Origin of the sequence: Cupriavidus taiwanensis, assembly GCF_900250115.1 — a bacterium.
In the GTDB taxonomy this organism is placed as follows: Bacteria; Pseudomonadota; Gammaproteobacteria; order Burkholderiales; family Burkholderiaceae; genus Cupriavidus; species Cupriavidus taiwanensis_B.
On sequence record NZ_LT984803.1, the window covers coordinates 2,750,498 to 2,807,081 of the forward strand.

A 56,584-nucleotide genomic window follows, 5' to 3' on the forward strand; every position below is an offset into this window, starting at 1 on the left:
GTTCGAGGCGCTGGGCATGTCGCTGCTGTATTCGTCGACCATGGCCAATCCGGACCAGGAAAAGGTCGACAGCGCCGCCGAATCGGCGCGCGTGCTGGTCGAGGCCGTCAAGCGCGACCTCAAGCCGCGCGACATCATCACGCGCGAGTCGATCGAGAACGCGGTCGCGCTGATCATGGCCACCGGCGGCTCCACCAACGCGGTGCTGCACTACCTGGCGATCGCGCATGCCGCCGAGGTGGAATGGACCATCGACGACTTCGAGCGCATCCGCCGCAAGGTGCCGGTGATCTGCAACCTCAAGCCCTCGGGCCAGTACGTGGCGACCGACCTGCACCGCGCCGGCGGCATCCCGCAGGTGATGAAGATCCTGCTCAAGGCCGGCCTGCTGCACGGCGACTGCATCACCATCACCGGCCGCACCCTGGCCGAGGAACTCGAGCAGGTGCCCGACGCCCCGCGCGCCGACCAGGACGTGATCCTGCCGATCGAGCGGGCGCTCTACGCCGAGGGCCACCTGGCCATCCTGAAGGGCAACCTGGCCAAAGAAGGCGCGGTCGCCAAGATCACCGGCCTGAAGAACCCGGTCATCACCGGCCCGGCGCGCGTGTTCGAGGACGAGCAGAGCGCGATGGACGCGATCCTGGCCGACCGCATCAACGCCGGCGACATCCTGGTGTTGCGCTACCTGGGTCCCAAGGGCGGCCCCGGCATGCCGGAAATGCTGGCTCCTACCTCGGCCATCATCGGCAAGGGCCTGGGCGAGTCGGTCGGCTTTATCACCGACGGCCGCTTCTCGGGCGGCACCTGGGGCATGGTGGTCGGCCACGTCGCGCCGGAGGCGTACGTCGGCGGCACCATCGCGCTGGTGCAGGAAGGCGACTCGATCACCATCGACGCGCACCAATTGCTGCTGCAGCTGAACGTGGCGGAAGAAGAACTGGCCAGGCGGCGCGCCGGCTGGCAGGCGCCGGCGCCGCGCTATACGCGCGGGGTGCTGGCGAAGTTTGCGCGACTGGCGTCGACGGCGAGCAAGGGCGCGGTGACGGACTGATCAGCGAGCGGTGGATGGCGAAAAGCCTGCGCGAGTCGCAGGCTTTCTTTTTCTTACTCGTGGCGTACAGCCGGGCCGCCTGTTTGCTCCCCTCTCCCGCTTGCGGGAGAGGGGCCGGGGGAGAGGGCCGGCCTTCGGCAAGCACAATATCGCTTCACTTCGTGGCAACGCTGCCCTCTCCCCGCCCCTCTCCCAGAGGGAGAGGGGAGAGAACCGGCGCGATGGCTCGTTGGTCAATCCCCGTCCGGCGCCTTCTCCATCTCCTCCAGCGTCGCGTCCAGCCACTCCACCAGCCGCGCTTCCAGCGACTGCGTCAGCTCGCTGGCCAGCTGCGCCGCCAGCTGCGGGAGCCGTGACTGCAGCGTGGCTTCGGTGTGTGCCGCCACCACCTGCGGCCATTCGGTGCGAAAGCGCATCATCACGCGGCTCAGCAGCTCGGTGCGAACTTCGCGCAGGTCGTCGTCGCCGCTGGCCGTGGCGGAATCGGTCCCGGCCAGCGGCTGGTCCAGCGCCTGGTCCAGTGCGGCGTCGCCGGTATCGCCAACCTGCATCACCAGCCCGGCATCGTCCATGCCGAAGGTGTCGATCACGCCGTCGTCCGCCTGGGACGCTTCGGTGCCGGCATCCGGCAGTTCCACGACTTCGGTCAGCAGCGGGATGCTGTCGTGCGGTTCCGGCCGCGGGATCACCCGCGAGGTGGTGCGTTCGCTCATGCGGCGTCTCCCTTGGGCTGGCCGATGTCGTGGTGCGTCAGCGGATAGCCGCGTTCGCGGTAGAAGCGGTAGCGCTGGCGGCCAGCCTCGCGCGCGGCGTCGCCGGCGCCGACCACCTCGATCAGCCGCTCGAAGCTGGCAAACTGCGCCGGGGCCTGGTCAGCCAGGTTGATCAGCAGCTGGTGGTGCGGCACGCCCTCGGTGGTGGCGGCCAGCAGGACCGGGGTCACCGCCGCGTTCGGGCTTTCCAGCCCGCAATGCGGCAGGAAGTCCAGCGCGGAGAAGGTCCACAGGCGCGCGTCCAGGTCCGCCAGTTGCGCCGGCGCGCCGTGGATCACCACCTTCTGCCCGGCGCCGTAGGCCTTGCGGACCAGGCGGCAGACATAGCCGAGCACATCCGGCACGTTGCTGTGGAAGTCGATGCGCGTCATGGAAGGTTGCCGCTCCTGCTCGGTTGCGTCGCGGTCAGGCCGCGCGGTCCATCAGGAACTGCGTCAGCAGCGGCACCGGACGGCCGGTGGCGCCCTTGGCCGCGCCGCTCTTCCACGCGGTGCCGGCAATGTCCAGGTGGGCCCAGTCGTATTTCTCGGTAAAGCGCGCCAGGAAGCAGGCCGCGGTGACGCTGCCGGCCGGGCGGCCGCCGATATTGCCCATGTCGGCGAAGTTGGACTTGAGCTGGTCCTGGTATTCGTCGTCCAGGGGCATGCGCCAGGCGGCGTCCATGGCGCGGCGGCCTGCCTGCAGCAGCGCGTCGGCAAGCGCGTCGGAGCGCGCATACAGGCCGCTGTTGACATGGCCGAGCGCGATGATGCAGGCGCCGGTCAGGGTGGCGACGTCGATCACCGCGGCCGGCTTGAAGCGCTCGACATAGGTCAGCGCATCGCACAGGATCAGGCGGCCCTCGGCGTCGGTGTTGAGGATCTCGATGGTCTGGCCCGACATGCTGGTGACCACGTCGCCCGGCTTGGTGGCGATGCCGCTGGGCATGTTCTCGCAGGTGGGGACTACCGCCACCACATTGAGCTTCAGGCCCATCTCGGCCACGGCCTGGATCGTGCCCAGCACCGAGGCGGCGCCGCACATGTCGTACTTCATCTCGTCCATGCCCTCGCCCGGCTTGAGCGAGATACCGCCGGTATCGAAGGTGATGCCCTTGCCCACCAGCACCACCGGCGCCTGCTTGGCGCCGGCGCCGTCGTAGCGCAGCACGATGAACTGGGGCGGCTCCTCGCTGCCCTTGGTCACGGCCAGGAACGCGCCCATGTTCAGCGCCTCGATCTGCTTGCGCCCGAGGATCTCGGCCTTGAGCTTGTGGCGCTTGGCGATGCTGCGCGCGGCATTGGCCAGGTAGGTCGGGGTGCAGATATTGGATGGCAGGTTGCCGAGGTCGCGCGTCAGCTCCATGCCGTTGGCGATGGCGGTGCCGCGCACCGCGGCCTGGGTCGCGGCGCGGGCGTCGCCGCTGTCGACCGCGATCACGACCTTGCGCAGCGATGACTTGTCATTGCCGTTGGGCTTGCCGCTGGCGGCATTCTGGGCGTTGGCGCGCTTGAGTCCGGGATGGCGCTCGAGCAGGCGGTAGCCGGCCTCGCGCACCAGCGTGATGGTGGTGATCACGGCCCACGACACGTCGCGCTGCTGCGGCGCCTGTTGCGCCAGGCACCACAGCGCCGAGGTCGCACGCGTGGACGACAAGGCACGCACCGCGGAGCGCACCGCATCGGCAAAGGCCTTGTCGGTGAAGTCGCCTTCCTTGCCCAGGCCCACCAGCAGCACGCGCGCGGCGCCCACGCCGGCCACTTCATGCAGCATCAGGTGGGTGCCGCGCTTGCCCTCGAAGTCGCCCTGCTTGACCAGCCGTCCCACCAAGCCCTTGGTGGCCACATCGAGGGCCTTGGCTACGCCGCCGAGGTTCTGGCCTTCGAACAGCCCGACCACCAGGCAGTCGGTCTTGGTCGCCAGGAAACCATTTTGGCCGGCTTTGCTCCAATCCAGGGCTTTTGTGCTAAATTCCATCGCGCTTCCTTCCAGGGGCTCGTTAGACACGAAAGCCTCCATTATCCGCGATTTTTACCCCGCGACCTGCCGCCGCTGATACGCCCCGGCCACGTTGACAGCACGCTATGCCGTCAGCCAGCCGTTCTGCCAGGCACCTCGCACGGCACATCGCCCGCTCCGGCCGGCAGCCCGGAACCGAACCCGCATGATCCTTCAACAAGCCCTGCGACGCGAGCTTGCCTACACCGCCGGGGCGGTGTTCCTGGTGATGCTGACCTTCATGCTCACCTCGCTCGTGATTCGCATCCTGGGGATGGCCGCCAACGGCAAGGCCAGCCCCAACGACGTGCTGATGCTGATCGGCCTGGCCACCATCGGCTACTTGTCGATCCTGCTGTCGGCGACGCTGTTCATCTCTACCCTGATCGTGCTGACGCGCTGGTACAAAGACTCGGAGATGGTGGTGTGGTTCTCGGCCGGCATCTCGCTGCGCGACCTGGTCAAGCCGGTGCTGCAGTTCGCCGCGCCCTTCATCGTGCTGGCGCTGCTGCTGGGCCTGTTCGCGTGGCCGTGGGCCAACCAGCAGAGCGCGCTGTTCCGCGACCGCTTCGAGCAGCGCGGAGTGATGTCGATGATCGCCGCCGGCCGCTTCATCGAGCCCGCCAAGGCCAACTACGTGCTGTTCATCGAGGGCATCGATGCCGACATGAAGCATGCGCGCAATGTCTTCGTGGCCAATGCCGAAGCCGACAAGATCGGCGTGGCGCTGGCGCACCAGGGCCAGTTCGAGACCATGCCCAACGGCGACCGCCTGGTGGTGATGGAGAATGGCCGGCGCTATTCCGGCACGCCCGGGCAGATCGACTACCGCATCGTCGAGTTCGAGCGCTATGCGGTCAAGGTGGACAGCAAGCCGCCCGAGTCCGAGGCCAAGCTGCCGCCCAAGAGCCGCGACACCATCGAGCTGATCCGCAACCCCACGCGCGAGAACCTGGGCGAACTGATCTGGCGCATCTCGCTGCCGATCCTGGCCTTCAACTTCGTCATGATCGCGATCCCGCTGGCCTACGTGAACCCGCGCCTGGGCCGCTATACGCCGCTGGTGTTCGCGGTGCTGATCTACCTGACCTACAGCAACCTGATCAACCTGTCGCAGTCCTGGGTGCGCAACGGCTCGATCCCGTTCTGGCTGGCCTGGTGGCCGATCCACCTGGCCGTGTTCGGGGGCGCGCTGCTGCTGTTCCGCTATCGCCAGAACCGCAGCCTGGGTGGCTGGCGCGCCGTGTTCGGGCTGCGCAAGCGCGATGCCGCGGCCGCCGCCGGAGGCCGGGCATGAGGATCCTGCGCGTCTACGAACGCTATTTCGGCCGGCTGGTCTATGGCGTGTTCGCCTTCATCCTGTTCGCGGTGCTGTCGCTGTTCGTGTTCTTCGACATGCTCAACGAGCTGGAGAACGTCAACGCCCAGTACACCTCGCTGATCGCGCTGTTCCACGTCCTGCTGCAGGCGCCCACGCGGGTGTACGAGGTGCTGCCGATCGCGGTGCTGATCAGCGCGATCTATGTGTTCTCGCAGCTGGCCAGCCAGTCCGAGTACACCATCTTCCGCGTGGCCGGACTGAACACGCGCCAGGCGCTGTTCTCGCTGTTCAAGCTGGCGGTGCCGCTGGCGCTGGTGACCTTTCTCTTCGGCGAGTTCATCGGACCGCGCGCCGAGCAGTATGCGCAGAAGGTCAAGCTGGAGGCGATCGGCGCCACGGTGTCGTCGGGCTTCCGCTCCGGGGTCTGGGTCAAGGACCGCGACAAGGATGCCGCCGGCGATGGCGAGATCACCCGCTTCGTCAACGTGGCGGGGCTGCGGCCGGACCAGACCATCACCGGCATCACCATGTACGAGTTCGACCCCCAGTACCGGCTGCGCGTGATCCGCGTGGCGCAGGAGGGACGCTACCAGGGCGGCCAGTCATGGGAGCTGCAGAATGTCAGCGAGACCCGCTTCGTCGAACTGACGCCGCAGGCCCAGGGCGCGCAGCCCGCGCCCGGCGCGCCGGCGCGCGACGCGCTGGCGCCGGACTTCCGCGCCGAGCAGGTCAAGTTCCCGCGCGTGGCCATGCATTCGGAGCTGACCCCGCAGATCCTGTCGGTGCTGCTGGTCACGCCGGAGCGGATGTCGACGCTGGACCTGTTCCGCTATATCCGCCACCTGCGCGACAACAAGCAGGACACCCAGCGCTACGAGATCGCGTTCTGGAAGAAGGTGATCTACCCGCTGACGCTGTTCGTGATGGTGGCGCTGGCGCTGCCGTTCGCCTACCTGCACGCGCGCGCCGGCGCGGTCGGCGTCAAGGTGTTCGGCGGCATCATGCTGGGGCTGTCGTTCCACCTGTCGAACACGCTGTTCTCGCACGTCGGCCTGCTGCATACCTGGCCGCCGATCATCTCGGCGCTGGTGCCGGGCACGCTTTACCTGATGGTGGCGCTGCTGGCGCTGCGCTGGGTGGACCGGCATTGAGTACCGCCATGGCAGCCCGCGACCGCGCCCTGGTCCTGTTCGCGCACGGCGCGCGCGATGCGCGCTGGCGCGAGCCGTTCGAGCGGCTGCAGCAGAAGCTGGTGGCCGCCCTGCCCGGCTGCGCGGTGCGGCTGGCGTTTCTGGAGCTGATGTCCCCGTTGCTGGCGGATGCGCTGGCCCAAGTGGCGGCAGAGGGCGTGACCGAGGTCACCGTGGTGCCGGTGTTCTTCGGCCAGGGCGGGCATATCCGGCGCGATTTGCCGGCGCTGATCGAGCAGTGCCGGCAGGCTTATCCCGGCCTGCGGATCCATTGCGCGGCCGCGGTGGGCGAGTCGGATGCGGTGCTGGACGCGATTGCGGCTTACTGTATCGCGTCACTGCCCGGGGCTGCTGCGCAGTCCTGAAGTTTTCAGGACTCTGACAAAAAAACCCCGTGCTGGAAATCCCGGCACGGGGTGATGTTTTTGACGGCACGTTGATGGCGCTGGTTTGCTCCCCTCTCCCGCGTGCGGGAGAGGGGCCGGGGAGAGGGCCGGCGCTGGCAAGCAGCGTAACCCCCGACTTCGTGGGGACTCCCGCCCTCTCCCCCGCCCCTCTCCCATAAATTGTATGGACCGGGGACATGGGTAACACATGTGCCAGGACATGGGTAACAGTCCAGTCTCCAGTTTAATCGGCCTGCTGTAGGTCTATTGTGGCGACCTTTTGATGGCAGAAGTAGACGTCAAAGGTGCCGTCCAGATCCACGCGAGGGCGCAGCGCTACGGGCGTTCCGACCAAGGCTCGTCCGACCCGGAACGTCTTTCCTCGGAAGCAGATGCGCCCGCCGTCGCCTACCTTTCGCACGATGTCATTGCTGCCGTACTCGATGGGCGGGAGTTCGCGCGGCATCGCCCGTGGGCTAGGCGCATAGCGGCTTGCGGGGGTCTCCATATCCAGCGCGTGGTGGGGGCGCTTGAAGTTGTACACGTGGCGCCAATGGCTAAAGTGATGCTGGGCATCGTCCAGATCCCGGAAACGCTGGTTGGCCAACAGCTCAGCCTGCATGGTTCGATGGAAGCGCTCGTCCTTACCGTTGGTCTGAGGATGGCCAGGTCGGCTATGACTGAGCCGCACGCCCAGGCGAATCAGCCACGCGCCCAGCGTGGTTAATGCTCGGGGCACTGGGGAACCCCAGGGCGGGCCGTTGTCTGCATTGATCCGTTCGGGCAGCCCATAGCGCGCAAAAGCCATCTCTAACGCTTCCTGTACGGATTCAAACTGTTCGTTGCCCAAGGCCTTGAGCAGCACATTGAACCGGGAGTGATCGTCCAAGACCGTGAGCGGGTGGCACCTCTGCGTGTCGGTAGCGAAGTGGCCTTTGAAGTCAATTTGCCATAGTGCATTGGGCCGGTCGTGCTCGAAGCGCTGCCATGCTGTAGCGGCCGCGCTGGCGGCCGGATCGATCAAGCCATGGCGGCGCAGCACCCAATTGACTGTGCTCGGGGCGATTTGGATGCGGTGGTCGCGCTCCAGCACGCGTGCGATCTTGCGGGCGCCCCAGGCCGAATGTTCGGCTCGTATCGCTAGCACGCTCTCTTCGATGGCAGCTGGAGTTCGGCCGGGAGAGCTATGTGGCCGCCGAGTTCGGTCGTCCAGATCCTCTCGGTTCAACCACTTGTAGCCGGTCTTGCGGCTGATGCAGAAGCGGCGGCAAAGCTCCGCAATATTGGCGTCCGCCTGGCGTGCCAGGCGGACGAACTCTCCTCTTTGCTGCTTCACGGTGGTTTGGCTCCAGGGCAACGTTTTCCTCCCGCTGACTAAGCGGGAAAAGTGTTACCCATGTCCTGGCACACCTGTTACCTATGTCCCCGGTCCATACAATAAATGGGAGAGGGGAGAAAACCTTCGCAATTCCGGCCCAAAGCCAGAAAATCAGGCAGCGCGCGGCGTACAGGCTTCAATCGCACCCGCATCCTCCCGCGGCGACTCGGTCGCGCGCGCGGCCAGCGCGGCGCCGATCATCAGCAGGCTAGGCTGCACCGGATCGATCCACGCCGCCGCTGCACCGGCCGCCATCTGGCCGAGCGTGAATTCGCGGCTGCGCTGTTGCGGCGTGGTGGCGGCCTCCACCACCCATGCCGGCGTCGATGCAGGCTTGCCATGCGCGATCAGCTGCACGGCAATGGTGGCGGCCTGGTCGCGGCCCATGTAGTACACCAGCGTGTCGGCCTTGACCGCGGCTTCGATATCCGGCGAGCCCTCGCCGTCCGCGGCCTTGGCCTGCGTGGCAAACGCCACGCTGCGCGACACGCCGCGCCTGGTCAGCGGCTTGCCGATGGCCGACGCGGCCGCCAGTGCGGCGGTGATGCCGGGCACCACCTCGTACTCGATGCCGGCCGCTTCCAGCGCCTGCAGTTCCTCGTCGGCACGGCCGAACAGCATCGGGTCGCCCCCCTTCAGGCGCACCACGCGTTCATGCTTGCTGGCGAGGTCGACGATCTGGCGATTGATGAACAGCTGCGCGGTCGAGCGCTGGCCGCAGCGCTTGCCGACTTCGACCAGCTCGGCCTGCGGACACCAGGCCAGCATCTCCGGCGCCACCAGCGCGTCGTGCAGCACCACCTGGGCTTCGCCCAAAAGCCGTGCACCGCGCACCGTAATGAGGTCTGCCGCACCGGGGCCTGCCCCGATCAGGTACACCTTGCCGTAAGTCTTCCGTGCCTGCTTGCCCATCTCCAGCCCCTTGTCCGGTCGATCCCGTTCGTTACCGATCAGGAGAACGCACGGATCATGCCTGCGGCCACCGTGTGGTTGGTTGCCTCGTCGATCAGCACGAAGGCGCCCGTTGCCGGATTGTCGCCGTAGGCGTCGCACACGATCGGCTTCTGCAGCGAGATCTGCACCGAGCCGATATCGTTCAGGCGGATCTCGTGGCGGCCGGTCTCGTGCGACAGCGTGTGCACGTCCAGCACGCGGTCCACCGCCGACACGCGCGCGAACACGCTCGCCGTGGTGTGCTTGAGCACGTACTTGCGCGCCGGGTTCAGCGACTCGTCGTCGAACCAGCACAGGTCGGCCTGCAGCTTCTTGGCGGAGGCCGCGGTCGCGTCGGCGGCAACGAACATGTCACCGCGTGATACATCGACATCCTCGGCCAGGCGTACGGTCACCGTGTCGCCGACGTTGGCCGATTCAGCGGCGCCGTTGGGCGTCAGCACTTCGGCCACCACCGCTTCGCGATTGGCGGGCAGCACGCGCAGCTTCTGGCCGACGCGCACGGTGCCGGCTTCGACGCGGCCGGCATAGCCGCGGAAGTCGTCCGACTGCGAGCCATCCTGGCGGATCACCAGCTGCACCGGGAAGCGCAGCGCGGCGTCGTCTTCGGCCGCGGCTTCTTCCACCGGCAGTTCCTCCAGCAGCGGCAGCAGCGGCTCGCCCTGGTACCACGGCATGGCGTCGCTCTCGTGCACGATGTTGTCGCCGCGCAGCGCGGACACCGGCACGTAGCGCACGTCCTTCAGACCCAGCTGCTCGGCCAGTTCGGCGTAGGCGGTGCGGATCTCGTTGAAGGTCTGCTCGCTGTAGTCGACCAGGTCCATCTTGTTGACGGCGACGATCACGTGCTGGATTTCAAGCAGCTTCAGGATCGCCGAGTGGCGCTTGGTCTGCGCCAGCAGTTCGGCGCGGCCGTCGGTGACGGTCACGCGGGTGGCATCGACCAGCACGATGGCCGCGTGCGCGGTCGAGGCGCCGGTGACCATGTTGCGGGTGTACTGCTCGTGGCCGGGCGTATCCGCGATGATGAACTTGCGGCGCGCGGTCGAGAAGTAGCGATAGGCCACGTCGATGGTGATGCCCTGCTCGCGCTCGGCTTCCAGGCCGTCGGTCAGCAGCGAGAAGTCGATCTGCTCGCCGGCGGTGCGCTTGTTCTTGGCATTGGCCAGCGCGGTCAGCTGGTCGGACAGCACCGCCTTGCTGTCGTACAGCAGACGGCCGATCAGCGTGCTCTTGCCGTCGTCGACCGAGCCGGCGGTGATGAAGCGCAGCAGGCCTTGGTGGGTTGCTTGGTGAGTCATGTCTGGATCCTTTGCTGCGTGCGGCTTAGAAGTAGCCTTCCTTCTTGCGGCGCTCCATCGAGGCTTCGCTGGTCTGGTCGTCCATGCGGGTGGCGCCGCGCTCGGTGATCTCGGTCACCGCGGTCTCGGCGATGATCGCTTCGGGCGAATCGGCCACGCTGGCCACCGGGCAGGTGCAGCTGATGTCGCCGACGGTGCGGAAGCGTACCGACAGCACTTCGCTGACGTCGCCGTCCTGCTTCGGCGTGATCGGCGTGACCGGCACCAGCAGGCCGTTCTTGCGCACCACTTCGCGCTGATGCGCATAGTAGATCGGCGGCAGCGCCAGGTTCTCGCGGGCGATGTACTGCCACACGTCCAGCTCGGTCCAGTTCGAGATCGGGAACACGCGCATCTGCTCGCCCTGCGCCATGCGGGCGTTGTACAGGCTCCACAGCTCGGGGCGCTGGGCCTTCGGGTCCCACTGGCCGAACTCGTCGCGGAACGAGAAGATGCGCTCCTTGGCGCGGGCCTTCTCTTCGTCGCGTCGGGCGCCGCCCATCAGCGCGTCGAACTGGTGCTCGCCGATGGTTTCGAGCAGCGTCACGGCCTGCGCCGCATTGCGCGAATCGGTGTCCTTGCGCAGGCGCACGGTGCCGCGCTTGATCGAGTCCTCGACATGGCCGACCACCAGGCGCGCCCCCAGCTCAGCGACGCGCTGGTCGCGGAACGCGATCACTTCCGGGTAGTTGTGGCCGGTGTCGATATGCACCAGCGGGAACGGCAGCTCGATCTTGCGCTCGCCCAGGCGGAAGGCCTTCAGCGCCAGGTGCAGCATCACGATCGAGTCCTTGCCGCCCGAGAACAGCAGCGCCGGGTTGCGGCACTCGGCCACCACCTCGCGGATGATGTAGATCGATTCCGCCTCGAGGCGGTCGAGATGGTCGTTCTGTACCTGCAACAGGTGGGCCACGCCGGAGGTGGCTTCTGCGATGTCGTTCATGATGCCCATTTTCTTACGGCCTCAATGCTTGATGTTCTGTTCGTGGAGCCCGCACTCTTTCGAGTCCTTCGACTCCCACCACCACCGTCCCGCGCGCACGTCCTCGCCCGCGCGTACCGCGCGCGTACACGGCTCGCAGCCGATGCTGGGATAGCCCTTGGCGTGCAGGTCGTTGAGCGGCACCTGGTGGCGCTTCAGGTAGGCCCACACTTCGGCCTCGCTCCAGTCCGCCAGCGGGTTGAACTTGGGGATGCCGCGGGCTTCGTCCAGTTCTTCGAACGGCAGCTCGGCGCGGGTCACGGCCTGCTCGCGGCGCTGGCCGGTCAGCCAGGCGTCGGCGTGCGACAGCGCGCGGTTGAGCGGCTCGACCTTGCGGATGCCGCAGCACGACTTGCGCGCATCGATGCTGTCGTAGAAGCCGTTCAGTCCATGCTTCTTCAGGTAGTTCTCGACCGCCTCGGCATCCGGCGTGAACTGCTCGATGGTGTAGCCATAGTGCGCCTGCACCTTGTCCAGCACGGCCAGGGTCTCGGCGTGCAGGCGCCCGGTCTGCAGCGTGAACACGCGGATGCCGGCGCGCACGGCTTCGCTGCCGCGCAGGATCGCGTCGGTCAGCACCATGTCCTCGGCCGCCAGGCTCGAGGCAAAGCGCGCGCGGAAGAAGCGGCCGGCGATGCCCGCCAGGCGCTCGTCCAGCTCGCGCTCCTTCTGCGCCAGCGCTTCGATGCTGCCGGTGTACTCGGGCGCGACCCACAGCGCGGGCGGACGCAGCGCCGATACCGCGCCGGCATCCACCACGGGGATATCGCTCAGCACCGTGCTCATGCCGTGGCCTTCGGTTGCGCGGCGGCGTCTTCGGCGCGCGCGCGGCGGAACAGCGGCAGCGGCTCGTCGACCGATGCCTGGTAGGTCACGGTGAACTCGGTAAAGCCCTTGATCGCGTCGTCGATGCTCTTGTCGGCGCGCACGGCGAAGGCGTCGAAGCCGCAGCGCTTCATGAAGTTGAGCTGGTCGCGCAGCACGTCGCCGATGGCGCGCAGCTGGCCTTGCCACTGGTAGCGGGTGCGCAGCAGGTAAGCCGTGGAGAAGCCGCGGCCGTCGCGGAACACCGGGAAGTCCACCGCCACCAGCGATACGCGCTCGAAGTACGCGGCGGCATCGGCCGGCTCGTCTTCCGGGGCCAGCCAAATGCCGGTGCGGGCAGCGTCGCGGCCGGCCAGCAGCGCTTCATTGGCCTGCCACACCGACAGCGGGAACAGCACCGCGTCCTGGCCCTGCGCGGCGGCGGCGATGCGCTCTTCGGTCAGCGGCTGTTCTTCGGTGGCGCGCAGCACGGTCCAGTTGTCTTCGACGATCACCGGGGTGACGTTCGCACTGCCCGTTGCATCCTGGCGTTGCAGTTGAATGATCTTTGCCATGTTCAGTCTCTCCGGTCCTCAGGCTTCGGCGCGCTCGCGCGGCTGCTTGTCGGCATAGACGCGCTCCTTGAACGGAGCGATGCCGATGCGGGACAGGGTTTCGATAAAGCGCTCGTCTTCGATGCGGTTGGCGACGAAGGTGTCGATGATGCGGCTCACCACCTCGGGCATTTCCTCGGCGCTGAACGATGGGCCGATCACCTTGCCCAGCGCGGTCTGGTTGCCCTGGGCGCCGCCCAGCGTGACCTGGTACCACTCCGAACCGTCCTTGTCGACGCCCAGCACGCCGATGTTGCCAACGTGATGGTGGCCGCAGGCGTTGATGCAGCCCGAGATGTTCAGCGAGATCTCGCCCAGGTCGTAGACGTAGTCGAGGTCGTCGAACCGGTCCTGGATCGCCTGCGCGATCGGGATCGACTTGGCGTTGGCCAGCGAGCAGAAATCGCCGCCCGGGCAGGCGATGATGTCGGTCAGCAGGCCGATGTTCGGCGTCGCCAGGCCGGCCTTCTTCGCCAGTTGCCACAGCGCGTACAGGTCGTGCTTCTTCACGTCCGGCAGCACCAGGTTCTGCTCGTGCGCCACGCGCAGCTCGCCGAAGCCGAACTGGTCGGCCAGGTCGGCCACGGTTTCCATCTGCGCGTCGGTGGCATCCCCCGGCGGCGACACCAGGCCCGGCTTGGTCGACAGCGTAACCGCGGCGTAGCCGGGCACCTTGTGGCCGTGCACGCTGCGGCTGACCCAGCGCGCGAAGGCCTTGTCCTCGAGCAGGTGCTTTTCGTACGAGGCATCGGTGTCGGCCAGCTTTTCATACGCCGGCGGCGTGAAGTACTGCGCCACGCGGTCGAACTCGGCCTGCGTGAGCGTGGCCGGGCCGTCCTTGCTGTGCTGCCATTCTTCCTCGACTTCCTGGGCGAACTTGTCGGCGCCGATGGCCTTCACCAGGATCTTGATGCGCGCCTTGTACTTGTTGTCGCGGCGGCCGTAGCGGTTGTACACGCGGATGGCCGACTCGATGTAGGTCAGCATGTGCTGCCAAGGCAGGTCGTCCTTGATGATCGTGCCCAGGATCGGGGTACGGCCCAGGCCGCCGCCGGCCAGGATGCGCAGGCGCACGTCGCCGTCAGCGTTCTTGTAGGCGTAGACGCCGATGTCGTGCATCTGCACCACGGCGCGGTCGTCCTGGGACGCCGAGATCGCGATCTTGAACTTGCGCGGCAGGAAGGCGAATTCCGGCTGGAACGTGCTCCACTGGCGCAGCAGCTCGGCCAGCACGCGCGGATCGACCGACTCGTCCGGCGCCACGCCGGCGAAGTGGTCGGTGGTGATGTTGCGCACGCAGTTGCCCGAGGTCTGGATCGCGTGCATCTCGACGCTGGCGAGCTCGGCCAGCACGTCGGGCACGCGCTCCAGTTCCATCCAGTTGTACTGGATGTTCTGGCGGGTCGAGAAGTGGCCGTAGCCGCGATCGTACTCGCGCGCGATATGGGCCAGCTTGCGCAGCTGCTTGGACGACAGCAGGCCGTACGGAATCGCCACGCGCAGCATGTAGGCGTGGCGCTGCATGTACAGGCCGTTCTGCAGCCGCAGCGGCAGGAATTCTTCCTCGGTCAGTTCGTCCGACAGGCGGCGGCGCACCTGGTCACGGAACTGGGCGACGCGCTCGGCGACGATGCGCTGGTCATATTGGTCGTACTGATACATGGCGGGGTCCGTTCAGTATTCGTTGAATTCAGGAAACGAGCTTGATGGCGACCAGCGTCAGCGTGGTCGCCAGGGCGGCGCGCACCAGCCGCTCGGGCAGCGCCCGCGACAGTTGCGCGCCCAGCCAGATGCCGGGGATCGAACCCACCAGCAGCGCCAGCAGCAAATTCCAGTCGACCGTACCGAGCCACACGTGGCCCAGCCCGGCCAGCGCCGTCAGCGGAACGGCGTAGGCAATGTCGGTGCCGGCCACCTCGGCCGGCTTCATGTGGGGATACAGCAGCAGGATCAGCGTGGCGCCGACCGCGCCGGCACCGATCGACGAGACCGTGACCAGCACGCCGATCACCGCACCGACGATGACGGTGGCAACGACCTGCTTGCGGCCATGCAGCTGGAAGCGCGGATTGCGTTCCAGCCAGGCCAGCATCTGGCGGCGGAACAGCAGCGACAGCACCGTCAGCAGCACCGACACGCCGATGGTCACGCGGATCGCATGCAGCCAGCGGGCGTCGAGCTCGCCGGCGCTCTTCAGCACCAGGATGGCGGCGACGGCCGCGGGCAGGCTGCCGATGCACAGGCGCCGCACCACCTGCCACTGCACGTGGCCGTGGGCGCGATGCGCGATGGTGCCGAAACCCTTGGTGATGGCCGCGAAGGCCAGGTCGGTGCCGACCGCGGTGGCGGGCGAGAAGCCGAACAGCAGCGTCAGCAGCGGCGTCATCAGCGAGCCCCCTCCCACGCCGGTCAGGCCGACGAGGACGCCTACGAACAGACCAGAAACGGTATAGGCCAGGGACATGAGGGACTCGGTGTGGCGTGGCCCGCGGATCGCGCCGTGGAACTGGCCGCGGCGGGAAGGCGCACCGAGGGCAGGCCGTTCATTAACAAAGTTCGAGAATCGTAATAAACTGGCCTCATACCTCAAACTAATAAGAAGTTGTTTGTTTATACGAACGCAGATATATGAACTTGCACCAGTTTCGCTTCGTGCGGGAAGCCGTCCGGCAGAACTACAATCTGACCGAGGCGGCCAAAGCGCTATATACATCACAACCCGGCGTATCCAAGGCCATCATCGAGCTGGAAGAAGAACTGGGGGTCGACATCTTCACGCGTCACGGCAAGCGCATCCGCAGCCTGACCGAGCCGGGCCGCCGCATCCTCAGCTCGGTCGAGAAGATCCTGCAGGAGGTGGAAAGCCTGAAGCGCGTCGGCATGGACTATGCGGCCCAGGACCAGGGCAACTTCACCATCGCCACCACGCACACCCAGGCGCGCTACGCGCTGCCACGCGTAATCAGCGAGTTCACCAAGCGCTATCCCAAGGTGCGGCTGTCGATCCAGCAGGGCAACCCGGCCCAGATCGCCGACATGCTGCTGCATGACCAGGCCGACATCGGCATCGCCACCGAAGGCATCTCCAGCGACAAGAACCTGGTGTCGCTGCCGGGCTACCAGTGGACCCACATGGTGATTACGCCGCCCGAGCACCCGCTGCTGGACAAGAAGCACCTGGCGCTGGAAGACCTGATGGGATACCCGCTGATCACCTATGATGCCAACTTCGCCGGGCGCACCAAGATCGACAAGGCCTTCGCGCTGCGCCACCTGGCGCCGGACATCGTGCTCGAGGCCATCGACGCGGACGTGATCAAGACTTATGTGGAAATCGGGCTGGGCGTGGGCATCGTCGCCGGCGTCGCCTATGATGCCGAGCGCGACCGCAACCTGCGCGGCATTGCCGCCGGGCACCTGTTCGGCAGCAACGTGACCCACCTGGCCGTCAAGCAGGGGGCCTACCTGCGCAGCTTTGTCTACACCTTTATCGAACTGTTCTCGCCGACGCTCAATCGCAAGCTGGTCGAGCAGGCCATGTCCGGCGAACACGAAGCCTACGAACTCTAAGGCGGCACCGCTGCCGCCCCGCTCTATATAAGAAGTCCAGCCACGATGCCTGCCCTGCACATCCCAACCCGCCGCCCGGAGGTCCTGTGAGCGACCTGCCCCGCATCCACTGGACCGAAAACGGCGTCGAGCATAGCGCTGCCTGGCGCTCCGAGGCCGGCCTGCCGCCGCCGCGGCGCGTGGTCGTCGCCGACGACACCACCAGCGCCGATAGCGCCTACCGCCTTGCCTGCGAAGGCACCGCGCTGCTATGGCGAGGCGATTTCCAGAACGCGCGCCAGCTGCTGAACGCGCTGGCCCGCCGCACCGAGCGCAAGCCGAAAAAGGCCAGCCGCCCCGGCAAGGCCCGGGATAAGGCCCGGGACAAGAGCCAGGCCGCGTCGCCCACCGAGGCCTTCCACCTGCACCGGCTGGCGCAGTCGCAGCGGGCGCGCACGCTGGGCATGCTGCTGTTGCCGTTCGAGGCCGGCCACCAGATCCCGCTGCGCCGCGCGCCCGATGTGCATGAGGCATGCGAGCAGGTCTACGGCCCGGCCGGCGAGCCCTACGTGGCCTCGCTGCGCGAGCTGCTGGGCATGATCGGCGCTTTCGAGTGGCGCCGGAAGGGCGTCGAGATTCCGGCGCTGGAAGACCGCATGCATCCGTGGTACGGCGTGTTCTCGCCGGTGCGCGGCGAGTACATCGACCTGGTCGCGGCCGAGCCGCTGCCGGCGCAGACGCTGGCCTTCGATATCGGCACCGGCACCGGCGTGCTGGCCGCGGTGCTGGCCCGCCGCGGCGTGCAGCGCGTGGTGGCCACCGACCAGGACGCGCGCGCGCTGGCCTGCGCGCGCGAGAACATCGCGCGGCTCGGCTACGCCGCGCAGGTCGAGGTGATCGAGGCCGACCTGTTCCCCGCCGGCCGCGCACCGCTGGTGGTATGCAACCCGCCGTGGGTGCCGGCACGGCCGAGCTCGCCGGTCGAGCATGCCGTCTATGACCCCGACAGCGCCATGCTGCGCGGCTTCCTGCAAGGGCTGCCCGATCACCTGGAGCCCGGCGGCGAGGGCTGGCTGCTGCTGTCCGACCTGGCCGAGCACCTCGGCCTGCGCCAGCGCGACGAGCTGACCGGCTGGATCGGGGCGGCCGGGCTGAAGGTGTTGGGCCGCTCCGACATCCGCCCGCGCCACCCGCGCGCGGCCGATGCGGCCGATCCGCTGCACGCCGCGCGCTCCGCCGAAGTGACCTCGCTCTGGCGCCTGGGCGTGCGCTGACATCGCTGCGGCGGGGCCAGGGTGCCCCACCGACCGAGTTCGGCTATCCTTTCCCGTCACATATAAGAACGGAGGAGACCATGCTGAAGCTGCCCCTGCGCCCCCTGCTGCTTGGCGCCACGCTGTTGCTTGCCGGCGCCGCCCGTGCCGACATCCGCGTCGGCATCGACGTGTCCACCACCGGCCCGGCCGCCTCGATCGGCATCCCGTCCAAGAACACCGTGCTGATGTGGCCGCAGACGCTGGGCGGCCAGAAGGCGCACTACATCATCCTGGACGACGGCACTGACCCTGCGGCCGCGGTGCGCAATGTGCGCAAGCTGATCTCCGAGGAAAAGGTCGACGTGATCGTCGGCCCCAACATCACGCCCACCGCCATCGCCGTGCTCGACGCCGTGGCCGAGGGCGAGACCCCGATGGTGGCACTGGCTGCCTCGGCCGCCATCGTCGAGCCGCAGACCGATGCCAAGCGCCGCTGGGCCTTCAAGATGCCGCAGAATGACTCGCACATGGCGACCGTGCTGACCGAGTACATGAGCAACCACGGCGTCAGGACGGTCGGCTTTATCGGCTTTGCCGACGCCTACGGCGAAAGCTGGTGGCGCGAGTTCTCGAAGCTGGCCGAAGTCCGCAAGATCAAGGTCGTCGCCAACGAGCGCTTCTCGCGCAACGACACCTCGGTCACCGGGCAAGTGCTCAAGCTGATGGCGGCCAATCCGGACGCGATCCTGATCGCCGGCGCCGGCACGCCGTCGGTGCTGCCGCAGAAGACGCTGGGCGAGCGCGGCTACAAGGGCAAGGTCTACCAGACCCACGGCATCGCCACCTGGGACTTCCTGCGCATGGGCGGCAAGGACGTGGAAGGCACGCTGTTCCCGACCGGGCCGGTGGTGGTCGCGCGTCAGCTGCCCGAGAGCCATCCGGTGCGCAAGGTGGCGCTGGACTTCGTCAATCGTTACGAAGCAAAGTACGGCGCCGACAGCGTGACCCAGTTCGCCGGCGATGCCTGGGGCGCGTGGATGCTGCTCGACGACGCCGCCCGCCGCGCGCTCAAGAGCGGCGCCCAGCCCGGCACGCGCGAGTTCCGCGCGGCCATGCGCGACGCGCTGGAAACCACCACCAATCTCACCATCCCCAACGGCGTGATGAACCTGAACCCGAAGGACCACCAGGGCTTCGACCAGCGTTCGCGCGTAATGGGGGTGATCCGCAATGGCAAGTTTGCCTACGCGGGCGACAAGTAACCCGCCGCATCAACGCAGCAATGCAACGACGCATCACGAAAGGAAGCATGGCATGAGCACCACTCCCACCCCCCTCACCATCGCCTTTATCGGCCTGGGCGCCATGGGCTCGCACATGGTGCGCCACCTGCTGGCCGCCGGACACACCGTGCGCGCCTTCGTGCGCCGCCCGGAAGCCGCCGAGGCCGCGCGCGCGCTGGGGGCAGAACCGTTCTTCACGCCCGCCGAGGCGGCCCGCGGCGCCAGCGTGGTCTTCACCAACGTGACCTCGTCCGACGATGTGCGCGAGGTGCTGCTGGGTGCGCAGGGCGTGATCCACGGGGCCGCGCGCGGCACCATCTGCGTCGATCACAGCACCATCTCGCCGATCGTCACGCGCGAGATCGCCGCGGCGCTGGCCGCACGGGGCATCGAGGCGCTGGACTGCCCGGTCTCGGGCGGCACCATGGGCGCCGAAGCCGGCACGCTGACCATCATGGCCGGCGGCAAGGCCGAGATGCTGGAACGCGTGCGCCCGCTGCTCGAGCGGCTCGGCAAGACCATCACTCATATCGGCGACCACGGCGCCGGGCAGGTCGCCAAGCTGTGCAACCAGATCGCCCAGGTGGTCAATATCGAAGGCATCGCGGAAGCGATGCGCTTTGCCGCCGCGCAGAACGTCGACACCGGCCGCGTGTTCGAAGCCATGGCGACCGGCATGGCCGGCAGCCGCATGCTCGACCTGATGGGTCCCAAGATGGTGGCGCGCGATTTTGCCGCCGGCATCGAGGCGCGGCTGCACGACAAGGACTTTGGCCTGGCACGCGATATCGCCGCGGAAATCGGCCTGGAGCTGCCGGCGATGCAGGCCACCTCGGCGCAACTGCGCGCGCTGATGGCCAGGGGCTGGGGCAAGGACGATACTTCGTCGCTGCTGCGCGTGCTGGAGGGCTGAGGCCCTCGGCGCGCGGTGGCGGCTCAGCGCTCCATCAGCCGCAGCACCGCTTGCGTGAGGGCACCGTCCGCGCTGGCCAGGCTGTCCAGCACATTGAAATGATGGCAGTCCGGCAGCACCAGGTCGCTCGCCGCCGGATGCGCCACCTTGGCCGGCCACGCCGCGCGGATCAGCGCATGCTGGCGGTGGTATTCGGCCGCCTCCAGCCCGCCCACCGCGATCGCCAGCGGTGCCGCGTCGGCGGGCGCCATGTACGCGGGCGACAGCCGCGCGACATCGGCTTCGGATAACTTCAAGTCGCACTGCAGGAAGGCCGCGCGCCGCAGCGGCTCCAGGTCGTACAGCCCGCTCACCGACAGTCCGCCGCGGACCAGCCCTGCCGGCAGGTCCGCACCGAACTGCGGCCAGCGCGCGGCCATCAGCATCGCCACCAGGTGGCCGCCCACCGAATGCCCCGCCACGTACAGCCGCTGCGGGTCATGGCCCAGCCGGTCCGCCTGCCGGTACAGCCAGGCCACGCTGCGCAGCACCTGCCGCACGATTTCCGGCACCGTCGCCGCCGGCACCAGGGTGTAGTTGACCACCGCCACCGACACCCCCAGCGCCGGCAGTGCGCCGGCGACGAAGCTGTGGTCGTGCTTGTCCAGGGCGCGGTAATAGCCGCCGTGCACGAACACCAGCAGCGGCGGCAAGGCCCCGTTGGCGCGCTGCGCGGGGAAGTAGTCCAGGGTCTCGCCCGCGGCATGGCGCGAGTCCGCTCCGGCGTAGCTCAGGTCCGCCAGGAACGGGGCGCGCGCGCGCACCTGCGCGGACCACTGCGCCCAACGCGCCAGGTGCGCCGGGTTGTCCGGCACATTGGCGCGGTTGTTGTACTCGCGGTCATAGAAGGCGGGGTCCTGCGAGGGCAGGCTGGCAAGGCGCGCAAGCAAGTCTGGATCGGTCATGGCGGTCGGGGTCGGCGCAATCGGTACGGTTGGGGCGCAGGACTGGTCGCCATGCTACCGGATTTGCGTGGCCCCGGACCGGCCCGGCGCCGGTTGTCCGGCAGCGCGATTTCCGGCATAATCCCCGGCTCAGCCCGGCATCGGTTCCGATGCCGTCACACCTGCCCGGGTGGTGAAACAGGTAGACGCAGGGGACTCAAAATCCCCCGCCGCAAGGCGTGTCGGTTCGAGTCCGACCCCGGGCACCATCTCCGGCTCTGCCCGACGTCCGCTCCATCCGCGCATCCCACGCGTCCTTCGCGTGCGCTTCAAGCCGCCTCTCCATGCTATCCCGCATCGGCCCCAGCTTTCGCGCCACCCCGTTTCGCGCCATTGCTGGTCCTGTCGGACTGCGTCCACTGGCACAGCACTGCCGCGCTTCCTATCCTATGGCATTGCCTTCGACCGGAGCCCGACGTGAAACGACTCGCCCCACTTGCCCTTTCCGCCCTCGCCTGTGCCACCCTGCTGGCCGGCTGCGCCGGCGCCGACATGGAAAGCCTGACCCAGGCCGGCGGCAGCCTGTTCACCGCCGCGACGCTGTCGGACAGCAACGTCAAGACGCTGTCGGACCAGTCCTGCGCCGAGATGGACAAGAAGAACACCATCGCGGCGGCCAACAGCACGTACGCGCGGCGCCTGGCCACTGTGATGAGCGGCCTCGGCAATACCGGGCTGCCGCTCGACGCCAAGGTCTACATGACCAAGGACATCAATGCCTGGGCCATGGCCAACGGCTGCGTGCGCGTCTACAGCGGGCTGATGGACCTGCTCAGCGACGACGAGGTGCGTGGCGTGGTCGGCCACGAGATCGGCCACGTGGCGCTGGGCCACACCAAGGCGGCGATGCAGGTGGCCTACACCGCGGCCGCGGCGCGCGGCTTGCTGGGCTCGACCGGCATTGCTTCGCTGACCGCGCTGTCGTCGTCGCAGGTCGGCGCGCTGGCCGAGCAGTTCGTCAATGCGCAGTTCTCGCAGCGCCAGGAAACCGCGGCCGACGATTATTCCTTCGACCTGCTGACGAAGAACGGCGCCAACCGCCAGGCGCTGGCGTCCGCGTTCCGCAAGATGTCGACCCTCGATGGCGGGCAGTCGAGCATGCTGAGCTCGCACCCGGGTTCGCTCGAGCGCGCCAAGCATATCGAAGCGCGCCTCGCCGGCGGGCGCTGAGCCCGGCGCATTTGCCCCTGCCGCCGCACCCGTCCGGGTGAGGCGGCCCCTCCCTCCGGCGGGCATGCGCGCGCATTGTTGCGCGACGCGCCCCAGCTCGCTCTACGCAGCCGCGCACTGTCGTGCGCGCATTGTTGACTGCGTTTAATTCACCGACAAAAGCTTTCACTACGCCGGCCCCGGAGCGGCAGAGATAATCCTCTCGCTGCCTCGACACGGCCATGCCGTCGCACGTGTTGCCCGCGTGCCGACAGCGCAATCGGCCAGCGTCGCATGTTCGCCCTCGCGCCCGGGGCCGGTGCGCCGCACACGCACCGCGACCTCTGCGCGCGCCGCCTGCGAGGCAGAACCCCAGCGCCCCCACGCCCGGATGCCACAACTCGCCCAACCTGCCTCACTCTTTCCAGGAGCCTTCGATGGATTGGTTGCATGAGATTTTCCAGAAGTCGCCGGAGTCTGCGCTGTTCCTTGCGCTGGCGGTCGGCTACGCGATCGGCAAGATCACGTTCGGGCGTTTCCAGCTGGGCGGTGTCGCCGGCTCGCTGCTCGCAGCGGTGGTGATCAGCCAGTTTGGCGTCGAGATCGACAACGGCGTCAAGGCGGTGATGTTCGCCGTCTTCATCTACGCGGTGGGCTATGAAAGCGGCCCGCAGTTCTTCAACTCGCTGAACCGCAGCTCGCTGCGCGAGATCGCCATGGCGGTGTTCATGGCGGTGTGCGGGCTGGTCACGGTGGTGGTGCTGGCCAAGCTGTTCCATCTCGACAAGGGCCTGGCCGCGGGCCTGGCCGCCGGCGGCATGACGCAGTCGGCCATCATCGGCACTGCGGGCGACGCCATCACCAAGCTGGGCCTGCCACCAGACCAGGTCAAGACCCTGCAGGCCAACGTCGCCGTCGGCTATGCGGTGACCTATGTGTTCGGCTCGCTCGGCGCGATCATCGTCTGCGTCAACATCCTGCCGCGCTTCATGAAGGCGGACCTGAAGACGGATGCCAAGAAGGTCGAGGCCAAGCTCAACGGCGGCCTGCCGCAGTACGGCCCGGGCCAGCGCGGCGCGCTGCCGCGGCTGGTCGGCCGGTTGTATCGCATCAACGATGCTTCCGGACAGACCGTCGCGCAGCTGGAGATGGGCGGCGAGGACCTGGTCACCGTGGAAAAGGTGCAGCGCGCCGGCAAGCAGCTCGAGGTCACGCAGGACCTGGTGCTGCAGCACGACGACCTGGTGCTGCTGGTCGGCCGCCGCGATGCCATCGTGCCGGCGGCCGCGCAGATCGGCGAGGAAGTCGCCGATGCCGACGGCATGGGCGCGGTGATGCAGTCGCGCAACGTGGTGTTCACCGCCAAGGGCATGAACAACAAGACCGTGGCGGAGATCGTCGAGATGGTCGGGCGCGACATGCGCCATGGCGTCTATATCGAGCGCATCGAGCGCTATGACCACCCGCTGCCGCTGTTGCCGGAACTGAAGCTGCAGCACGGCGACATCCTCACGCTGTACGGCACCCCCGCCGACACCAAGCGCGCGGCGGGGATGGCCGGCTACGAGCTGGTGCCCAGCGAGAAGACGGACTTCGTCTACTTCGGCGCCGGCGTGCTGGTGGGCTTGCTCATCGGCCTGCTGGTCTGGCGCATCGGCTCGATACCGCTGACGCTGGGCGCCGGCGGCGGCGCGCTGCTGTCGGGCCTGGTGTTCGGCTGGGCCCGCTCCAAGCACAAGATGTTCGGCGCCATGCCGACCGCCGCGTGCCAGCTGCTGAAGGACTTCGGCCTGGCCGCGTTCGTCGCCATCGTCGGCATCAATTCCGGCCTGCAGGCCGTGACCACGCTGCGCCAGAGCGGCCTGACCATCTTCATCCTGGGCGCGGTGGTAACGCTGCTGCCGCTGTTCCTGACCATGCTGTTCGGCCGCTACGTGCTGAAGTACGACAACGCCGCGCTGCTGGCCGGCGCGCTGGCCGGCTCGCGCAGCGCCAACCCCGCCTTCGGCGGCATCCTCGACAAGGCCGAAAGCCCGGTGCCGACGGTGCCGTTCGCCATCACCTACGCGCTCGCCAACGTGCTGCTGACGCTGCTGGGCCCGCTGGTGGTGGGCCTGGTCTAGCGTTCTTCCCTTTGCCCTCTCCGCTGCTGCGCGGGCGGTGCCACCGGTGCCAGCCCGCCAACCCAACCGACAAGCGTCTACACAGGAGCAAGCCATGAGCAAGTTCGATATCTCCAAGCTGTCCAGCCTCTCGCCGTTCGAACTGAAGGATGAACTGATCAAGCTGGCCAGCAGCGACGCCGAGCGCCTGATGCTCAACGCCGGCCGCGGCAACCCCAATTTCCTGGCGACGGTGCCGCGCCACGGCTTCTGGCAACTGGGCCTGTTCGCGATGCGCGAATCGGAGCGCTCGTTCTCGTACATGCCGGAGGGCGTCGGCGGGTTCCCGCGCCGCGATGGCATCGAGGAACGCTTCCACCTGTTCGCGCGCGAATTCGCCGACACCCCGGGCGTGAAGTTCCTGGCCGGCGCCGTATCGTACGTGCGCGACCAGCTCGGCCTGAACGCAGGCGACTTCCTCTACGAGATGTGCGAAGGCATCCTCGCCTGCAACTATCCGGTGCCGGACCGCATGCTGAAGCTGTCCGAGACCATCGTCGGCCAGTACATCCGCAAGGAGATGATCGGCGACCATCCGTTCATCGGCGACTTCGACCTGTTCGCGGTCGAGGGCGGCACCGCCGCCATGACCTACCTGTTCAACACCATCCGAGAGAACCACCTGCTCAAGGCCGGCGACACCATCGCGCTGGGCATGCCGATCTTCACGCCGTACATCGAGATCCCGGAACTGAACGACTACCAGCTGGTGGAGCTGTCGGTCGATGCCGACCCGGATTCGCGCTGGCAGTATTCGAAGGAGCAGCTCGACAAGCTGCGCGACCCCAAGGTCAAGGCCTTCTTCCTGGTCAACCCGAGCAATCCGCCGTCGGTCCGCATGAGCGACGAGAGCCTGGAGTACCTGGCCTCGATCATCGAGGAACGGCCCGACCTGATCATCCTGACCGACGACGTCTACGGCACCTTTGCCGACCACTTCGTCTCGCTGTTCGCGATGTGCCCGCGCAACACCATCCTGGTGTACTCGTTCTCGAAGTACTTCGGCGCGACCGGCTGGCGCCTGGGCGTGATCGCCACGCATCGCGACAACATCTTCGACTTGCAGATCGGCCAGCTGCCGGATGCGCAGCGTCAGCAGTTGAACAAGCGCTACAGCTCGATCACGACCGAGCCGGAGAAGCTCAGGTTCATCGACCGCCTCGTCGCCGACAGCCGCACCGTGGCGCTGAACCACACCGCCGGCCTGTCGACGCCGCAGCAGGTGCAGATGGTGCTGTTCTCGCTGTTCTCGCTGATGGATACGCCGGATAACTACAAGAACGCGATGAAGCGGCTGATCCGCAGCCGCAAGGCCGCCTTGTATCGCGAGATCGGCATCGCGCCGGAAAGCGATGATCCGAACGCGGTCGACTACTACACGCTGCTCGATATCGAGCAGCTGGGCGGCAAGGCGATCGGGCCGGACTTCGTCAAATGGATCATGAACTCGGTCGAGCCCAACGAGCTGCTGTTCCAGCTGGCCGACGAGGCCGGCGTGGTGCTGCTGCCGGGCCGCGGCTTCGGCACCCGCCATCCGTCCGGACGGGTCTCGCTGGCCAACCTGAACGAAGCGGACTACGCCAAGATCGGGCGCTCGATCCGCAAGCTGTTCGAAACCTATGTGGATAAGTACAACGAGGTCACCGGCAACAAGGCGAACAAGCACGTGGTGAAGAAGTAAGCCGGGACCGGCTTGCCCCGGGCCCGGCATCGCGCCGGGCCTTTTTTTGGTTCATCGCCAAATTCCGGGGATGATGTGGATGCGCAGGGATTGATGCGGTTGACTTCGTGGATGTGCCGGCCCTCCCCCCCCGGCCCTCTCCCGCACGCGGGAGAGGGGAGAAAACATGCGGAAGAAGACCGGCCGTTGGGCTCGGCCGCGACAACGCCATGCGAGCGCAGCGACGCACTCCGTGCCCGAGCCCACGACCTGAGATAGGGAGCGCGCGCAGCGCAGCCGAAGGCGTCCCACTCAGCGCGACTCGACGAACTCCAGCACCGTCGCCAGCATGCCCCGCAGCGCCGGCTGCAGCGCCGACGCCCGCGCCTCGTCGTAGGCGAACGGATACACCTCGCTCATGTAGGCGGACTGCGACAGCTCCAGCTGCACCGCATGCACGCCGTCGGCCGGCTTGCCGTATTGCCGCGTGATGTAGCCGCCCTTGAAGCGCCCGTTGAGCACCGCGGTATGGCCCGGCACCGCGCTGGCCTGTTCCAGCAGCCGGCCGGCGAGCGCGGCGTCGCAGCTGTCGCCGTTGGCGGTGCCGAGGTTGAAGTCGGGCAGCTTGCCGTCGAAGAAGCGCGGCAGCACCGAACGGATCGAATGCGCGTCCCACAGCGCGACCGTGCCATGCGCTGCCCGCAGCCGTGCCAGCTCGTCGGCCAGCGCCTGGTGGTAGGGGCGCCAGATCGCATCGCGGCGCGCGGCGATCTCGGCGTCGTCGGGACCGTTGCCGTCGGCGTATAGCGCCGTCTTGTCGAAGGTGTCGACCGGGCACAGCCCGGTGGTGTCCTGGCCGGGATACAGGTTGGCGTTGTCCGGCGGGCGGTTCAGGTCGACCACGTAGCGCGAGTGGGTGGCCGCCAGCACCGACGCGCCGAGTTCGCGGGCGAAATCGTACAGGCGTTCCAGGTGCCAGTCGGTGTCGGGCACGGTGCGGGCTTCGGCGGTCAGACGCTGCGAGACCGATGCGGGCAGAAGCGTGCCGACATGCGGCATCGATACCAGCAACGGGCGCGTGCCCCGGTGCAGGGTGAAGGCGGGGGTATCGGTGGTAAAGGACATGGTGGTTGCAATGCTGTGGGCGTGCGCCCGGTTTCAGTCGGCCAGCAGGCTGGCGCGCGCCGCGATGAACAGGCGTCCGGCGTCCGCCTGCAGCGGATGCGCGCCATGCTGCACGCGGCTGCGGCCGGCGGTGCGGACTTCCGCTAGTGTCTCATGGCCGTGGCAGGCGAACACGTGCGTGGCCAGTGCCTGCGGCCCGTCGAGTCCCGCCAGCGTCGGATGCGCGCCGTCCAGCACCACGAAATCGGCCTGCTGGCCCGCTGCCAGTCCGGCCACCGCGCGGCCCGACGCACGTGCGCCGCCGGCCACCGCTTCCAGGTACAGGCGGTCGGCCACCTGCGCGTGGGTGTCGGATGCGAGCACGTTGCGGCGCTGCAGGCCCAGCCGCTGCCCGTACTCGAACAGCCGCAACTCCTCCGCCACGCTGACGCTGGCATGGCTGTCCGAGCCGATGCCCCACGCGCCCCGCTGTGCCAGGTAGGGCGCGGCCTCGAACACGCCGTCGCCCAGGTTGGCCTCGGTGGTCGGGCAGATGCCGGCCACCGCGCCGCTGTGCGCGAGGCGCCGGCGCTCGTCCCAGTCCATGTGGGTGGCATGCACCAGGCACCAGCGCGCGTCGACTTCAACATGGTCGAACAGCCACGTCACCGGCCGCGTGCCCGACCACGCGATGCAGTCGTCGACCTCCTTCTGCTGCTCGGCGATATGGATATGGACCGGCGCCTGCGCGTCGAGCGCGCGCAGTCCCGCCAGCGCGTGCGCCAGGCTTGCCTCCGGCACCGCGCGCAGCGAGTGCGGTGCCAGCCCGAGGCGCGCGCCGGACTGCGCGCACGCCGGATGCAGCCGTTCCAGCAGCTTCAGCATGGCATCGGTATCGTGCAGGAAGCGCTGCTGTCCGGCCAGCGGCGGCTGGCCGCCAAAGCCCGCGCTCTGGTACAGCACCGGCAGCAGCGTCATGCCGATGCCGGTGCGCTGCGCCGCGCGCAGCAGTCGCAGCGACATCTCGGCGGCATCGGCGTAGGGCCTGCCGTCCTCATCGTGATGCACGTAGTGGAATTCGCACACGCTGGTGTAGCCCGCGCGCAGCATCTCGATATAGAGCTGCGTGGCGATTGCTTCCAGCGTGTCGGGCGAGAGCCGCTGTGCGAAGCGGTACATCAGCGTGCGCCAGCTCCAGAACGAATCGGCGCCGGCCGGATCCTCGCCCTGCGGGCAGCTGCGGAACTCCGTCAGGCCGGCAAAGCCGCGCTGGAACGCATGCGAATGCAGGTTGGGCATGCCCGGCAGCACCGGGCCCGCCGCCAGCGGCACGCCGGCGCCGCGCGCCGCCCCCGGCTGCACGGCGGTGAAGCGGCCCTGCTCATCCCAGGCCAGCAGCACGTCGCGGGCCCAGCCGTCCGGCAGCAGTGCGAATGGCGCAAACAGTTGCGCGCTCATGCCGCAGCTCCCGCGCAACCATGGACGCGCCCCTGGCGCACCACCGTCGCGACCGGATTGCGGCCGAACCAGTACGCCAGCTCGGCGGGCGAATCGATGCGCCACAGCGCGAAATCGGCCATCCGTCCCACTGCCAGGCGCCCATGGCGATCGGCCGCGCCCAAGGCGCGCGCGGCGTGCGCGGTGACGCCGGCCAGCGCTTCGGGCACGGTCAGGCGGAACAGCGTGCACGCCATATTCATCATCAGCAGCAGCGAAGTCACCGGCGAGGTGCCGGGGTTGTGGTCGGTGGAAATCGCCATCGGTACGCCGTACTGGCGCAGCAGCGCGATCGGCGGCAGTTTGGTGTCGCGCAGGAAGTAGTAGGCGCCCGGCAGCAGCACCGCGACCGTGCCGGCCTCAGCCATCGCGGCCACGCCCGCTTGGTCCAGATGCTCGAGATGGTCGGCCGAGAGCGCGCGATGGCGTGCCGCCAGCGCGGCGCCGCCCAGGTTGCTGAGCTGCTCCGCATGCAGCTTGACGCGCAGCCCATGGCGCGCGGCGGCGTCGAACACCCGCTCCGTCTGCGCGATCGAGAAGCCGATCGACTCGCAGAAGGCATCGACGGCATCGACCAGGCCCTCGCCGGCCAGCGCCGGCAGCATGGTGTTGCAGACCAGCTCGATATAGTCGTCGGCACGGCCCGCGTATTCCGGCGGCAGCGCGTGCGCGCCGAGGAAGGTGTTGTAGACCGAAATGCCGAAGTGCTGGCCCAGCCGGCGCGCCACGCGCAGCTGCTTGCGCTCCGATTCCAGGTTCAGGCCATAGCCGGACTTGATCTCGATGGCGGTGACGCCCTCGGCCAGCAGTGGCTGCAAGCGCGCCCCGGCCTGTGCGAACAGCGTGTCTTCGTCGGCGCCGCGCGTGGCGCGCACCGTCGACACGATGCCGCCGCCGGCGCGTGCGATCTCTTCATAGCCGGCGCCGGCCAGGCGCATGGCGAATTCGTCGGCACGCTGGCCGCCGTAGACCAGGTGGGTGTGGCAATCGACCAGCCCCGGGGTGATCCAGGCACCGTTGGCGTCATGGCGCGGCGCACCGCGCCAGGCCTCGGGCAAGTCCGCTGCCGCGCCGAGCCAGGCGATGCGGCCGTGCTCGACCACCAGCGCGGCATCGCGGATCGCCTGCGCGGGATCGGCGTCGGGCAGCAGGTGGCAGTTGTGCCAGACACCGTCCGCGCTGGGCGCGGAGGATACAGAGGGCAAGGTCATTGAGCGGACTCCATCTCCAGGGTGACGCACAGGCACAGCGCCGCGTCACCGACAGGTTCAAACGCGAGGGTCGATGCGCAAGCCGCGGCCCCGGCCAGCAGGCCGTCGCCCGGTTGCAGCAGCGTGGCGGCGTGCTGCGCCTGCCAGGCACCGTTGACGGCCAGCAGGCATAGCGTGTGGCTGCCGGTGCTGACCGCAAACGCCGCGCGGAACGCCTCGACGCGCGCACGGCAGTGTCCGCGCCGCGTCATCACGTTGAAATCGCGCGTGGCACCGTCGCGCAGCGTCGCCTGCAGGCTGGTGTCGCCGGAAAACGCGAACGGCTCGCCGACGCCGGCCAGGGGGTGGCTGAAGCTGCCGTCGTCCGCGCGCAGCGTCACGCCCGCGCCGTCGAGCAGCACGATCTGGCGGTCGATGCCCGGGAACGCCGAGAACGGGCCGTCGCGTTCGATATCGGCCACGCTCAGGCGCCAGACAAAGTCATCCATGCCTGCACCCGGCGGCCACACCGCGATCTCGCGCGTGTTGCCGCCACCGTTCTTCCAGCGCGTGGGCGCGATCTCAGCCAGGGCGAAGGCTTGCAACAGCGCCGGGCTCATGCGCCCTTCACCATCGGCAGGTCCAGGCCCTTCTCGTGCGCGCAGGCGATGGCGAGGTCATAGCCCGCATCGGCATGGCGCATCACGCCGGTGGCCGGATCGTTCCACAGCACGCGCTCGATACGCTTTGCCGCCGCCTGGGTGCCGTCGCACACGATCACCACGCCGGAGTGTTGCGAGAAGCCCATGCCTACGCCGCCGCCGTGGTGCAGGCTGACCCAGGTCGCGCCGCCGGCAGTGTTCAGCAGCGCGTTCAGCAGCGGCCAGTCCGACACCGCATCGGAGCCGTCGCGCATCGCTTCGGTCTCGCGGTTCGGCGACGCCACCGAGCCGCAGTCCAGATGGTCGCGGCCGATCACCACCGGCGCCTTCAACTCGCCCGACCTCACCATCTCGTTGAAGGCCAGCCCCGCGCGGTGGCGCTCGTCCAGGCCCACCCAGCAGATCCGCGCCGGCAGGCCCTGGAAGGCGATGCGGTCGTGCGCCATGTCGAGCCAGCGGTGCAGGGGCTTGTCGTCGGGGAACAGCTCCTTCATCTTGGCGTCGGTCTTGTAGATATCCTCGGGATCGCCCGACAGCGCGACCCAGCGGAACGGGCCCTTGCCGCGGCAGAACAGCGGGCGGATATAGGCCGGCACGAAACCGGGGAAATCGAAGGCATTCTGCACGCCTTCGTCGAAAGCCACCTGGCGGATGTTGTTGCCGTAGTCCACCGTCGGCACCCCCATCTTCTGGAAGTCGAGCATGGCCTGCACGTGCCTGGCGATCGACGGGCGCGCGGCGGCTTCCACCGACTTGGGATCGTGCTGGCGCGCCTGCTCCCACTGCGCGACGGTCCAGTCTTGCGGCAGGTAGCCGTTGACCAGGTCATGCGCCGAGGTCTGGTCGGTAACGATATGCGGGCGCATGCCGCCGGCCTGCGCGCGCTTGGCCAGTTCCGGCACGATGTCGGCGGCGTTGCCGAGCAGGCCGACCGAAATCGCTTCCTTGTTTGCCGTGGCCTCGGCGATCATCGCCAGTGCCTGGTCCAGCGTGGTGGCCTTCTTGTCGAGATAGCGCGTGCGGATGCGGAAGTCGATGCGCGATTCCTGGCACTCGATCGCGAGCACGCACGCACCCGCCAGCACGCCCGCCAGCGGCTGCGCCCCGCCCATGCCGCCCAGGCCGGCGGTCAGGATCCACTTGCCCGACAGGTCGCCGTTGTAGTGCTGGCGGCCGGCCTCGACAAAGGTCTCGTAGGTGCCCTGCACGATGCCCTGCGTGCCGATGTAGATCCACGAGCCCGCGGTCATCTGGCCGTACATCATCAGCCCGGCGCGATCAAGTTCGTTGAACTTGTCCCAGGTAGCCCAGTGCGGCACCAGGTTGGAGTTGGCGATCAGCACGCGCGGCGCGTCCGGGTGCGTGCGGAACACACCGACCGGCTTGCCCGACTGCACCAGCAGCGACTCGTCTTCACCGAGGCGACGCAGGCTGTCGAGGATGGCGTCGAAGCATTCCCAGTTGCGCGCGGCCTTGCCGATGCCGCCGTACACCACCAGGTCCTGCGGGCGCTCGGCCACGTCAGGGTCCAGGTTGTTCTGGATCATGCGGTACGCGGCTTCGATCAGCCAGTTCTTGCAGTGCAGCCGGGTGCCGCGCGGCGCGCGGATCTCGCGCTGGCCGCGTTGCAGGGATTGGGATTCGGGAGCGTTCATGTTGTGTTCTCCATTGGATAGCGCTGGTGGCGCGATCGATTCAGACTGGTGCCACTTGGTACGAGATAGCCCGTGGAAGCACTGGCCCTCTCCCCCGCCCCTCTTCCGCGCGCGGGAGAGGGGAGACACCAGACAGGGCCGGAGAGGCTGCCGGTTTGCTGCCCTCTCCCGCCTGCGGGAGAGGGACCGGGGGAGAGGGCCGGCGTATCAACTTGCGTTAGTCGGCAAAATCTCCCGAACGGCAGCAGGCCACCCCGCCCCCGCATCCCCCTGCACCACCCACTGCTTCATCGCTTCGATATCCGGCGCCAGGTAACGGTCGCCTTCCACAAAATCCACCCGCGCCCGGATGCGGGCCAGTTCCTGTTCCACCAGCGGCGACGACTTCAGCGGCCGGTGGAATTCGATGCCCTGTGCCGCGGCCATGGCCTCGATGCCGACCACCACCGCGGTATTGGCAGCCATCTCGCCCAGCCGGCGCGCGCCGTAGGTGGCCATCGACACATGGTCTTCCTGGTTGGCCGAGGTCGGCAGGCTGTCCACGCTGGACGGATGCGCCAGCGACTTGTTCTCGGAGGCCAGCGCGGCGGCCGTCACCTGCGCGATCATGAAGCCCGAGTTCAGGCCGCCGTCGCGCACCAGGAACGGCGGCAGGCCGGACAGGCCGGTATCGAGCAGCAGCGCCAGCCGGCGCTCGGAGATCGCGCCGATCTCGGCGATCGCCAGCGCGATGATGTCGGCGGCAAAGGCCACCGGCTCGGCGTGGAAGTTGCCGCCGGAAACCACGTCGCCCTGCCCGGAGAACACCAGCGGGTTGTCCGAGGCGGCATTGGCTTCGATTTCCAGGATGCGCGCGGCGTGCCGCAGGTTGTCCAGGCATGCGCCCATTACCTGCGGCTGGCAGCGGATCGAATACGGGTCCTGCACGCGGCCGCAGGCCTTGTGCGAGTCGACGATCTCGCTGCCGTCCAGCATCGCGCGCACGGCGCCGGCCACGGCGATCTGGCCGGCCTGGCCGCGGGCTTCGTGGATGCGGGCATCGAACGGTTTGACCGAGCCCTTGATCGCTTCCAGCGACAGCGCCCCGGCGACCAGGCCCGCGGCAAACGCGTCCTCGGCGGCGAACAGCCCGGCCAGCGCCAGCGCGGTCGACACCTGCGTGCCATTGAGCAGCGCCAGGCCTTCCTTGGGGCCCAGTTCGAAGGCCTGCAGGCCGGCATGGGCCAAACCCTCGGCCGCCGGCATGCGCTTGCCGCCCACCATCACCTCGCCCACGCCGATCAGCGTGCACGACATATGCGCCAGCGGCGCCAGGTCACCCGAGGCGCCGACCGAACCCTTGGCGGGAATGCACGGCGTCACGCCATGGTTGACCAGCGCCAGCAGGGCCTCGATCAGTTCGGGACGCACACCCGAATGGCCGCGCGCCAGGCTGACAGCCTTGGTCGCCAGGATCAGCCGCACCGTGTCCTCGGCCAGGTCCGGACCGGTGCCGACGCTGTGCGAGAGCACCAGGTTGCGCTGCAGTTGCGCCAGCTTGTCGTTGGGAATGCGCGTCTGCGCCAGCTTGCCGAAGCCGGTGTTGATGCCATAGACCACCGCGTCGGCATCGATGATGTCCTGCACCGTGGCCTGCGCGGCGCGCACGCCGGCCCAGGCTGAATCGGCCATGGCCAGGCGCACCTCGCCGCGGTAGATGCGGCGCAGGTCGGCCAGGGTGACTTGGCCCGGCTGCAGCGTCAGCAGCGGAAGGTTGGCGTGGTCATGTGGGCTCGCAGTCATTTGTATGTTCCTGTCTATACAGCTTGAGGTAAACAGCTTAGTAAAAATTGGAGGTCGTCAGGCGGATTCTTGTGCCGTCAGCCGAAAGCGGGATTGCCGTCGGCGCGGAAGCGGCTGCCGAGGCGATAGCGGTTGCCGGGGTGGAGGCAGCGCACAAAGGTCACCGGCACGCCATTGGTCCAGGTGCGGCGGGTCAGCATCAGGCAGGCCTGCGTCGGCGGCATTTCCAGCTGCGCGGCCTGCTCCGGCGTGGCGGCAATGGCGTCGACCACATGCTCGACCTGGTCGTAGGGCACGTGGCGCAGCAGGTATTCGCCGGGCTGGGTCTCGCTGAAATCCTGCGTGATGAAGTCGGGCGCCACGCGCGGATTGACGTAGCGGTCCTCGAGCTGCACCGGCACGCCGTCCTCGCGGTGCACGCAGACGGAATGGAACACCGACTCGCCGGTGCGCAGCTCCAGCGCCGCGGCCACCTCGATCGACGCCGACACCCGCTCCACCAGGATCACGTCGCAGGCGTAGTCATGCCCGCGCATGCGGATCTCGTCCTGCAGGTTGACCACCGACAGCAGCGTCGACTGCGGCTTGTGCTCGGCGACGAAGGTGCCGACGCCGGCCACGCGCACCACCCGGCCCTGCTCCTGCAGCTCGCGCAGCGCCCGGTTGACGGTCATGCGCGAGACGCCGAAGCGGTTCACCAGTTCCTGCTCCGACGGCACCCGGTCGCCCGGCTGCCACGCGCCGCTCTGGATCTGGCGGGCGATGTACTCCTTCACCTGCTGGTAGAGCGCGGTGGGAGAGGCAGAAGCGGAAGTCGGGGTGCCGGCGGCGTGGTTCATAAGGTCTTAGTGCTCGACCGCGGCCATGGCCTCGGCGCGGATTTCCTCGGTCAGCCGCGCCTTGAGCGCGGAGAACTCCGGCGTGGTCTTGATCGTGTAATGGCGCGGATGCGGAAAATCGACCGCGATCTCGCTCTTGATCCGACCCGGCCTGGCGGAAAACACCGCCACCCGGTTGGCCATGAAGATGGCCTCGTCGATATCGTGGGTCACGAATAATACCGTCTTGCGCGACGCCTCCCAGATCCCCAGCAGCAACTCCTGCATCAGCACGCGGGTCTGGTTGTCGAGCGCGCCGAAGGGCTCGTCTAGCAGCAGGATCTTGGGATCGTTGGCCAGCGCGCGCGCGATCGCGGTGCGCTGCTGCATGCCGCCGGACAGCTGCCTGGGGAAGTGGTGCTCGAAGCCGCGCAGCCCCACGCGCTGGATAAAGAAGTCGCTGCGCTCTTTCTGCTCGGCCGCGCTCATGCCGCGCTCGCGCAGGCCGAAGCGCACATTCTGCTCGATCGTCAGCCACGGAAACAGCGTGTACGACTGGAACACCATGCCGCGGTCCGCGCCCGGCGCGAACACCGGCTGGCCGTCGAGCAGCACGCGCCCGCTGGTCGGGGTATCCAGGCCCGCGACGATGCGCAGCAGCGTGGACTTGCCGCAGCCCGACGGACCCAGGATGGTGACGAAGTCGTTGTCGCGCACTTCGAAGTCGACCGGCTGCAGCGCCAGGGTCTGGCCGCCGCGCGGGTTGGAGAAGGTCCGCGAGACCTGCTGGATGGACAGTGCGCTCATTGGATCGAACTCCACGGGAACAGGCGCTGGTTGGCGCGCTTGAAGACAAGGTCCGAGACCAGGCCGATGCAGCCGATCACGATGATGCCGAAGATGATCTGCCCGGTATTGAGCAGCGCCTGGCTGTCGGTGATCATGTGCCCGATGCCCGACGACGAGCCGATCAGTTCGGCCACGATCACATAGGTCCAGGCCCAGCCCAGCACCAGCCGCAGGATCTCGGCGATTTCCGGCGCCGCGCCCGGGATCAGCACGCGCCGCACGATGCCGGCGCTGTTGGCGCCCAGCGTGTACGCGGCTTCGACCAGGTCCTTGCGCGCGCCGCCGACCGCCACCGCCACCATCAGCACGATCTGGAAGAACGAGCCGATGAAGATCACCAGCAGCTTCTGGGTCTCGCCGATGCCGGCCCACAGGATCAGCAGCGGGATGAAGGCCGACGCCGGCAGGTAGCGGCAGAACGAGACAAAGGGCTCAAAGAAGGCCTCGGCCGCCTTGTACGCGCCCATGAAGATGCCCAGCGGCACCGCCAGCACCGCCGCCAGCACGAAACCGCCGACCACGCGCCAGACGGTCATGCCGATGTCGCCGATGAAGTTGTACTCGGTGAACAGGGTCAGGCCTTCCCTGGCCATCGTCATCGGGTCGGCCAGGAAGGTGCGCGGCACGAAGCCGCCCAGCGTCACCACGGCCCACACGCCGAAGAACAGCACGAAGAAGGACAGCCCCAGCATCCAGCGAGTGTTGGGCGCCACCGGCACCAGCGGTGCCAGCCACGGATGGCGCCGGCGCGGCGGGGCTTCGGCGGCGGCGGAGGCCGCCACGGCGGCGGCCGGGGCGGGTGAACCTATACGGGCTTGCGTCATGACGTCACGCCTCCTGAGAGCTGCCGGGTTACTTGAGGAAACGCGCGTCGTACAGCCTGGTCACGTCCGGCACCTGGCGGATCACGCCAATGTCCAGCAGCACCGCGGCCGCTTCCTTGCTGAAGCTGGCGAGCTCGCCCTCGAAGAATTTCTTGTTGGCCTCTCGGTCCTGCCAGCGCAGGTAGGCGGACGACTTGGCGAACTGTTCGCCGGTCTGCTTGACCGCCGCGCCCATGATGTCGTTGGCCTTGGCCGGCTCCTTGCGGATCATCTCGAGCGCCTCGAAGTAGCTGTCGACCAGCGCCTGCGCGGCCTTGGGATTGTCCTTGAGCCACTTGGGCGCGCAGCCCAGCGTGTCGGTCACCATCGGATAGTCGAGCGTGGTGGCCAGGATCTTGCCCTTGTCCGGGTTCTGGCGCACCGTTGACAGGTACGGCTCGTAGGTCATGGCGCCATCGTTCTGCCCGGCCACGAAGGCTTGCGCCGCGGCCTGCGGCGACAGCGTGGTGGTCTTCACGTCCTTGAGCGACATGCCGTTCTTCTTCAGCATCCAGGCCAGCCCGAAGTACGGCGCGGTCCCCGGCGCATCGACGCCGATGGTCTTGCCCTTGAGGTCGGCAAAGCTCTTCACGTCGGCGCGCACGGCCAGGCCGTCGGCACCGTAGGACTTGTCGAGCTGGACGATCTGGGTGATGGGGACGCCATTGGCGTTCCAGGCTACATGGGTTTCCACGGTAGTGGCCGCGCACTGGATCGCGCCCGAGGCCAGCGCCAGGTGGCGGTCCTTCTGCGGGATCATCTTGATCTCGACGTCGACGCCGTTCTTCTTGAAGATGCCCGCCTTGTCGGCCAGCGTCAGCGGCGCAAAGCCGGTCCACCCGCTCATGCCGAGCGTCACCGGCGTGTTTTGCGCCTGGGCCGCGCCCGCCGCCAGGGCCGTGGCCAGCATCATCGCCTGCGCTGCCACCCGACCGCGAAACCTGCTTGGAATCCTCATCTGTACGCTCCTTTGGTGTGTCCGTCGACGTCAGGCCATGCGTGTGGCCGTGCTCGTTTTCGGGCATTAAACAATGCCTGTATATACAAGTCAACGTAGGGCTTCCACCAAGCAACCGGGCGGATAATCGCCTTGAAAAGCGCATTCCATCACGGAACCGGCCTTCAGGCGATGCACCGTCCTGATCGTGGGCATGAACCGCCGGCACCAGTCAGGCGCGCGAAAAGTGTTGCTGTATAGACAGGGACCAGAAGACGCCGTGGGACAGCAAGCCCCGTGCCAGCGGCACGGGGACGACGTTGGAGCAATCAGCCGAAGAAGTCGGCGACGGTGGGATAGCGCAGCCGCAGGCGCAGTTCGCGCTTGAGCCGGCGGTTGTCGAGCCGGCGCGACTCGCTCATGAAGCTCAGCAAGGTCTGGCCGATCACCTGGAGCGCTTCGCCGCGTGTGATGCGTGGCGGGCGCGGCAGCCCGCGGCGCTCGGCGACGAGGTCGAAGTAATCCGCCATGCGCAGTTCGGTATCGTCGCTGGCGTGGACCACGCGCTGCGGGCGACCGCGGAACAGCGCCGCCACCATGATGCGCGAGAGGTCGTCGGCGTGGATGTGGCTGGTGTAGACGTCGTCCTGCGGCACCAGTGCCGGCGTGCCGCGCCTGAGCCGCGCCAGCGGCAGGCGGTCCTCGGCGTAGATGCCGGGGATGCGCACCACGCTGGCGCGCCAGCCGGCGTCGCGGCCGAACGCGCGCACCGCCTGCTCGGCGGCGACGCGGCGGCGCGCGCGCGCGGTCTGCGGCCGCACCGGATGGAATTCGGCCACGCGCGCGCCCTGGCGGTCGCCGTAGACGCCGGTGGTGCTGGCGTAGACAAAGGCAGCGCGGGGCCCGGTACGGTCGGGTAGAATGGCGGGTTCGCCGGGCAGCATGCCGGCAGCCGTCCTGGCACGGCGCCAGGCGGCCCGGCGCAATGCGGCGAGCAGTGCACGCGTGCGCGGATCGCCTTCGCCCTGCCCGGGTGGCGGCGCCAGGTCCAGCACCCGCGTGGCCAGCCCGCGCAGCCGCGCCAGCGTGGCCGGCCGGTCCAGGTCCGCCACCAGCGGCACCGCGCCGGCGGCGCGCAGCTCGGCGCGGCGTGCCGGCTGCGAGGTCACGGCAAAGACACGCATGCGCGACGACAGGATTCGCAGGCAGCGCGTCCCCACATCCCCGCACCCGACGATCAGCAGGCGCGGGCGGCCCAGCCGGCGCGACGGCGTGGGCAGCCGCGAGGGTTGCGGTGGTTGCGGTGGCTGTGGGAACCGCGCAGGCTGCAGCTTCGACAGAATTTGGCTCATAGACCGATTATGGCTTATCAAGTAACCGTCATGCCCAGCGGCCACAAGTTTGAAGTGGCCGCGGACGAAACCATCCTTGGCGCGGCCCTGCGCCACAGCATCGGGCTGCCCTACGGCTGCAAGAACGGCGCCTGCGGTTCGTGCAAGGGCCGCGTGCTCGAAGGCAGCATCGTGCAGGGCGACCATGCCCCGTCGGCGCTGACCGCCCAGGAAAAGACCGAGGGCCGCGCGCTGTTCTGCTGCGCCAATGCCAGCTCGGACATCACCATCGAATGCCGCGAAGTCCATGGCGCCGGCGACATCCCGATCAAGAAGGTGCCGTGCCGCGTGACCTCGCTGGAGCGCCTGGCCGATGACGTGATCGCGATCAAGCTGCAGCTGCCGGCGACCGAGCGCATGCAGTACCTGGCCGGCCAGTACGTCGAGTTCCTGCTGCGCGACGGCAAGCGCCGCAGCTATTCGATCGCCACGCCGCCGCACGAGGACGGCCCGATCGAACTGCATATCCGCCATATGCCGGGCGGCGCCTTCACCGACTACGTGTTCGGCGCGAAGGAAGGCCAGCCGGCCATGAAGGAGCGCGACATCCTGCGCTTCGAAGGGCCGCTGGGCAGCTTCTTCCTGCGCGAGGACTCGGAAGCGCCGATCATCCTGCTGGCTTCCGGCACCGGCTTCGCGCCGATCAAGGCCATCGTCGAGCATGCCGCCTACACCGGCATCCAGCGCCCGATGACGCTGTACTGGGGCGGCCGCCGGCCCAAGGACCTGTACCTGCACGCGCTGGCCGAGCAGTGGGCGCGCGACCTGCCCAACTTCCGGTACGTGCCGGTGGTCTCCGACGCGCTGCCCGAAGACAACTGGCATGGCCGCACCGGCTTCGTCCACCAGGCGGTGATCGCCGACCACCCCGACCTGTCGGGCCACGAGGTCTACGCCTGCGGCGCGCCGGTGATGATCAACGCCGCGCGCGGTGACTTCACGCGCCAGTGCAAGCTGCACGAAGACGCGTTCTTCGCCGACTCGTTCACCTCCGAGGCCGACATGCACGCGGCCCCGCCGGCGGCCTGAGCGCCGTCCGCGCGCCGTTCCGCCAGCGCAACAATGCCCGGGCCCGCCAAAATTCGTTTTGACACCCGGGCCCGTGCGCCTTATATTTGCCCGCATGCACACGACCTTCAACCGACGCCGCAGCTTCCGTACGTCGCTCCCCGCTGGGGTGCCGCGCGGCTGACCGTCGACTGCGTCTGTTCATGTCAACGAGCCACGGGCAACCCCCGTGGCTTTTTGTTTTGGTTGCGTCTTGCGCGCCCGTCCGTCCATCGTTACACGCCGACCCCTGGAGTCCGCCATGGCATTTGCTGAGTATCCCGTCCAATCCCTGATGTACATCACCAACCGCCCCGAGCTCGTGTTCACCGAAGGCAAGGGCTCCTGGCTGACGGATCACAACGGCAAGCGCTACCTGGACTTCGTGCAGGGCTGGGCGGTGAACTGCCTGGGCCATTCCAACCAGGGCATGATCGACGCGCTGGTGGCGCAGTCGCACAAGCTGATCAACCCCAGCCCGGCGTTCTACAACGAACCGATGCTGAAGCTGGCCAAGCAGCTGACCGACCATAGCTGCTTCGACAAGGTCTTCTTCGCCAACAGCGGTGCCGAGGCCAACGAGGGCGCGATCAAGCTGGCGCGCAAATGGGGCCGCAAGCACAAGGACGGCGCCTACGAGATCATCACCATGGACCACAGCTTCCATGGCCGCACGCTCGCCACCATGAGCGCGTCGGGCAAGGCCGGCTGGGACACCATCTTTGCACCGCAGGTGCCGGGTTTCCCCCGCGCCGAGCTCAACGACCTGGCCTCGGTCGAGCAGCTGATCACCGACAAGACCGTCGGCATCATGCTCGAGCCGGTGCAGGGCGAAGGCGGCGTGATCCCCGCCACGCGCGAGTTCATGCAGGGCCTGCGCGCGCTTGCCGACAAGCACAAGCTGCTTTTGATCGTCGATGAAGTGCAGGCCGGCTGCGGCCGCTGCGGCACGCTGTTCGCGTACGAGCTGGCGGGCGTCGAGCCGGACATCATGACGCTGGGCAAGGGCATCGGCGGCGGCGTGCCGCTGTCGGCGCTGCTGTGCAAGGCCGAGGTCGCCAGCTTCGAGGCCGGCGACCAGGGCGGCACCTACAACGGCAACCCGCTGATGACCGCGGTCGGCAGCGCCGTGATCGAGCAGCTGACCGCGCCCGGCTTCCTGGACGAGGTCAAGGCCAAGGGCGACTACCTGAAGGAACAGCTGCTGGCGCTGTCGGCCGAGTTCGGCCTGGGCGGCGAACGCGGCGAAGGCCTGCTGCGCGCGCTGCTGCTGGGCAAGGACATCGGCCCGCAGCTGGTGGAAGAAGCGCGCGACATGGCGCCGCAGGGCCTGCTGCTGAACGCGCCGCGCGCCAACCTGCTGCGCTTCATGCCGGCGCTGAACGTCACGCGCGAAGAGATCGACCAGATGATCGGCATGCTGCGCACGCTGCTGAAGAAGCTGGCCTGAGCAAAAAAGGCCTCGCGCGAGGCGAGGCCTGAGGGCTACTGACAAACTCTGCCTGCTGCAGGCTTGCTCCCCTCTCCCGCTTGCGGGAGAGGGGTCGGGGGAGAGGGCAGGAACGTCAAAGGCTGAGGCCAGCGGGGTTAAAACCGTTGGCCCCGCTTGATGTGGCACCTTGCTAAACCACCCCTCTCCCCAGCCCTCTCCCGCTGAGGGGAGAGGGAAAACAAGGCCCAGACAAGCTCGAGCGGCTTTGGTGCACCCAAAACCGCCCGCCCTGGCTAACGCCTTTACTCGCCCAGGTAGGCGGCCCGCACCTTGGGGTCGTCCAGCATCTGGCTGGCCTCGCCGCTCATGGTGATCAGGCCGGACTCCATCACGTAGCCGCGGTGCGCGGCCTGCAGCGCCAGGCGCGCGTTCTGCTCGACCAGCAGCACGGTCACGCCCTGCGCCGAGATATCGCGCACGACCTCGAAGATCTTGTCGACCATGATCGGCGACAGGCCCATCGAGGGCTCGTCCAGCAGCAGCACCTTGGGCTGGCTCATCAGCGCTCGCGCCATCGCCAGCATCTGCTGCTCGCCACCCGACATGGTGCCCGCCAGCTGGTTGGCACGTTCCTTCAGGCGCGGGAAGATGCCGAACATGCGATCGACGTCGGCCTTGATGCCGGCCTCGTCGTTGCGCGTGTAGGCGCCCATCTGCAGGTTCTCGGTGATGGTCATGCGCGCGAACACGCCGCGGCCTTCCGGCACCATCGCCAGCCCTTGCTTGAGCAGCGTGTAGCTGGGCACGCCCTTGATCGACTTGCCCATGTACTCCACGTCGCCGCCGGCCCAGCCCTGCAGGCCGGTGATGGCCTTCATGGTGGTGGTCTTGCCGGCGCCGTTGGCGCCGATCAGCGTGACGAGCTCACCGTCCTTGATTTCCAGGTCGATACCCTTGACGGCCTGGATGCCACCGTAGGCAACCTTCAGGCCGGAGATCTTCAGTACTGTCTGTTTCATTGCTGGCTGATTCATTGCTTTCCTCCCGCCATCAGTGCGCCGAAGTGCCGAGGTAGGCCTCGATCACCGCGGGGTTGTTCTGCACCTCATGCGGCAGGCCCTGGGCAATCACCTTGCCGTAGTCCAGCACCGTCAGGCGGTTGCACAAGCCCATCACCAGCTTCACGTCGTGCTCGATCAGCAGGATGGTCTTGCCATCGTTCTTGATCTTGTCGAGCAGGCCGCGCAGTTCGACCTTCTCGGTCGCGTTCATGCCGGCGGCAGGTTCGTCCAGCGCCAGCAGCTTGGGCTCGGTCGCCAGCGCGCGCGCGATCTCGAGCCGGCGCTGGTGGCCGTAGGACAGGTTGCGCGCGGTGAAGTTGGCGTACTTGCCGATGCCGACGTAGTCGAGCAGGTCATGCGCCATGTCTTCGATGCCCTCTTCCTCGCGCCGCACCGAGGGCGGACGGAAGATCGCGCCGAACACGCCGGCCTTGGAGCGCACGTGGCGCCCGACCATCACGTTCTCGAGCGCGGTCATCTCGCCGAACAGGCGGATGTTCTGGAACGTTCGCGCGATGCCGGCCTTGGCCACTTCATGTACGGCGGTCGGCTGGTAGGGCTTGCCGCCCAGCACGAACTCGCCCGCATCCGGCGTGTACAGCCCGGTGATCACGTTGAAGAACGTGGTCTTGCCAGCGCCGTTGGGACCGATCAGGCCATAGATCTCGCCCGGCTTGATCTGCAGGCCCACATCCGACAGCGCCTGCAGGCCGCCGAAACGCTTGTTGACCCCCTGTACCGACAGGAGGAAATCGTTGTTGCTCATGTTGTCCTCCTGGTCAGAAACGGCCCACGCTGCCCGCACGGCGCACCACCGGGCGGTCTTCCTTGCGCGGCGACGGCCAGATGCCCGCCGGGCGATACAGCATGACGCCAACCAGGGCCAGGCCGAACAGCAGCTGGCGCAGCACTTCGGCATCGACGATCACATGGCCGAACACGCCGGTCTGGATCGGCTCGGCGACCACGCGCAGCAGTTCCTGGAAGCCCACCAGCAGCACGCCGCCCAGGATCACCCCCGGGATATGGCCCATGCCGCCCAGCACCACGATCGCCAGCACATAGATCGATTCCCACAGCGTGAACGATTCCGGCGAGACGAAGCCCTGGAACGCGCCGAACACCGCGCCCGAGGCGCCGCCGAACGACGCACCCATGGCGAACGCCAGCAGCTTGATGTTGCGGGTGTTGATGCCCATCGCCTTGGCGGCGATCTCGTCTTCGCGGATGGCAACCCAGGCACGGCCGATGCGCGAGGTCTGCAGGCGCAGGCACACGAACACGATCACGATGACCAGGAACACCAGCAGGTAGTAGTACATGAACACCGGCGTGAACTTGAGCCCGAAGATCTCGTGCGACTTCGAGAAATCGAAGCCGAAGATATGCACGGGGTCGACCGCGGTGATGCCCTTGGGACCGTTGGTGATGTTCACCGGGCGGTCCAGGTTGTTCATGAAGATGCGGATGATCTCGCCGAAGCCCAGCGTGACGATGGCCAGGTAGTCGCCGCGCAGCTTGAGCGTCGGCGCCCCCAGCAGCACGCCGAAGGTGGCGGCCACCAGGATCGCCAGCGGCAGCACGAACCACATCGACAGGTGGATGCCGCCCGGGAACAGTTGCTGGATCCACTCGAACTGGTTCGCCAGGTGCGGCGAGCCGAGCAGCGCCATCATGTAGGCGCCCACCGCGTAGAACGCGATATAGCCCAGGTCAAGCAGGCCGGCAAAGCCGACCACGATGTTCAGGCCCAGCGCCAGCATGATGTACAGCAGCGCAAAGTCCAGCACGCGGACCCAGTAGTTGCCGCCCAGGGTCTGGACGATGAACGGTGCGCACAGCGCGACCACCAGGAAGCCAATCAGTGCGGCCAGGGTCTTGGCCGGCACCTTGGTCGGCGCCGCGACGGCGGCCGTGGATGGAATCGGGGTATTCATGGCTTCGCTCTCCTCAGGCGCGATCCGCCACGCGTTCGCCCATGATGCCGGACGGACGGAAGACGAGCACGGTGATCAGTACGATGAAGGCAAAGACGTCCTGGTAGTTCGAGCCGAACACGCCATTGGTCAGGTCGCCGATATAGCCGGCGCCGAGCGCCTCGATCAGGCCCAGCAGCATGCCGCCGACCATGGCGCCCGCCAGGTTGCCGATGCCGCCCAGCACCGCGGCGGTAAACGCCTTCAGGCCCGGAATGAAGCCCATGTAGAAATGGGCGTTGCCGTAGTTGGTGGCCATCATCACGCCGGCCAGCGCGGCCAGCGTGGCGCCGATCATGAAGGTGGCGGAAATGACGAAATTGGGGTTCACGCCCATCAGGCCGGCCACCTTCTGGTTCTCGGCGGTGGCGCGCATGGCGCGGCCGAGCTTGGTGCGGTTGACCAGGGCCAGCAGGCCGGACATCACCATCACGGCCATGCCGATGATGACCATCTCCTTGCCGGTGATGGTGGCGCCAGTGGCGCCGATGTCGATGGGTTCGGACGGCAGCAGCTGCGGGAACGTCAGCGGGTTGCGCGACCAGATCAGCATGCCCACCGTCTGCAGGATGATGGAAACCCCGATCGCGGTGATCAGCGGGGCCAGCCGTGGCGCATTGCGCAAGGGCCGGTAGGCGACCCGCTCGATCGAATAGGACAGGATCGCGCAGACCGGCATGGCGATCAGCGTGGCGATCACCAGCGTCAGCCATTCAGGCAGGCCGGGGGCAAACTTCTGCAATCCGAGGATGGCTGACAGGGCGGTCAGCGCGCCGATCATCAGCACGTCGCCGTGGGCGAAGTTGATGATGCCGAGAATGCCGTAGACCATGGTGTAACCCAGTGCGATCAGCGCGTAAATGCTGCCGAGCACCAGACCGTTCACGATCTGCTGGATAAAGATATCCATGAAAACTCCTGCTTCAGTCCCTGACCTTACGGCATGGTGTGGATGCCGGGGGGACCCTGGTGTGGAATGGGTAACGTTGCGGTGGTTGCTTTGCTGGTGAGCGGCCTGCCCTGCTCCATCCATGGTAAGGATGCTTCTACATTAGGCGAGGCTAAAAAGAACGGCACCGCAAAATACTCACGGTGCCGTTCGGATGGGCCGGTAAGCCCGGATTACATCTTCACGACGTCGAGGACGGACTTCTTCTTGTCCTTGTACTCGTACAGCGTGATGGTGCCTTCCTTCATGTCGCCCTTCTCGTCGAAGGCGATATTGCCGATCACGCCCTTGTAGTTGGTCTTGGGCATTTCGGCCAGGATGGCAGCCGGTTCGGTGGAGTTGGCGCGCTTCATGGCATCGACGATGACCATCACCGCGTCATACGTGAACGGCGCGTAGATCTGCACCGGCGCGTTGAAACGGGCCTGGTAGCGCTTGTCGAAGTCGGCGCCCTGCTCCATGCGCGACAGGGCCAGGCCTGCCTCCGAGCAGATGATGTTCGACACGGCATCGCCGGCCAGCTGGGCCACCTTGTCGGTACAGACACCGTCGCCGCCGACGATCTTGGCAGGGATGCCCAGTTCACGGGCCTGCTTGGCGAACGGGCCGCCAGTGGCGTCCATGCCGCCGTACATGATGACGTCCGGCTTCTTGCCCTTGATCTTGGTCAGAATCGCCTTGAAGTCGGTGGCCTTGTCGTTGGTAGCTTCACGCGCCACCACGTTCACGCCCGCCGCCTTGGCGGTCTTCTCGAACTCGTCTGCCAGGCCCTTGCCATAGGCGGTGGCGTCGTCGACGATCGCCACGCTCTTGGCGTGCAGGGTCTTGGCCGCGTAGTTGGCCAGGGCCGGCCCTTGCTGGGCATCGGTAGCCACCACGCGGTAGGTGGTCTTGAAGCCCTGCTTGGTGTAGTCCGGGTTGGTCGACGACGGCGAGATTTGCACGATGCCGGCGTCACTGTAGATCTTGGAGGCCGGGATCGACACGCCCGAGTTCAGGTGGCCGACCACCGCCGCCACCTTGGCGTCGACGAGCTTCTGGGCCACGGCGGTGCCGGTTTTGGGGTCGCCGGCATCGTCTTCGCCGATCAGTTCCAGCTTGACCTTCTTGCCACCGACTTCCAGACCGGACTTGTTCACTTCTTCCACGGCCAGGCGGGCGCCGTTTTCGTTGTCCTTGCCAAGGTGCGCGATGCCGCCGGTCAGCGGGGCCGCATGGCCGATCTTGACGACGGTCTCGCCGCCACCGGCCGCAGGCGCTGCCGGAGCCGCGGCTGCCGGCGCCGAAGAGGCCGCATCCGCCGGCTTTTCTTCCTTCTTGCCGCAAGCTGCGACCAGCGCCACTGCGGCCGCGATCGGCAGAATCTTGGCAAACGTGATTTGCATGAGTGATCTCCTAGGATTCACAAAAACAGGGATTTGCAACGCCTCCCGGACGTTTCCCTGGACCGCCGTTGTTTAGTTTCAATTTGAAACGCGCGCATTGTATCCCCTTTCTTAGTCGATGCAATACGCGACGCAACATCCTTGACGATTTACCGCGCATTTGAGCTAGGGAATTTCCCCAATGCACAGATTGCGGCAATTCCCGCTCACATGACGCGGCCGCCCCTCCTTCTTACAAGAACCGTGCCTGCGGCGCCCCAGGCGGCCAGGAAGCATCGCCGGCACCACCTATAATGCACCATTATTAATTAGGCGTTTCATTTATATGGGATCGTGCTTCTCTCTAATGTGCAGAATGTAGCGCCGCACCATAATAGGGAAAACCCCAGCTTCGGGGATTACCCTGATTTGCGCCACGCACGAATGGCGGGCGCCGCGGCACCAGCAGCGGGCATTAATCCCAAGCCGGCGAGCCAGAAACAAAAAGGGCGCCGCAAGCGCGGCGCCCCTTTATCAGGCCGGGCATTCGGGCGGGCATGCCCGCGCCATGTTCAGGCCGCTGCGCTGGTGGGCAACAGCCCGCGCGGCAGCGGGAACGCCATGTTTTCCTCGATGCCGTCGAGCGGACGCACCTGGCGCGCACCCAGTTCGCGCAGGCGCGCGACGATGGACTGGGCCAGCGCTTCCGGCGCCGAGGCCCCGGCGGTCAGGCCGATGCGACGCTTGCCGGCGACCCATTCGGACCGCACCTGCTCGGGCGCGTCCACCATATAGGCCGGCACGCCCAGGCGCTCGGCCAGCTCGCGCAGGCGGTTGGAGTTGGAGCTGTTGGGGCTGCCGACCACGATCACCACCTCGACCTGCGGCGCCATGAACTTCACCGCGTCCTGGCGGTTTTGCGTGGCATAGCAGATGTCCTGCTTCTTGGGCTCGCGGATCTCCGGGAAGCGGGCCTTGAGCGCGGCCACGATCTCGCTGGTCTCGTCCACCGACAGCGTGGTCTGGGTGACATAGGCCAGCCGCGACGGATCGGCGATCTGCAGCGTCCCGACATCGCCGACCGACTCGACCAGCACCATGCCACCGTTGGCCTGGCCCATGGTGCCTTCGACCTCGGGGTGGCCGCGATGGCCGATCATCACGATCTCGCAGCCCTGCGCGCGCAGCTTGCTGACTTCGACATGCACCTTGGTCACCAGCGGGCAGGTCGCATCGAACACGTGCAATCCGCGCCGGGCCGCGTCTTCGCGCACTTCGCGCGACACGCCATGGGCGCTGAAGATGACGGTGGCGCCGGCGGGCACCTCGTCGAGCTCGCCCACGAACACCGCGCCCTTGCGGCGCAGGTCGGCCACCACATAGGCGTTGTGGACGATTTCATGGCGGACGTAGATAGGGGCGCCGAAGCGCTCGAGCGCGCGCTCGACGATCTCGATGGCGCGGTCCACGCCGGCGCAGAAGCCGCGCGGCTGGGCCATCAGGATTTCTGCGTCGGTTGCGGGGGTCAGGTCGGGCATGCTGCGGTATCCGGACAGGTTCGACGTGGCGACGTTCAGAGAATGCCGATCAGCTGCACGTCGAACAGGATGGTCTGCCCAGCCAGCGGATGGTTGAAGTCGAACAACGCGGCGGTCTCGCCAATCTCCTTGAGCACGCCGGCGTACTTGCCACCGCCGGGCGCGTTGAACTCGACCAGGTCACCCGGGCTGTAGTCCTCTTCGAACGAACTGTTCTCGCGCAGCGTGGCCAGCGACACCCACTGCAGCAGTTCGGCGTTGCGCGGGCCGAAGGCCTGCTCCGGCGCCAGGCGGTAGGTCATGCGTTCGCCTTCGGGCATGCCCAGCAGCGCCTGCTCGAGCGTGGGCGCGAACTGGCCCTGGCCCAGCAGCAGCGTCGCAGGCTTTTCTTCGAACGTGCTGACGACCTCGGTGCCGTTCTCGAGCGCGATGCTGTAGTGCAAGGTCAGGAAGGAGTCGGCCTGGACAGTCTTGCGGCCAGCCGTGCCGCCGTCGGCTTCCGACGCGAAAGTTTGCAAATTCATGGGTGATCAACCAAGGAACAACCCGTATTGTATTCGACTGGCCCATTGCCCGCCGCCCCAGGGCCGCAGGCCCTGTTCCCGACGCGACTACCCTGGATGCCCATGACCATTGCCAAATGGCCCGCCTGCGAGCGGCCCCGCGAGAAACTGCTGGAAAGCGGCGCTGCCGCCCTGTCTGATGCCGAATTGCTGGCCGTGCTGCTGCGCGTGGGCGCGGCGGGCAAAAGTGCCGTGGACCTGGCACGCGAACTGCTGCACCGCTTTGGCTCGCTGACCGCCCTGTTCGCCGCCGAGGGCAACGCCCTGGCCGGCGTGCGCGGCATGGGCACCGCAAAATTCGCCCAACTGCAAGCCATCCCCGAGCTCGCCCGGCGCGCGCTGGCCGAGTCGCTGCGGCTGCCGGCCGGCTTCAACTCACCGGAGTCGGTGCGCAGTTACCTGCGCCTGACGCTGGCACCGCTGCAGCATGAGGTCTTCCTGTGCCTGTTCCTGGACCCCGGCAACCGCATGCTTGCCAGCGAGGAGCTGTTTCGCGGCACGCTGACACGGACCTCGGTGTACCCGCGCGAGGTGGCGCGCCACGCCCTGTCGCATAACGCGGCCGGCATCATCGTCGCCCACAACCATCCGCGCGGCACCACCGAACCGAGCCAGAGCGACATCCACCTGACGCGCGAACTGGCGCGCACGCTCGACCTGATCGATGTGCGGCTGCTCGACCACTTCATCGTGGCAGGGCAGGAAATCCGCTCGCTGGCCGAATCCTGCGAGCGCCTTCCCGGGTTGTGATGCCTACGCCACGGCATGAACCGCGACAATGAACCGGGTGCAACACTGGCAATGGCGAAGCACAGAAGGCATTGATCCGCTGAGTGAATCCGGTCTATAATGCCCGTTTTGCTGAAGTCTCAACCGCTGCAGTCCGGGCCCGCGCGCCTTTTGTTGATCTGTTGCGAACATTGTCCACGAATAGAAGATTTAGGAGTGCTTCATGGCACGCGTCTGTCAAGTGACCGGGAAAGCGCCGATGGTCGGCAACAACGTTTCCCACGCAAACAACAAGACCAAGCGCCGTTTTCTGCCCAACCTGCAGAATCGTCGTTTCTTCGTTGAATCCGAAAACCGCTGGGTGAGCCTGCGCGTCTCGAACGCCGGCCTGCGCCTGATCGACAAGAAAGGCATCGACTCCGTGCTCGCCGACCTGCGTGCACGCGGCGAAGTCTAATTAGGAGTACATCATGGCAAGCAAGGGCGGCCGCGACAAGATCAAGCTGGAATCGACCGCAGGTACCGGTCACTTCTACACCACCACCAAGAACAAGCGCACCATGCCGGAAAAGATGGAGATCATGAAGTTCGATCCCGTCGCCCGCAAGCACGTCGCTTACAAGGAAACCAAGATCAAGTAATTGATCCGGTATCCCGCCAGAAAGCCCCGCCCTGCCGCGGGGCTTTTTGTTGCCCGTCGATTTTGTTGCCCGTCGATAATGCCCATCGATTGCACATCGGCCCCCTCGCGCTGATGCACGGGATGGCGCACCGGGTGTAGACTTTGCCGTTTCCCCCAATCTGCCAAGCGCCCTGCCGGCGCTCTCCTTGCACCATGAATTACGACGTCGCCATCGTCGGCAGCGGCCTGGCCGGCCTTACGGTCGCATTGCAACTGGCCGACACCCACCGGGTGGCCATCCTCAGCAAGCGCGCCATGACGCAAGGCGCCAGCGACTGGGCGCAGGGCGGCATCGCCGCGGTGCTGGACTCCGGCGACAGCCACGACGAGCACACCCAGGACACCCTCCTTGCCGGTGCCGGGCTATGCGATGAGGAAGCCACCCGCTTTATCGTCGAGCACGGGCGCGAGGCGATCCAGTGGCTGATCGACCGGGGCGTGCCCTTTACCCGCGACGCGCAGGCCGAGCTAGGCTTCCACCTGACGCGCGAAGGCGGCCATAGCCGCCGGCGCATCATCCACGCCGCCGACGCCACCGGCCACGCGGTGGTCAGCACGCTGCTGCAGCAGGCCACGCGGCACCCGAACATCACCATCCTGGAAGACCACTTCGCGATCGACCTGATCACTTCGCGTAAGATGGGGCTGCCGGGCAACCGCTGCTATGGCCTTTACGTGTTGGACGACCGCACCGGGGCGGTGCACACCATCACCGCGACGCATACCGTGCTCGCTGCCGGCGGTGCGGGCAAGGTTTACCTCTACACCACCAATCCGGATACGGCCACCGGTGACGGCATTGCCATGGCCTGGCGCGCAGGCTGCCGGGTGTCGAACATGGAATTCATCCAGTTCCACCCCACCTGCCTGTACCACCCTTATGCCAAGTCCTTCCTGATTTCCGAAGCCGTGCGTGGCGAAGGCGGCCTGCTCAAGCTGCCCGACGGCACGCGCTTCATGCCCGAACACGATGAACGCGCCGAACTGGCGCCGCGCGACGTGGTGGCGCGCGCGATCGACTTCGAAATGAAGAAGCGCGGGCTGGACTGCGTCTATCTCGACATCACGCACCAGCCTGAGGCCTTCCTGAAGGAACACTTCCCCACCATCCATGCGCGCTGCCTGGAACTGGGCATCGATATCACGCGCGAGCCGATTCCGGTGGTGCCGGCCGCGCACTACACCTGCGGCGGCGTGGTCACCGACACCTCGGGACGCACCGACATCGGCAACCTCTACGCCGTCGGCGAGACCGCCTGCACCGGCCTGCACGGCGCCAACCGGCTGGCTTCGAACTCGCTGCTCGAATGCATGGTGATCGGCCGTGCCGCCGCCGAAGACATCGCCTCGCAGGACAAGGCCGGCGTGCCCGATATCACGCTGCCGGCGTGGGACGAGAGCCGCGTCTCCGACGCCGACGAAGAAGTCGTGGTGTCGCACAACTGGGACGAGCTGCGCCGCATGATGTGGAACTACGTCGGCATCGTGCGCACCAGCAAGCGCCTGGAACGCGCGCAGCACCGCATCGTGCTGCTGCGCGAAGAGATTGCCGAGTATTACGCCAATTTCCGCGTCACCACCGACCTGCTGGAACTGCGCAACCTGGTGGAAGTGGCTTCGCTGATCGTGGACAGCGCCTACTCGCGGCATGAAAGCCGCGGGCTGCATTTCAGCCGCGACTATCCGGATTCGTTGCCGAAGGCGCTGCCGACGGTAATGCAGCCGCCCGCCGGTCGCAAGCGTTGACGACGCGCTTGCCAGGCTGAACGGGGTGGCGCCGCATGGCCCACCCCGTTATGCATTTGGCCGGAGCCACCCTCAGCCGACGATCCGCAGGGAGTAGTCGGTCGCGCGCACGTCCTTGGTCAACGCGCCCACCGAGATGCGGTCGACGCCCGTCTCGGCGAAGGTGCGGATGGTGTCGGCATTGACGCCGCCCGACACTTCCAGCAGTGCCCCGCCCTGGTTGATCCTCACCGCGTCGTGCATCATCGGCACGGTGAAGTTGTCGATCAGCACCGACGTGGCACCGGCCGCCAGCGCTTCCTCCAGTTCGGCCAGGCTCTCGACCTCGATCTGCACCGACGCCTGCGTATCGAGCGCCAGCGCCGCCCGCATCGCCGCGCCGATGCTGCCGGCCGCGGCGATATGGTTTTCCTTGATCAGGATGCCGTCATACAGCGCCAGGCGCTGGTTCTCGCCGCCGCCGATGCGCACCGCGTACTTCTGCGCAAGCCGCAGCCCCGGCAGCGTCTTGCGCGTGTCGAGCACGCGCGCACGGGTGCCGGCGATCAGGTCGGCGTAGCGGCGCGTGGCGGTGGCCACGCCGGACAGCAGCTGCAGGAAATTCAGCGACGGACGCTCGGCCGTCAGCAGCGAACGCGCCGGGCCCGTGATCTCGCACACCACCGAATCCGGCGCCATGCGCGCCCCCTCTTGCTGCAGCCAGCGCACTTGCAGCGCCGGATCGACCGCGCGCATGCACGCGTCGAACCATGGCTGGCCGCACAGCACCGCCGACTCGCGCACGATCACGCGCGCGTGCGCGGCCTTGTCCGCCGGCACCAGCAGGCCGGTCAGGTCGCCGCTGCCGACATCCTCGGCGATGGCGGCCTGCACATTGCCCTGCAGCGCTGCCTGCAGCGCCGGGCCGTAGCTATCGAAAACCGGATTCACGCTCATGCCGGGCCGATCCCCTGGAACAGCGCCTGTTCCTGCGCCAGGTCGGACGACGGGCGCACGTTGCGCTTCTGCGCGGCGGCGAAGTCGAGCATGCGGTTGATGCAGGTCACCGCCCTGGCGCCGATGGCCGGGTCGACGTGGATCTCGTTGCGGCCGGTCTCGAGCACCTCGGCCAGGTTGGTCAGCGCATTCATCGCCATCCACGGGCAGTGCGCGCAGCTCTTGCAGGTGGCGCTGTTGCCGGCGGTCGGCGCTTCGATGAAGTGCTTGCCGGGCGCGGCCATGCGCATCTTGTGCAGGATGCCGTTGTCGGTGGCGACGATGAATTCGGTCGCGTCCAGCTTTTGCGCGGCCTCGATCAGCTGCGAGGTGGAACCGACCACGTCGGCCTGGGCCACCACGTTTTCCGGCGATTCCGGATGCACCAGGATCTTGGCGTTGGGGAATTCACGGCGCAGCAGGTCCAGCTCGACGCCCTTGAACTCGTCGTGCACCAGGCACGAACCCTGCCACAGCAGCATGTCGGCGCCGGTCTGCTTCTGGATATAGCTGCCCAGGTGCTTGTCCGGTGCCCACAGGATCTTCTTGCCCTGCGCGTGCAGGTGTTCGACGATCTTCAGGCCGATGCTGGAAGTCACCATCCAGTCCGCGCGCGCCTTCACCGCGGCGCTGGTGTTGGCGTAGACCACCACGGTGCGGTCCGGGTGCGCATCGCAGAAGGCAGCGAACTCGTCGGCCGGGCAGCCCAGGTCGAGCGAGCAGGTCGCGTCCAGGTCTGGCATCAGCACGGTCTTTTCCGGGCTGAGGATCTTGGCGGTCTCGCCCATGAAGCGCACCCCCGCCACCACCAGCGTCCTGGCTTCATGGTCGCGCCCGAAGCGGGCCATTTCAAGGGAGTCGGAGACACAGCCGCCGGTTTCCTCGGCGAGGTCCTGCAGGTCGGCGTCGACGTAGTAGTGCGCCACCAGCACCGCATTGCGCTCCTTCAGCAAGCGGCGGATACGCGCCTTCAACGACTGCCGCTCATCGGGCGACAGCACCGGCGGCACCTTGGCCCAGGCATGGGCCACGCAACTGGCGCCAGCGGCGTTTTGAGCACCCGCCAGGTTCGGCTTCTCGAACTCGACGGTCTTGATCGATTGTGGGGTCATCTCCGGGTACTCCTCTAGACCTCCGCCAACAGGGTGCGGCCGGCCAGAACATGGGGGAGTTTATCTAAAACAAAAGCCCCGCCATGGGCGGGGCTTTGTCAAACCATACGGCGCGGCCGAATTGTATCAGGCGTAGCGGCGCAGGCGCAGCGAGAAATCGTGCAACGCCTGGATACCGCTGGCCTCGGCACGGTGGCACCAGGCCTGCAGCTGCTGCAGCAGCTGCTCGCGCGTCAGGTTGGAACGGCCCCAGATGGCGGCCAGTTCACGGCGCATTTCGACGAAGGTCTGCAGCGCCTTGTTCTGCTCGACGATGCTCGCCAGCTGCTCGCGCTGCTGCGCGGCCAGCTTGGTTTCCTCGCGGTGGAACCACTTGCTGGCGGGCTTGAAGCTGCGGTACTCGGCAACGCGGCCTTCCTTGAGCTTTTCCAGTTCCTGGCGGAACGCGCCCTTGACGGCCTTGGCGTAGCGCGCCATCACGTCATAGCGGTTGGCGATGATGGCTTCGAGCGTGTTGTGGTCGACCGGACGGGCTTCGACCAGGCGCGCCTTGGGCGGGATCTTCTTGACCTTGGCCAGGCCGACCGCCTGCATCGCGCGGATATAGCCCCAGCCCACGTCGAACTCATACCACTTGATCGAGAACTTGGCCGAGGTCGGGTAGGTGTGATGGTTGTTGTGCAGCTCTTCGCCGCCGATGATCAGGCCCCACGGCGAGACGTTGGTCGACGCGTCTTCGCAATCGTAGTTGCGGTAGCCCCACCAGTGGCCCAGGCCATTGATGATGCCGGCGGCATGGATCGGGATCCACAGCATCTGCACCGCCCACACGGTCATGCCGATCACGCCGAACAGCGCCAGGTCGATGATCAGCATCAGGCCGACGCCCTGCCAGGTGAAGCGCGAGTACAGGTTGCGCTCGATCCAGTCATTGGGGCAGCCATGGCTGAACTTGGCGATGGTCTCCTGGTTCTTGGCCTCGGCCCGGTACAGCTCGGCGCCTTCCAGCAGCACCTTGCGGATGCCGCGGGTCTGCGGGCTGTGGGGATCGTCTTCGGTTTCGCACTTGGCGTGGTGCTTGCGATGGATGGCGGTCCACTCGCGCGTGACCATGCCGGTGGTTAGCCACAGCCAGAAGCGGAAGAAGTGCTGCGCGATGGGGTGCAGGTCCAGCGACCGGTGCGCCATGCAGCGGTGCAGGAAGATGGTGACGCCGGCGATCGTGATATGCGTCATCACCAGCGTGTAGATGACGATCTCCCACCAGGTCCAGTTGGCAAGGCCGTTGGCGGCCCAGTCAAGAATAGTGTCGAACAAACTGTTCTCCGTCGGTTAAACAGGGACTTTCCCGTGCAAGCCGGCTGGGCCGGTACACATAACGCGCAGAAAAAATAGCTGCGAATCTGTTGATTGCGATAGCTGTCTGGCGCTTGCCACGGGACCCGAAGTCGCTCCGGGCTCCCCCAGGGCAGGCAAAGTCAGGCGCCGGCCGTGGCTAGCGGCTCATGATGCGAGCCAGGTACGAGCCGCTGCAATCTGGCGGCTGTCTGATGTGGGAGCGGGATGTCTCAACCCGCGACAACCCGGCATTCTACCGGATCGCAAGGGGCGCAAGCATACGCTATTTCCCGGATTTGGACGGGGAGCAACGGTTTTCGTTCCACGGGTGGCGCATCCGTCGCCCGCCCGGCGCAGCATCCTGCCCGGGCGTTCAGGAGGCGTTGGCGGCCTCTGGCAATGTACTCGCCTTCGAGCCGCCCGGCCCCGCGGGCAGCGTCTCATGCATCACACGCAACTCGCGCTGCGGATAAGGAATGGAAATGCCATGCTCGCGGAGGGTGCGCCAGATCGCCCGGTTCATCGCCGACTGCACCCCGAGCTTGCCGTTCTGCGGATCGGCCACGAAGACGGCGACTTCATATTCGATGCCGCTGTCGGCGAACAGCACCAGGAAGGCCGCCGGCTCAGGGTCGGGCAGCACGCGCGGCAGTGCGCACACGCATTCGGTCAGCAGCGCAATCACGGTCTCGGGATCGGCGCTGTAGTCGGCCTGCACGCGTGTCGCCACGCGCACGTTGGTATTCGAGAACGAATGGTTCTGCACCGACTGCGCCACCAGCTGCTCGTTCGGCACCAGCGTCTCGCCGTCGCCGTTGCGCACCACGGTGTAGCGGGTGCGGATCTGCGACACGATGCCGGTGTACTTGTCCACCGTGATCTGGTCGCCGAGCTTGACCGAGCGGTCCAGCAGGATGATGAAGCCCGAGATGTAATTGCTGGCGATCTTCTGCAGGCCCAGCCCCAGGCCCACGCCCAGCGCGCCGCCGAAGACCGACAGCACGGTCAGGTCGATGCCCACCAGCGACAGGCTCAGCAGCAGCGACACCAGCAGCAGCAAGGCCTTGGAGATCCGCGTCAGCACCACCTTCAGGTTGCCGTCGAGGTTGGCCGAACGCATCAGCCGCTCTTCCAGCCACGAGCCGAACCACAGCGCCACCAGCACCGTCAGCAGGATCCAGACCACCGCCATCAGGGTCTCGGCCACGCTGATCTTCTGCTTGCCGCCGATGGAGAAGCGCACGCTCTCCATCCAGCCCACCACGTCGCCGAGCACGCCCAGCACGTACAAGGCCATGCCGACCCAGACCAGCGTGGTCAGCACCTTCTCGACCAGCAGCAGCATGCCGTGCAGCTGGCCGCTGCCGGACATCACCCGGCGCAGCACGTAGAAGGTGAAATTCAGCGCGGTGATGCCGAACAGCGGCACCAGCACCAGCCGCAGCACGCTGATCGGGATCAGCGGCGCCAGCGCGAAGCGGGCCACCAGCACCAACGCCCAGCCGGCCAGCGGGAACATGGCGCGCTCGAGGCTGGCGGCGGCGAAGCGCACCGAGAAGCTCGAGCCTTCATAGCGCGCCTCCAGCCGCCGCACCA

The 56,584-nt window shown here is 67.2% G+C and carries 51 protein-coding genes and 1 tRNA gene (2 of these 52 cut by a window edge); 18 read left to right on the plus strand and 34 right to left on the minus strand.

Annotated elements, in window-relative coordinates; translation table 11 throughout:
- Nucleotides 1-1,054, plus strand: partial view of a dihydroxy-acid dehydratase gene (gene ilvD / locus CBM2586_RS12830; protein ID WP_115687892.1) — the 3' portion only. Its footprint begins 620 nt before the window's first position; 1,054 of the gene's 1,674 nt are visible here — the last part of the coding sequence; its start codon lies off the left edge, out of view; it ends in the stop codon at nt 1,052-1,054.
- 233 nt (nt 1,055-1,287) lie between these two features.
- Here the strand turns inward: ilvD and CBM2586_RS12835 are convergent, their stop codons facing one another.
- From CBM2586_RS12835 to CBM2586_RS12845, 3 genes are read right to left on the minus strand one after another with little or no spacing between them, the layout of a single operon-like run.
- A complete protein-coding gene (locus CBM2586_RS12835) occupies nt 1,288-1,767 on the minus strand; it encodes a hypothetical protein (protein WP_115661323.1) in 480 nt (159 codons plus the stop codon).
- Entirely contained in the window at nt 1,764-2,198 is a 435-nt protein-coding gene (locus CBM2586_RS12840) for a DNA polymerase III subunit chi (RefSeq protein ID WP_115687894.1), read from the minus strand. The genes CBM2586_RS12835 and CBM2586_RS12840 overlap by 4 nt, the downstream gene beginning before the upstream one ends.
- A 34-nt stretch (nt 2,199-2,232) precedes the next feature.
- Nucleotides 2,233-3,783 (minus strand): leucyl aminopeptidase, encoded by a 1,551-nt coding sequence (locus CBM2586_RS12845; protein WP_115661322.1) that lies wholly within the window; start codon nt 3,781-3,783, stop codon nt 2,233-2,235.
- Nucleotides 3,784-3,970: 187 nt separating this feature from the next.
- Between CBM2586_RS12845 and lptF the strand changes: the two genes are divergently transcribed.
- The 3 genes from lptF to CBM2586_RS12860 are packed head-to-tail and all read left to right on the plus strand — an operon-like array spanning nt 3,971 to nt 6,680.
- Nucleotides 3,971-5,101, plus strand: a complete 1,131-nt coding sequence (lptF, locus tag CBM2586_RS12850) for an LPS export ABC transporter permease LptF (protein ID WP_115661321.1) — start codon at nt 3,971-3,973, stop codon at nt 5,099-5,101.
- Complete coding sequence (gene lptG, locus CBM2586_RS12855; RefSeq protein WP_115661320.1) at nt 5,098-6,276, plus strand: LPS export ABC transporter permease LptG; 1,179 nt, start codon at nt 5,098-5,100, stop codon at nt 6,274-6,276. The genes lptF and lptG overlap by 4 nt, the downstream gene beginning before the upstream one ends.
- Before the next feature lie 8 nt (nt 6,277-6,284).
- Nucleotides 6,285-6,680 (plus strand): sirohydrochlorin chelatase, encoded by a 396-nt coding sequence (locus CBM2586_RS12860; protein ID WP_115661319.1) that lies wholly within the window; start codon nt 6,285-6,287, stop codon nt 6,678-6,680.
- Nucleotides 6,681-6,945: 265 nt separating this feature from the next.
- Here CBM2586_RS12860 and CBM2586_RS12865 read toward each other — a convergent pair whose 3' ends face one another.
- The 8 genes from CBM2586_RS12865 to CBM2586_RS12900 all read right to left on the minus strand — a co-directional run bounded on the left by CBM2586_RS12865 (nt 6,946) and on the right by CBM2586_RS12900 (nt 15,237).
- The gene (locus tag CBM2586_RS12865; protein WP_115687896.1) at nt 6,946-8,058 is read right to left on the minus strand and encodes an IS481 family transposase; all 1,113 of its coding nucleotides are present in this window, start codon (nt 8,056-8,058) and stop codon (nt 6,946-6,948) included.
- A 132-nt stretch (nt 8,059-8,190) separates the two neighbouring features.
- The gene (cobA, locus tag CBM2586_RS12870; protein ID WP_115687898.1) at nt 8,191-8,991 is read right to left on the minus strand and encodes a uroporphyrinogen-III C-methyltransferase; all 801 of its coding nucleotides are present in this window, start codon (nt 8,989-8,991) and stop codon (nt 8,191-8,193) included.
- 38 nt (nt 8,992-9,029) lie between these two features.
- Nucleotides 9,030-10,334 carry a sulfate adenylyltransferase subunit 1 gene (locus CBM2586_RS12875; RefSeq protein WP_115687900.1) on the minus strand — a complete coding sequence of 435 codons (1,305 nt, stop codon included), beginning with the start codon at nt 10,332-10,334 and terminating at the stop codon, nt 9,030-9,032.
- 25 nt (nt 10,335-10,359) lie between these two features.
- Complete coding sequence (gene cysD / locus CBM2586_RS12880; protein ID WP_092306633.1) at nt 10,360-11,325, minus strand: sulfate adenylyltransferase subunit CysD; 966 nt, start codon at nt 11,323-11,325, stop codon at nt 10,360-10,362.
- Nucleotides 11,326-11,337: 12 nt separating this feature from the next.
- Nucleotides 11,338-12,141 (minus strand): phosphoadenylyl-sulfate reductase, encoded by an 804-nt coding sequence (locus tag CBM2586_RS12885; RefSeq protein WP_115687902.1) that lies wholly within the window; start codon nt 12,139-12,141, stop codon nt 11,338-11,340.
- Nucleotides 12,138-12,734, minus strand: coding sequence for a DUF934 domain-containing protein (locus CBM2586_RS12890; RefSeq protein WP_115687904.1), 597 nt, complete (start codon nt 12,732-12,734; stop codon nt 12,138-12,140). Before CBM2586_RS12890 ends, CBM2586_RS12885 begins: the two co-directional genes overlap by 4 nt.
- An 18-nt stretch (nt 12,735-12,752) precedes the next feature.
- Nucleotides 12,753-14,435 carry a nitrite/sulfite reductase gene (locus CBM2586_RS12895; protein ID WP_115687906.1) on the minus strand — a complete coding sequence of 561 codons (1,683 nt, stop codon included), beginning with the start codon at nt 14,433-14,435 and terminating at the stop codon, nt 12,753-12,755.
- Between the two features lie 28 nt (nt 14,436-14,463).
- On the minus strand, nt 14,464-15,237 hold the full coding sequence (locus CBM2586_RS12900) for a sulfite exporter TauE/SafE family protein (RefSeq protein WP_115661313.1): 774 nt from the start codon (nt 15,235-15,237) through the stop codon (nt 14,464-14,466).
- Between the two features lie 164 nt (nt 15,238-15,401).
- Between CBM2586_RS12900 and CBM2586_RS12905 the strand changes: the two genes are divergently transcribed.
- The 4 genes from CBM2586_RS12905 (at nt 15,402) to CBM2586_RS12920 (ending at nt 19,774) form a co-directional block, all read left to right on the plus strand.
- A complete protein-coding gene (locus tag CBM2586_RS12905; protein ID WP_012353708.1) occupies nt 15,402-16,343 on the plus strand; it encodes a CysB family HTH-type transcriptional regulator in 942 nt (313 codons plus the stop codon).
- An 86-nt stretch (nt 16,344-16,429) separates the two neighbouring features.
- The gene (locus tag CBM2586_RS12910; RefSeq protein WP_115687908.1) at nt 16,430-17,596 is read left to right on the plus strand and encodes a methyltransferase; all 1,167 of its coding nucleotides are present in this window, start codon (nt 16,430-16,432) and stop codon (nt 17,594-17,596) included.
- An 80-nt stretch (nt 17,597-17,676) separates the two neighbouring features.
- The gene (locus CBM2586_RS12915) at nt 17,677-18,840 is read left to right on the plus strand and encodes an ABC transporter substrate-binding protein (RefSeq protein WP_115661311.1); all 1,164 of its coding nucleotides are present in this window, start codon (nt 17,677-17,679) and stop codon (nt 18,838-18,840) included.
- 52 nt (nt 18,841-18,892) lie between these two features.
- Nucleotides 18,893-19,774, plus strand: coding sequence for an NAD(P)-dependent oxidoreductase (locus CBM2586_RS12920; protein ID WP_115661310.1), 882 nt, complete (start codon nt 18,893-18,895; stop codon nt 19,772-19,774).
- A gap of 23 nt (nt 19,775-19,797) precedes the next feature.
- Here the strand turns inward: CBM2586_RS12920 and CBM2586_RS12925 are convergent, their stop codons facing one another.
- Nucleotides 19,798-20,718, minus strand: a complete 921-nt coding sequence (locus CBM2586_RS12925) for an alpha/beta hydrolase (protein WP_115661309.1) — start codon at nt 20,716-20,718, stop codon at nt 19,798-19,800.
- 163 nt (nt 20,719-20,881) lie between these two features.
- Here CBM2586_RS12925 and CBM2586_RS12930 point away from each other — a divergent pair.
- The 4 genes from CBM2586_RS12930 to CBM2586_RS12945 all read left to right on the plus strand — a co-directional run bounded on the left by CBM2586_RS12930 (nt 20,882) and on the right by CBM2586_RS12945 (nt 25,749).
- Nucleotides 20,882-20,966: transfer RNA gene (locus CBM2586_RS12930), tRNA-Leu, on the plus strand.
- A 283-nt stretch (nt 20,967-21,249) separates the two neighbouring features.
- The gene (locus tag CBM2586_RS12935) at nt 21,250-21,927 is read left to right on the plus strand and encodes a M48 family metallopeptidase (protein ID WP_240987938.1); all 678 of its coding nucleotides are present in this window, start codon (nt 21,250-21,252) and stop codon (nt 21,925-21,927) included.
- Between the two features lie 416 nt (nt 21,928-22,343).
- Nucleotides 22,344-24,029 carry an aspartate-alanine antiporter gene (gene aspT / locus CBM2586_RS12940; protein ID WP_115661307.1) on the plus strand — a complete coding sequence of 562 codons (1,686 nt, stop codon included), beginning with the start codon at nt 22,344-22,346 and terminating at the stop codon, nt 24,027-24,029.
- Between the two features lie 94 nt (nt 24,030-24,123).
- Nucleotides 24,124-25,749, plus strand: coding sequence for a bifunctional aspartate transaminase/aspartate 4-decarboxylase (locus CBM2586_RS12945; protein WP_115661306.1), 1,626 nt, complete (start codon nt 24,124-24,126; stop codon nt 25,747-25,749).
- A gap of 291 nt (nt 25,750-26,040) precedes the next feature.
- Here the strand turns inward: CBM2586_RS12945 and hutG are convergent, their stop codons facing one another.
- From hutG to CBM2586_RS13000, 11 genes are all read right to left on the minus strand, one after another.
- Nucleotides 26,041-26,853: an N-formylglutamate deformylase gene (hutG, locus tag CBM2586_RS12950; protein WP_115687912.1), complete on the minus strand. Its 813-nt coding sequence runs from the start codon at nt 26,851-26,853 to the stop codon at nt 26,041-26,043.
- Nucleotides 26,854-26,886: 33 nt separating this feature from the next.
- Complete coding sequence (locus CBM2586_RS12955) at nt 26,887-28,290, minus strand: formimidoylglutamate deiminase (protein WP_115687914.1); 1,404 nt, start codon at nt 28,288-28,290, stop codon at nt 26,887-26,889.
- Complete coding sequence (gene hutI / locus CBM2586_RS12960) at nt 28,287-29,540, minus strand: imidazolonepropionase (protein ID WP_115687916.1); 1,254 nt, start codon at nt 29,538-29,540, stop codon at nt 28,287-28,289. Before hutI ends, CBM2586_RS12955 begins: the two co-directional genes overlap by 4 nt.
- On the minus strand, nt 29,537-30,139 hold the full coding sequence (locus CBM2586_RS12965; protein WP_115661302.1) for a HutD/Ves family protein: 603 nt from the start codon (nt 30,137-30,139) through the stop codon (nt 29,537-29,539). The genes hutI and CBM2586_RS12965 overlap by 4 nt, the downstream gene beginning before the upstream one ends.
- Nucleotides 30,136-31,836, minus strand: a complete 1,701-nt coding sequence (hutU, locus tag CBM2586_RS12970) for a urocanate hydratase (protein WP_115661301.1) — start codon at nt 31,834-31,836, stop codon at nt 30,136-30,138. The genes CBM2586_RS12965 and hutU overlap by 4 nt, the downstream gene beginning before the upstream one ends.
- Before the next feature lie 207 nt (nt 31,837-32,043).
- On the minus strand, nt 32,044-33,618 hold the full coding sequence (hutH, locus tag CBM2586_RS12975; protein ID WP_115687918.1) for a histidine ammonia-lyase: 1,575 nt from the start codon (nt 33,616-33,618) through the stop codon (nt 32,044-32,046).
- Nucleotides 33,619-33,695: 77 nt separating this feature from the next.
- A complete protein-coding gene (gene hutC, locus CBM2586_RS12980) occupies nt 33,696-34,457 on the minus strand; it encodes a histidine utilization repressor (RefSeq protein ID WP_012353725.1) in 762 nt (253 codons plus the stop codon).
- A 6-nt stretch (nt 34,458-34,463) separates the two neighbouring features.
- A complete protein-coding gene (locus tag CBM2586_RS12985) occupies nt 34,464-35,243 on the minus strand; it encodes an ABC transporter ATP-binding protein (RefSeq protein ID WP_115661299.1) in 780 nt (259 codons plus the stop codon).
- Entirely contained in the window at nt 35,240-36,109 is an 870-nt protein-coding gene (locus tag CBM2586_RS12990; RefSeq protein WP_115661298.1) for an ABC transporter permease, read from the minus strand. The genes CBM2586_RS12985 and CBM2586_RS12990 overlap by 4 nt, the downstream gene beginning before the upstream one ends.
- Before the next feature lie 28 nt (nt 36,110-36,137).
- Nucleotides 36,138-37,106, minus strand: coding sequence for an ABC transporter substrate-binding protein (locus CBM2586_RS12995; RefSeq protein ID WP_115687920.1), 969 nt, complete (start codon nt 37,104-37,106; stop codon nt 36,138-36,140).
- 308 nt (nt 37,107-37,414) lie between these two features.
- Nucleotides 37,415-38,437 (minus strand): NAD-dependent epimerase/dehydratase family protein, encoded by a 1,023-nt coding sequence (locus CBM2586_RS13000; protein WP_115687922.1) that lies wholly within the window; start codon nt 38,435-38,437, stop codon nt 37,415-37,417.
- Between the two features lie 9 nt (nt 38,438-38,446).
- On the opposite strand from CBM2586_RS13000, the gene CBM2586_RS13005 reads away from it, so the two are divergent.
- Both CBM2586_RS13005 and CBM2586_RS13010 read left to right on the plus strand, forming a co-directional pair.
- Complete coding sequence (locus CBM2586_RS13005) at nt 38,447-39,505, plus strand: CDP-6-deoxy-delta-3,4-glucoseen reductase (protein ID WP_115661295.1); 1,059 nt, start codon at nt 38,447-38,449, stop codon at nt 39,503-39,505.
- 280 nt (nt 39,506-39,785) lie between these two features.
- Complete coding sequence (locus tag CBM2586_RS13010) at nt 39,786-40,973, plus strand: acetylornithine transaminase (RefSeq protein ID WP_115661294.1); 1,188 nt, start codon at nt 39,786-39,788, stop codon at nt 40,971-40,973.
- 284 nt (nt 40,974-41,257) lie between these two features.
- On the opposite strand, the gene CBM2586_RS13015 is transcribed toward CBM2586_RS13010, so the two are convergent.
- From CBM2586_RS13015 to CBM2586_RS13045, 7 genes are all read right to left on the minus strand, one after another.
- Entirely contained in the window at nt 41,258-41,974 is a 717-nt protein-coding gene (locus CBM2586_RS13015; protein ID WP_115687924.1) for an ABC transporter ATP-binding protein, read from the minus strand.
- Nucleotides 41,975-42,005: 31 nt separating this feature from the next.
- On the minus strand, nt 42,006-42,782 hold the full coding sequence (locus CBM2586_RS13020) for an ABC transporter ATP-binding protein (protein ID WP_115661292.1): 777 nt from the start codon (nt 42,780-42,782) through the stop codon (nt 42,006-42,008).
- 13 nt (nt 42,783-42,795) lie between these two features.
- Entirely contained in the window at nt 42,796-43,953 is a 1,158-nt protein-coding gene (locus CBM2586_RS13025; protein ID WP_115661291.1) for an ABC transporter permease subunit, read from the minus strand.
- A 13-nt stretch (nt 43,954-43,966) separates the two neighbouring features.
- Nucleotides 43,967-44,902: a branched-chain amino acid ABC transporter permease gene (locus CBM2586_RS13030; RefSeq protein ID WP_115661290.1), complete on the minus strand. Its 936-nt coding sequence runs from the start codon at nt 44,900-44,902 to the stop codon at nt 43,967-43,969.
- A 212-nt stretch (nt 44,903-45,114) separates the two neighbouring features.
- Complete coding sequence (locus CBM2586_RS13035) at nt 45,115-46,326, minus strand: branched-chain amino acid ABC transporter substrate-binding protein (RefSeq protein ID WP_115661289.1); 1,212 nt, start codon at nt 46,324-46,326, stop codon at nt 45,115-45,117.
- A gap of 551 nt (nt 46,327-46,877) precedes the next feature.
- Nucleotides 46,878-47,843, minus strand: a complete 966-nt coding sequence (gene ispH / locus CBM2586_RS13040) for a 4-hydroxy-3-methylbut-2-enyl diphosphate reductase (protein ID WP_115661288.1) — start codon at nt 47,841-47,843, stop codon at nt 46,878-46,880.
- Between the two features lie 35 nt (nt 47,844-47,878).
- The gene (locus CBM2586_RS13045; RefSeq protein WP_012353738.1) at nt 47,879-48,367 is read right to left on the minus strand and encodes an FKBP-type peptidyl-prolyl cis-trans isomerase; all 489 of its coding nucleotides are present in this window, start codon (nt 48,365-48,367) and stop codon (nt 47,879-47,881) included.
- Nucleotides 48,368-48,469: 102 nt separating this feature from the next.
- On the opposite strand from CBM2586_RS13045, the gene radC reads away from it, so the two are divergent.
- The 4 genes from radC to nadB all read left to right on the plus strand — a co-directional run bounded on the left by radC (nt 48,470) and on the right by nadB (nt 51,563).
- Complete coding sequence (gene radC, locus CBM2586_RS13050) at nt 48,470-49,156, plus strand: RadC family protein (RefSeq protein ID WP_115661287.1); 687 nt, start codon at nt 48,470-48,472, stop codon at nt 49,154-49,156.
- Between the two features lie 202 nt (nt 49,157-49,358).
- Nucleotides 49,359-49,592, plus strand: a complete 234-nt coding sequence (gene rpmB / locus CBM2586_RS13055; RefSeq protein WP_006575661.1) for a 50S ribosomal protein L28 — start codon at nt 49,359-49,361, stop codon at nt 49,590-49,592.
- 13 nt (nt 49,593-49,605) lie between these two features.
- The gene (gene rpmG, locus CBM2586_RS13060) at nt 49,606-49,776 is read left to right on the plus strand and encodes a 50S ribosomal protein L33 (RefSeq protein WP_010814980.1); all 171 of its coding nucleotides are present in this window, start codon (nt 49,606-49,608) and stop codon (nt 49,774-49,776) included.
- 194 nt (nt 49,777-49,970) lie between these two features.
- Nucleotides 49,971-51,563, plus strand: coding sequence for an L-aspartate oxidase (gene nadB, locus CBM2586_RS13065; RefSeq protein WP_115687926.1), 1,593 nt, complete (start codon nt 49,971-49,973; stop codon nt 51,561-51,563).
- 72 nt (nt 51,564-51,635) lie between these two features.
- Here nadB and nadC read toward each other — a convergent pair whose 3' ends face one another.
- The 4 genes from nadC to CBM2586_RS13085 form a co-directional block, all read right to left on the minus strand.
- The gene (gene nadC / locus CBM2586_RS13070) at nt 51,636-52,499 is read right to left on the minus strand and encodes a carboxylating nicotinate-nucleotide diphosphorylase (RefSeq protein WP_115687928.1); all 864 of its coding nucleotides are present in this window, start codon (nt 52,497-52,499) and stop codon (nt 51,636-51,638) included.
- Nucleotides 52,496-53,650 (minus strand): quinolinate synthase NadA, encoded by a 1,155-nt coding sequence (gene nadA / locus CBM2586_RS13075; RefSeq protein WP_115687930.1) that lies wholly within the window; start codon nt 53,648-53,650, stop codon nt 52,496-52,498. The genes nadC and nadA overlap by 4 nt, the downstream gene beginning before the upstream one ends.
- Nucleotides 53,651-53,776: 126 nt before the next feature.
- Nucleotides 53,777-54,967, minus strand: a complete 1,191-nt coding sequence (locus tag CBM2586_RS13080; RefSeq protein WP_115687932.1) for a DesA family fatty acid desaturase — start codon at nt 54,965-54,967, stop codon at nt 53,777-53,779.
- A 394-nt stretch (nt 54,968-55,361) separates the two neighbouring features.
- A protein-coding gene (locus tag CBM2586_RS13085; RefSeq protein WP_115687934.1) for a mechanosensitive ion channel family protein crosses the window boundary here: on the minus strand, nt 55,362-56,584 show its 3' portion. It continues 175 nt past the right edge of the window; the window shows 1,223 of its 1,398 coding nt (coding positions 176-1,398); its start codon lies off the right edge, out of view; it ends in the stop codon at nt 55,362-55,364.

Coding starts and splice junctions, on each gene's coding strand:
- cobA (WP_115687898.1), bottom strand. CDS start 8,991: ATGGGCAAGCAGGCACGGAAGACTTACGGCAAGGTGTACCTGATCGGG.
- CBM2586_RS13005 (WP_115661295.1), top strand. CDS start 38,447: ATGGCTTATCAAGTAACCGTCATGCCCAGCGGCCACAAGTTTGAAGTG.
- nadC (WP_115687928.1), bottom strand. CDS start 52,499: ATGAGCGTGAATCCGGTTTTCGATAGCTACGGCCCGGCGCTGCAGGCA.
- CBM2586_RS12845 (WP_115661322.1), bottom strand. CDS start 3,783: ATGGAATTTAGCACAAAAGCCCTGGATTGGAGCAAAGCCGGCCAAAAT.
- CBM2586_RS12920 (WP_115661310.1), top strand. CDS start 18,893: ATGAGCACCACTCCCACCCCCCTCACCATCGCCTTTATCGGCCTGGGC.
- lptF (WP_115661321.1), top strand. CDS start 3,971: ATGATCCTTCAACAAGCCCTGCGACGCGAGCTTGCCTACACCGCCGGG.
- CBM2586_RS12955 (WP_115687914.1), bottom strand. CDS start 28,290: ATGAGCGCGCAACTGTTTGCGCCATTCGCACTGCTGCCGGACGGCTGG.
- hutH (WP_115687918.1), bottom strand. CDS start 33,618: ATGACTGCGAGCCCACATGACCACGCCAACCTTCCGCTGCTGACGCTG.
- cysD (WP_092306633.1), bottom strand. CDS start 11,325: ATGGGCATCATGAACGACATCGCAGAAGCCACCTCCGGCGTGGCCCAC.
- CBM2586_RS12890 (WP_115687904.1), bottom strand. CDS start 12,734: ATGGCAAAGATCATTCAACTGCAACGCCAGGATGCAACGGGCAGTGCG.
- hutI (WP_115687916.1), bottom strand. CDS start 29,540: ATGACCTTGCCCTCTGTATCCTCCGCGCCCAGCGCGGACGGTGTCTGG.
- CBM2586_RS12915 (WP_115661311.1), top strand. CDS start 17,677: ATGCTGAAGCTGCCCCTGCGCCCCCTGCTGCTTGGCGCCACGCTGTTG.
- CBM2586_RS12935 (WP_240987938.1), top strand. CDS start 21,250: ATGGAAAGCCTGACCCAGGCCGGCGGCAGCCTGTTCACCGCCGCGACG.
- CBM2586_RS12985 (WP_115661299.1), bottom strand. CDS start 35,243: ATGAGCGCACTGTCCATCCAGCAGGTCTCGCGGACCTTCTCCAACCCG.
- CBM2586_RS13045 (WP_012353738.1), bottom strand. CDS start 48,367: ATGAATTTGCAAACTTTCGCGTCGGAAGCCGACGGCGGCACGGCTGGC.
- CBM2586_RS13025 (WP_115661291.1), bottom strand. CDS start 43,953: ATGAATACCCCGATTCCATCCACGGCCGCCGTCGCGGCGCCGACCAAG.
- radC (WP_115661287.1), top strand. CDS start 48,470: ATGACCATTGCCAAATGGCCCGCCTGCGAGCGGCCCCGCGAGAAACTG.
- CBM2586_RS12990 (WP_115661298.1), bottom strand. CDS start 36,109: ATGACGCAAGCCCGTATAGGTTCACCCGCCCCGGCCGCCGCCGTGGCG.
- ispH (WP_115661288.1), bottom strand. CDS start 47,843: ATGCCCGACCTGACCCCCGCAACCGACGCAGAAATCCTGATGGCCCAG.
- rpmG (WP_010814980.1), top strand. CDS start 49,606: ATGGCAAGCAAGGGCGGCCGCGACAAGATCAAGCTGGAATCGACCGCA.
- CBM2586_RS12895 (WP_115687906.1), bottom strand. CDS start 14,435: ATGTATCAGTACGACCAATATGACCAGCGCATCGTCGCCGAGCGCGTC.
- CBM2586_RS12965 (WP_115661302.1), bottom strand. CDS start 30,139: ATGAGCCCGGCGCTGTTGCAAGCCTTCGCCCTGGCTGAGATCGCGCCC.
- aspT (WP_115661307.1), top strand. CDS start 22,344: ATGGATTGGTTGCATGAGATTTTCCAGAAGTCGCCGGAGTCTGCGCTG.
- CBM2586_RS12885 (WP_115687902.1), bottom strand. CDS start 12,141: ATGAGCACGGTGCTGAGCGATATCCCCGTGGTGGATGCCGGCGCGGTA.
- CBM2586_RS12835 (WP_115661323.1), bottom strand. CDS start 1,767: ATGAGCGAACGCACCACCTCGCGGGTGATCCCGCGGCCGGAACCGCAC.
- hutG (WP_115687912.1), bottom strand. CDS start 26,853: ATGTCCTTTACCACCGATACCCCCGCCTTCACCCTGCACCGGGGCACG.
- lptG (WP_115661320.1), top strand. CDS start 5,098: ATGAGGATCCTGCGCGTCTACGAACGCTATTTCGGCCGGCTGGTCTAT.
- CBM2586_RS13035 (WP_115661289.1), bottom strand. CDS start 46,326: ATGCAAATCACGTTTGCCAAGATTCTGCCGATCGCGGCCGCAGTGGCG.
- CBM2586_RS13010 (WP_115661294.1), top strand. CDS start 39,786: ATGGCATTTGCTGAGTATCCCGTCCAATCCCTGATGTACATCACCAAC.
- CBM2586_RS12995 (WP_115687920.1), bottom strand. CDS start 37,106: ATGAGGATTCCAAGCAGGTTTCGCGGTCGGGTGGCAGCGCAGGCGATG.
- CBM2586_RS13000 (WP_115687922.1), bottom strand. CDS start 38,437: ATGAGCCAAATTCTGTCGAAGCTGCAGCCTGCGCGGTTCCCACAGCCA.
- CBM2586_RS12925 (WP_115661309.1), bottom strand. CDS start 20,718: ATGACCGATCCAGACTTGCTTGCGCGCCTTGCCAGCCTGCCCTCGCAG.
- CBM2586_RS13020 (WP_115661292.1), bottom strand. CDS start 42,782: ATGAGCAACAACGATTTCCTCCTGTCGGTACAGGGGGTCAACAAGCGT.
- hutC (WP_012353725.1), bottom strand. CDS start 34,457: ATGAACCACGCCGCCGGCACCCCGACTTCCGCTTCTGCCTCTCCCACC.
- CBM2586_RS12945 (WP_115661306.1), top strand. CDS start 24,124: ATGAGCAAGTTCGATATCTCCAAGCTGTCCAGCCTCTCGCCGTTCGAA.
- CBM2586_RS12860 (WP_115661319.1), top strand. CDS start 6,285: ATGGCAGCCCGCGACCGCGCCCTGGTCCTGTTCGCGCACGGCGCGCGC.
- CBM2586_RS12900 (WP_115661313.1), bottom strand. CDS start 15,237: ATGTCCCTGGCCTATACCGTTTCTGGTCTGTTCGTAGGCGTCCTCGTC.
- CBM2586_RS12875 (WP_115687900.1), bottom strand. CDS start 10,334: ATGACTCACCAAGCAACCCACCAAGGCCTGCTGCGCTTCATCACCGCC.
- rpmB (WP_006575661.1), top strand. CDS start 49,359: ATGGCACGCGTCTGTCAAGTGACCGGGAAAGCGCCGATGGTCGGCAAC.
- CBM2586_RS13015 (WP_115687924.1), bottom strand. CDS start 41,974: ATGAAACAGACAGTACTGAAGATCTCCGGCCTGAAGGTTGCCTACGGT.
- CBM2586_RS12905 (WP_012353708.1), top strand. CDS start 15,402: ATGAACTTGCACCAGTTTCGCTTCGTGCGGGAAGCCGTCCGGCAGAAC.
- CBM2586_RS12840 (WP_115687894.1), bottom strand. CDS start 2,198: ATGACGCGCATCGACTTCCACAGCAACGTGCCGGATGTGCTCGGCTAT.
- nadA (WP_115687930.1), bottom strand. CDS start 53,650: ATGACCCCACAATCGATCAAGACCGTCGAGTTCGAGAAGCCGAACCTG.
- nadB (WP_115687926.1), top strand. CDS start 49,971: ATGAATTACGACGTCGCCATCGTCGGCAGCGGCCTGGCCGGCCTTACG.
- hutU (WP_115661301.1), bottom strand. CDS start 31,836: ATGAACGCTCCCGAATCCCAATCCCTGCAACGCGGCCAGCGCGAGATC.
- CBM2586_RS13030 (WP_115661290.1), bottom strand. CDS start 44,902: ATGGATATCTTTATCCAGCAGATCGTGAACGGTCTGGTGCTCGGCAGC.